Here is a 41,935-nt window from a genome sequence, read left to right on the forward strand (position 1 = left end):
CGCGGCCTCATGCTCGCCACGCTCGAGGCCGAGGACACCCGCCTCGTCACCCGCCAGGCCGCGATGTACGCCGCCAACGAGCCCTTCGCCGTCCAATGGCGACGCGCATGCGACCACCTCGACGAGGACCTCGACTCCGGCTACGTCCGGATCCTCCAGGAGATGGTCACCGCCGGCTACTCCGACGCCGACCTGCGCGCGCGCGTCCGCGCGATGCTCGACGGCTGGACCGAGCTCATAGTCGACGCGCTGCGCTACCACTACGCGCACGGGCTGCGCCTCGGCAGCCTCACGGCCGAGGAGGCCTGCGCGCTCACCTCGGCGATCTTCCTCGGCGCCGAGGTCATGATCCTCACGGGCCTGACCGGCCCGTCCGCCCCAGTCCGCGACGCCCTGCGCGCCCTCGAGCCGATGCTCGCGGCCGCGCAGCAGCCCTGACACCCGCCACGACCCCGCCAGCACCGCACAGTCCCCGAGTCCCTGAGTCCCCAGGAGTCCCCATGCGCGCGGTCCTCCCCGCCTCCGACGGCGTCGTCGAGCGCGACGGCGCGCGCCTGCACTACGACGTCTACGACCACCTCTGCCCGCCCGGCGCCCCCACGATCGTGCTGCTGCCCACCTGGAGCATCGTCCACGCACGCGCCTGGAAGGCGCAGATCCCGTACCTGTCGCGATACTTCCGCGTGGTCGTCTACGACGCCGCCGGCTCGGGCAGGTCCACCGGGCCCACGTACATGGCCCGGCACACGCAGGGCGCGTGGCGGGACGATGCGGTGGCCGTGATCGAGGCGACCTGCGACGCACCGGTGGTGGTCGCCGGGGTGTCGATGGGCGGCACGCTCGCGTACAGCGTGCAGGCCTACCGGCCCGACCTGGTTGCGGGCGTGGTCACGATCGGCGCGGACCACCCGTTCCGCGTCGATCCGCCGGACTGGCGCGGCCCGGCGAACGCCCCCTACGACCCGGAGGCCAACCCCGTCCCGGTGCGCTGGGGCAAGTTCCACCCCGAGTACATGGAGGGCTCGTGGCCGGACTTCGTCAACTTCTTCATGGCGGAGGTCGGCTCGGATCCGCACTCGACCAAGCAGATCGACGACCTGGTCGGCTGGGCGCTCGAGCAGAACCCCCGCGTGCCCATCGCCGCGGTCGCGGACCGCTTCGACATCGATCTCGAGGACTGGCGCGGACGCCTCGCCGAGAGCACGATCCCCACGCTCATCATCCACGGGAGCGACGACCTCATCACCCACCCCGACAGCGCCCGCCTCGCGGCCGCCACGATCCCGACGGCGAGGCTCCTCATCGACGAGGGCGCCGGCCACATGCCCGGCTCGCGCTACCCCGTGCTCATCAACCACCGTATCCACGACTTCGCGGCCGAGGTTCTCGGCCAGCCTCCCCGCACCACGCTGGAGGTCGCCGCGTACGCGGCCCCCGCATCGTCCCGCCGCAAGGTGCTGTACCTCTCCTCGCCGATCGGGCTCGGCCACGCGCGCCGCGACGTCGCCATCGCGACGGAGCTCGCGGCGCACCATCCCGACCTCGAGATCGACTGGCTCGCACAGGACCCGGTGACGCGGGTGCTCGCCGAGGGAGGCCACCGGCTCCATCCCGCGTCGCGGCTGCTCGCGAGCGAGTCCGCGCACATCGAGCACGACTCCGGCGAGCACCGGCTCGACATCTTCGAGTCCTCGCGCGACCTGGACGAGATCCTGGTGCACAACTTCCACGTCCTCGACGAGGTGCTCGCCGAGGGCGGCTACGACCTCGTCATCGCGGACGAGGCCTGGGATCTCGACTACCACCTCCACGAGAATCCGCGCCTCAAGCGCGCGCCGGTCGTGTGGATGACGGACTTCGTCGGCAACGTCCCGATGCCGAGCGGCGGGGAGCGCCAAGCCGAGGTGGTCGCGGACGTCAACCTCGAGATGATCGAGCACATCGCGCGCCACCCCGAGATCCGCGACGCGAGCGTCTTCGTGGGCGACCCCGACGACATCGTGCCGGGCACGTTCGGCCCCGGACTGCCCGAGATCCGCGCGTGGACCGAGCAGCACTTCGACTTCTCCGGCTACATCGCGGGCTTCGACCCGCGCGCGTTCGGCGACCGCGAGAGGCTGCGCGCCTCGATCGGCTTCGGGGAGCGCGAGAAGGTGTGCGTGGTCGCGGTCGGCGGCACCGGCGTGGGCCGCAGCCTGCTCGAGCGCGTCGCCGCCGCGGTCCCGGCGGCCCGGGCGCTCATCCCCGAGCTGCGCGTGGTCATCGTCACCGGTCCCCGCATCGATCCGCGCACGCTCCCGCAGGTGCCGGGCGTCGAGTATCACGCGTACGTCGACCGCCTCTACCGGTGGCTCGCGGCGTGCGACGTCGCGATCGTCCAGGGCGGCCTCACCACCACGATGGAGCTCACCGCCGCCAAGGTGCCCTTCCTCTACGTGCCGCTGCGGGACCACTTCGAGCAGAACGTCCACGTGCGGGCGCGGCTCGAGCGCTACCGCGCGGGCCGCTGCCTGGAGTACGACGCGCTCACGCCCACGACCGTCGCGGACGCGCTCGTCGACCTCCTCGGCAGCGAGGTCGACTACCTCGACGTCGCGACTGACGGGGCGGCGAGGGCGGCCGAGCGGATCGGCCGGCTGCTCTAGGGCTCGGGTAGGCGAGGGCCGGGTGCGGCGCCGCTCTCCGCCCTCGCGGAACTCGCGCGAATCGTGCCGTTTCCGCTCGTGCCAGGGGCGCCGCCCTTGCCGATCGCGTCGCCGCCTGGCGGCGCCCGTTCGCGCCCTCGCGTGCCACGCCGCCCGCGACTTACCCTGACCCCGAGCACCGCCTCGGGCTCCCGGCACGAAACGAGCGTCCATGACCGACGTCCGCGACCTCATCGACTTCGACACGCCGCACAACTACGCGGAGCTCCTCGCCCGGGCGGGCAGCACCCGCGACGCCGCGCACTGCACGCTGTGCGGGCTCGACTCGGACCCCCTCCCCCCGACGAGCCTCTCGCTCATCAAGTACCGCCAGACGGGCAGCGCGAAGGGCTCGAGCCGGCTCTACTGCGACGTGCACCTCGCCGAGTGGCGGGACGATGCGCGGGCGGCCAGGCGTCCCGGCCGCCGCGGCGCGGAGCCTCCCCAGCACACGATCTGCCCCACGTGCTTCATGCAGATGCCGCTCACCGGCGGCTGCCAGAACTGTGAGTAACTCGACATACCGGACCCGCGGATGCGGGACCAACGCCCCTCGTTGCGAGTGAGATCACGTCGTTACGGTGGAAAGGAGCGAGACACGACGACGGATGGGGGGCTCGCATGACGGACACGGCCACGCACCTCAGCCTCGACAACTACGCGGACCTGCTCGCCCTCGCCGAGGTGGTGCGCGCGACCGCACGGTGCAGCGCGTGCGGCGCGGACTCCGCCCCGGTGCGCACCGACGCGCTGTGGGTGCTGCACGACCGCACCGACGCGTCGCTCAGCGCCCCGCGCCTCCTGTGCGCGCGGCACGCGGCGCAATGGAGCCGCACGGGCATCCACCCCTCGTGGCGCTGACGCCGGCTCAGAACAGCGGCTGCGCGCCGGTCTCGTCCTCGGGAACGCCCGCCGCGCGGACCGGTCCGACCTTCTCGAGGTAGCAGGCGCCGCACAGCGACTCGTAGTCGGCCTGCTGACCGTCGATCGCGACCTGCTCGCCGTGGCTCACGAACACCCCGCCGATGACGCGGCCGTTGAAGATCGCCTTGGACCCGCAGCGGCAGATGGTCTTGAGCTCCTCGATCGCGTGGGCGATCTCGAGGAGCCGCAGCGAGCCGGGGAACGAGTGCGTCATGAAGTCGCCGCGCAGCCCGTAGCAGAGCACCGGCACGCCGTGGCGGACCGCGACCACGAAGGCCTCGTCGACCTGCGCAGGCGTGAGGAACTGGGCCTCGTCGATGAAGACCGCGTCGATGCCCTCGAGCGGACGATGCGCGACCAGGGCCTCGAGGAGTGAGTCCTCCCCGCCGAGCAGCACGTCGACCTGGCGCTCGACGCCGAGCCTCGAGGAGACCGACCGGCCCGCCTTGGTGTCGATGCCGGGCTTGACGATGACCGGGTGCTGGTCGCGCTCCTCGTAGTTGTACGCCGCGGTCAGCAGGAGCGCCGACTTGGACGAGTTCATCGCCCCGTACCGGAAGTACAGCTTCGCCATCTCAGCCCTTCTCGCGCGCCACCGATCACCGGAAACCTTAGCGGCGCACCGGGCTGCGCCGGACCGCCCGGCGTGTCTCCCGCGCATCGTCCCTGCACCGCGGACGATGCGGGACCATCGGCCCCTCGGGGGTCACCGGGCCGCGCTAGGGTGTGCGGACCCGATGACAACGACGTCACCTCCTGGGAGCTGAGAATGATCGACGACCGCGCGGACCACGCCGGCCTCACGCTCGACAACTACGCGGACCTGCTCGCCCTCGCCGGCGTGGCCTCGGCCCGCGCGCAGTGCTCGTACTGCCCGCCGGACCACGATGCGGTCCCGGCCAACGCGCTCTATCTGCTGCACGACCGCTCCGGCGACACCGAGAACGTGGGCCTCATGTGCCCCGAGCACGCGGGCGAGTGGTGCCGCACCGGCCTGGTCGGCGTCGCCGCGCCGCTGGCCTCCCCCGGCCGCTGACAGGGGCGGGACCGACACCCGCCGCCCGCACCCGCTTCCCGCGTTCGTCCGCGCGCGTCGGCGCGCGCAGGAGATGCACGATGCGGCGCCCTCGCACCTTTCATGCACGAAGGCACGGGGCGGCCGGGGCGGGAGGCGCGGCCGGGGTGCGGCAGGCCCGAGCGACGCGCCGCCATCGCCCCACGCACACTCGTGCGTGAAAGGTGCGAGGACCGTGCACGGCGCACCACCTCGCACGCGGCGCTCGTGCATGAAAGGTGCGAGGACCGCGCATGCCGCCCCACGGCGGCGCACGGCAGGGTGGCGTGGCCCCACGCGGATCGTCGACCGGCCCCCACGCCGCCGCACCCTGCGACGTAGCCTGGCCGCATGGCCGACTCTCCCCCGGCACGCGACGCGGGCGCCCCCTCGGCGACCCGCACGCAGATCACCGTCCTCTGGATCGCGATCCTCGGGAGCTTCGTCGCCTTCCTCGACGGCAGCATCGTCACCGTCGCGCTGCCCGCGATCGCCCGCGACCTCGGCGGCGGCGTCGCGCTCCAGCAGTGGGTGGTGGACGCGTACCTCATCACGCTCGGCGCGCTCATCCTCGTCGCGGGCTCGCTCTCGGATCAGTTCGGCCGCCTGCGGGTGCTCACCGTCGGGCTGATCGGCTTCGGCGCGATGTCCGTGCTGATCGCGCTCGCCCCCACCGGGCCGGTGCTCATCGGCGCGCGTCTGCTTCAGGGCGTTGCGGGCGCCCTCCTGGTCCCCAGCAGCCTCGCGCTCATCATGAGCACGTTCCGCGGCGCGGCCCAGGCGAAGGCCATCGGCACGTGGACCGGCGCGACCACCGGAGCCTTCGTCGCGGGCCCCGTGCTCGGCGGGCTCCTCACCGACTACGCGTCGTGGCGCTGGGCCTTCGCGATCAACGTCCTCCCGATCGCCGCGACGCTCCTCCTCGTCGCGCGCCTCGACCACCCGGACACACGACGCGAGAACGCCTCGGTGGACTATGCGGGTGCGATCCTCTGCACCGTCGGCCTCGGCGCCGCGGTCTTCGCTCTCGTCGAGGAGCCGCACCTCGGCTGGTCGGATCCCGCGATCTGGGGCTCGGCCGCGATCGGCGTGATCGCGACCGCAGCCTTCCTGCGCCGGCAGGCGACCGCGCGCGACCCCATGCTCCCGCTCAGCCTGTTCCGCGCCCGCAACTTCGCGTGGGGCAACCTCACCACGTGGTTCGCGTACGGCGCGCTCGCCCTCAACGGCTTCATCGTGAGCGTCTACCTGCAGCAGGGCGCGGGCCTGTCCGCGACCGCGGCCGGCCTCACCGAGCTCCCCATCACGGTGCTGATGATCCTGTTCAGCTCGCGCGTCGGCACGCTGGGCGCCCGCTTCGGGCCGCGGATCTTCATGACGGTCGGCCCGCTCGTCATGGCGGTCGGCTCGTTCATGCTCGTGGCGATCTCCGAGGACTTCGACTACTGGACGCAGGCGCTCCCGGGAATCGTGGTCTTCGGCATCGGCCTCACGCTCATGGTCGCGCCGCTGACCTCCGCGATCCTCGGCGCGATCGAGTCCGAGCGCTCCGGGATCGCGAGCGCGGTCAACAACGCGGTCGCGCGCATCGCCGGGCTGGTCGCGATCGCGCTCATCGGCACCATCGTGGGCGGCGAGCTCGACCTCGACGGCTTCCACCGCGCCACCATCGTCGCGGGCGGCTTCATGCTGCTCGCCGGCGCGATCTCGTGGATCGGGATCAGGAACGACGCCTTCGCGGCGGACGATGCGCCCGCAACCTGAGACCTACAGGTCGCGGATCGCCCGCTCGACCAGGTACTGACGGTTCATGACGATGGCCTGCATCGCCGGCAGGAAGACGCACGAGATCGCGACCAGCGGCACCAGCGACGGCGCGGCCGAGGGCAGCACCAGCCCCCACAGCAGCGACGCCGCGAACCAGATGCCGGCCGAGATGTAGTACTTGCGCTCGGCCGTCTTCACCCCGGCCCAGATGTAGGACGCCCACGGCAGGACGCCGAAGGTGACCAGCGGCACCAGCACCCACCACGAGCGGGCCAGGCGCCAGCGGCGGCTCTCGAGGCGGCGCTGCGCGTACTCGGGAACGGGCGTGCTCATACGGGGCCTCCCAGGGAGATGGTCCAGATGTTGAGGGTCATGGGGACGCCGCGGTAGTCGTCCTCGAGCGTGCCCTCGTGCGTGAAGCCCGCGCGCCGGCACAGCGCGTTCGAGGCGACGTTGTCGACGTTCGGGCAGGCGAGGAGGGTCGTCGGGAGGTCGTGCTCGCGCACCGCGGTGCGCGCCTCGTCGACCAGCAGCCTCACGGCGGCGGTCGCGACGCCCTGGCGCTGGTGCGCGGGAGGGACCATCCAGCCGGTCTCGAGGCACGGCTCTCCGCGCAGCTCCGACTCCCACCAGCCGATCGAGCCCAGCGCCTCGGACGCATCGTCCCTCCGCACGGTGTACATGTGCGGCCGCCCGCTGTCCCAGCCGCGGATGTACTGCTCGTGGCGCCTGCGGATCCTCTGCGCGGACTCGGGCCCGGCGAGGTGCTCCATCATCTCGGGGACGTTCGCGGCGTGCAGCAGCGGGAGGTCGGCGTCGGTCCACCTCCGCAGGCGGTAGGTCACAGGCCCTTCTCCTCGTCGGTGAGGAGCCCGGCCCAGCCCTCGTAGTCGCCGCCGTGCTTCTCGGCGAGGCTCTCGCACAGGTCGACGGTCTCGCGGAGCAGGTCCGGGACCAGCGGCTTGCGGTAGTGCCGCACGAAGAGCATCCACTCCGGGATGTCGTGACTCGGCTCGACCAGCTCGTGCGTGACGCGCTTCGAGCGCAGCTCGTCGGCGGCCTCGCGTACGCGCGGCTCGGAGGTGAAGGAGAGGAAGAACTCCGACTCGCGCGGCGCCGTCACATCAGCGCCGCGCTCGGTCATCGCCTCGAGCTGCGCGGCGTCGTCGGCCCAGAGGTCGTACGGGCCGACGCGCTTGCGTCCGCCGAACACCTTCGCGAGGATTCCCATGGGTCCACGCTAGCCGCGCGGGGTCCCGGGCAGTGACCGTCAGGCGGAGGCCGGGCGGCGCATCGTCTCCACGAAGCCCAGGCGCGTGTAGACGCGCAGCGCGTCCTCGTTGTCGGCGTCGACCGTGAGCGCCATCTCGCGCTCCCCCACCGCCTTGAGCGCGCGCGCCGATGCCGCGATGAGCCCCGAGGCGACCCCGGTGCGCCGATGATCCGGCAGCGTGATGCAGTCGAGGACGTAGGGCGCGTCGGGAAGGTCGTCGCGGAGCGTGCAGCGCTGCACCACGGTGACGATGCCGGCGACCTCGCCGTCCTCGGTGAGCCCGACAGGCGAGGCGACGGGCATGAAGTCGCCGGCCTCGTTCTTGAACATCGACTGCGTCGACGCGACGACGTCATCCCACTCCGGCTCGTACGGCGGGCGTTGCGGGTAGGCGTCCCACACGGCTCCGGCGATCCACGGGATGTCCTCGGGGACGGCCGCTCGGACGTGGGGCCAGGGCGCCGACGCTTGCAGGATCGCATCCACCGGGGCGACCATGACGATGCGGTCGACGGGCCGCGTCATCGCTCTTCCAGCCATACGGGGACCGTATCACCCACCCCCTTGACAGATACCCCCAGGGGTATGCATACTGGTCGGGACGCGGCGGGGTGATCCCCCCTCGCCCGGCCGCGAACATCGTCGAAACAAGGAGAAACCCGTATGTGCTCTCGAATCACCTGCAACCAGTGCGGCAAGGCCACGTGGACCGGCTGCGGCCAGCACATCGACCAGGCGCTCGCCGGCGTCGCCCAGGACCAGCGCTGCACCTGCGACCAGGGTGGCTCGGGCAACTCGTTCGGCTCGATGTTCTCGAACATCTTCTCGCGCTGACGCGCACGGCGCGGTGATCGCGCACTGACGTGAGGCCCCGCAGGCACCCCGACCGGATGCCTGCGGGGCCTTTCGCATGCCCGGCGCCCGCGGCGACGCTCCCGACGTTCCCCCGGCGGGCTCTCAGCAGGCTCTCAGACACCGCTGGTGGGATGAGGAGCATGACGAACCGGACATACACCCCCGACCTGCACGAGCTACTCGAGTCCGCCGACGACGTGACGTTCACCGAGCACCTCCCCCAGGCGCTCGACGTCGAGGCCTTCGCGACCTACCTGGCCTTCCAGGAGATCGTGGACAGCTATCACGACGTCGCACGGCCCGGCGAGCACGCGTACGTGTGCTTCGACACGGCCACCGGGGCGCTCGCCGTGATCGACTGGGCGCTCGACGTCGGCGTGGGCACGCGCCAGGGCCTCGGGGACGCGGCCGCCGCGCGCCTGCTCGCCGAGCGCTTCCTCACCCAGCCAGGCTTCGCGGCGCTCGTCGACGCCGAGCTCGAGCGCCTCTCGGACGTGCTGCTCGCCTCCGACGCGGCCGACTCGACGGCCGGCGCCGCCGCCGAGGTGCTCCGCCGGCACACCGCGCGCCTCCACGCGGCCGAGCTCCCGGCTCCGATGCGCGAGCCGCGGAGCGCGTAACAGCGCCCCCGTGCTCGCGGCGGTCTCGCCGCCGCGGCTAGGCTCGAGGCACCCTTCAGAAAGGTGCATCCAGGCCATGACGGAGATGCAGGCCCCCGCCATCACGCTGCCCGAGTACGGCGTCCACTCGGAGGTCGGGAGGCTCCACAAGGTGCTCACGTGCTCCCCGGGCCTGGCGCACCACCGGCTCACGCCGTCCAACTGCCAGGACCTGCTGTTCGACGACGTCATGTGGGTCGAGAACGCCGAGCGCGACCACGCCGCGTTCGTGCAGATGATGCGCGACCGCGACATCGAGGTGCTCGAGCTGCACACCCTGCTGGCCGAGACCCTGGCCCTGCCCGAGGCACGCGCATGGCTGCTCGATCGCAAGGTCACCCCCGACGAGGTGGGGCTGGGCCTCGCGACGGACATCCGCGCCTACCTCGACGACCTCGGCTCGATGGACCTCGCCCGCCACATCATCGGCGGCCTCTCGACGCTCGACCTCCCCCGCGACTTCTCCCCGCCCGGCATCCAGCTGGTGCGCGAGGAGTCCGGCATGCGCGACTACCTGCTGCCGCCGCTGCCCAACACGCTCTTCACACGCGACACCACCTCGTGGATCTACGGCGGCGTCACGCTCAACCCGCTGTACTGGTCCGCCCGTCACGCCGAGACGCTCGTGATGAAGGCCGTCTACACGTTCCACCCCGACTTCGCCGATGCGGTCAACGTGTGGTGGGGCGACCCCGAGCTCCCCAACGGGCTCGCGACGCTCGAGGGCGGCGACGTCATGCCCGTCGGCAACGGCACGGTGCTGGTCGGCATGTCCGAGCGCTCGTCGCGCCAGGCGATCACGCAGCTCGCGATGGAGCTGTTCCTCGGCGAGGGCGCCGAGCAGGTGATCGTCGCGAAGATGCCGCGCCTGCGCTCCGCGATGCACCTCGACACCGTGTTCACGCTCGCCGACCGCGACATCTGCACGGTCTTCCCCGGCATCATCGACGAGATCGAGACGTATGTGATCCGCGAGGCTCCCGCGCCGACGATGCTCGACGTGCGCCGCGACGAGCGGCCCTTCGTCGACGTGGTCGCCGAGGCGCTGGGCGTCGACCTCCGCGTCATCGCGACCGGCGGCGACCGCTACGCCTCCGAGCGCCAGCAGTGGGACTCGGGCAACAACCTCCTCGCCCTCGAGCCCGGCGTGGTGGTCGCCTACGACCGCAACACCCACACCAACGAGGAGCTGCGGGCCGTCGGCGTCGAGGTCCTCGAGATCGTCGGCGCGGAGCTCGGGCGCGGCCGCGGAGGCGCGCACTGCATGACCCAGCCGCTGCTGCGCGACGCCTGATCTTTTTACGCAACGCCCGTGTTGCGTTTTCCGCGTCGCTCCCGCTAGGGTGCGGGTAAGGCAAGCCTCACCTGCCCTGCCATGGCGCCCTGCGCGCCTCCGTTCCCCACCAGGAGTTCATGTGCTCTCACGCGTCGCTGACGCGCGCCTGCGCGCGCCCGGAATCCTCGCCGGTGCGCTGCTCGCGCTGCTGCTCTCACCCCTGCTCGTCGCGCTTCCTGCGGTCCCCGCGGCCGCCGACGACGAGCCCGCCACCCCCACCGTCACGGTCGACCGGACCACCGGCCTCGACGGCACCGGCGACACCATCACCGTCACCGGCACGGGCTTCCTCCCGTCCGCGCCCGCGACCACGGGCGCGCGTCCGCCGCTCTCGGGCCGCTTCACCGGCATCTACGTCACCGTCGGCAAGTTCGCCGAGACGTGGCGGCCGAGCGAGGGCGCCGCATCGGCCGCACGCAAGAACGCGCACACCGCGTGGGCGCTGCCCGCCGAGAGCATGGCGACCGTCGGCGGCGCCGCGGCCGGCGCGGTCGAGCTCACCCCCGAGGGCACGTTCTCCGTGACCTTCGACGTCACCGACGACGCGCTCGACGAGGTCGAGGGCGACTGGGGCGTCTACACGTACGCCGCGGGCGGCGCGGTCCACGCGCCGTTCGAGACCGAGACGCCGCTGAGCTTCGCGCCGCGCGTCACCGTCACCCCGACCACCGGCCTCGACGACGTCGCGACCGTCACGGTCGAGGGCCGCAACTTCCTCACCGCCGGCGCCGCGACCACGGGCACGCGTCCGCCGCTCGCGGGCCGCTTCACCGGCGTCTACGTCGCGGCGGGCAAGTTCGCGGACGTCTGGCAGCCCACCGCGGGCGCCGCCTCGGCCGCGCGCCCGAACAGCGACGTGCGATGGGCCGTGGACGCGGCCGACGTCGACACCATCGGCGGCACCGCCTCGGGCGCCGTCGCGATCGACGGCAGCGGGTCCTTCACCACGACCCTCGAGGTGGACAAGTCCGCGCTCGACGCAGTCGAGGGCACCTGGGGCGTCTACACGTACGCGGCCGGCGGCGCGAAGCACGCACCCTTCGAGACCGCGACGGCGCTGGACTTCGCCTCGGATGCGGCGGCACCCGCCGGGATCACGGTCACCCCGACCACCGATCTCGCCGACGGCGACACCCTCACCGTGACCGGCGCCCTGCCCGCGCAGGTCGACGGCGCCGACACGTCGGTCTACGTCATGTACTGCGCGGCCACCGGCGGCGAGCTCGGCACCGCGGCAGGCCGGCCCTCGGGCGCCCTCTGCGACACCTCGCGCCAGCAGTGGCTCATGCACACCTCCGTCTACGGCCAGCCCACCACCGGCACCGTAGCGGACGGCGTCTGGACCTTCGAGACCACCATCGACGCCGCCGCGGCCTTCGGCGACGTCGACTGCACCGCCGACGGCACCACCTGCGGCGTCTTCGTCCGCCTTCCGCACACCTTCGCCGGCGACCACAGCCTCGACCAGCTGGTCCCGGTCAGCTTCGCGGCGGACGATGCGGGCGACGGCTCCGGTTCCGGCGACGGCTCCGGCGATGGTTCAGGAGAGGGCTCGGGCGGCGGCGGCTCGGGCGACGGCTCGACCACGACCACCACGGGCACCCTCGCGTGGGGCGTCGACGCGGACTTCCGCGCCTACGTCACCGGCGCGGTCGCGCACGGCAGCATCTCCGTGACGGGTGCCACCGCGAGCAAGGGCGTCTACAGCTTCACGCAGTCGGGCGGGAACGCCGACGCGACCGCGCGCACCGGCACCGCGCGCTACGCCGGCGCGGTGACGTTCACCGGTCACGACGGCACGCTCGACACCACCCTCGCGAACCCTCGCGTCCGCTTCACCACGGCCGGGGCGACCCTCTCGGTCGACGTCGACGGCACGCGCGTCGACTTCGCGACGCTCAACCTGGGCGCGGCGACGCGCACCACCGTCGACGGTGCGGTCCGCTGGACCGCGGCGCCCGCGACGCTCACCGCCGCCGGGGCGAAGGCCTTCGGCGGCTTCTACAGCGCAGGTCGCACGCTCGACCCCGTGACGTTCACCGTCGGCGCGAGCGACGCCGTCGACACCGAGACGGGAAGCTCGTCGGGCGGCTCCTCGACCGGAGGCTCGACGTCGGGAGGCTCGTCCTCCGGCGACTCGAGCGCGGACAAGGGCGGCAGCGGCTCCGGCGGCACCGCCACCGACACCACCACGGGCACGACGGCGACCACGACCGTCGGCCGCCTCACCTGGGGCGTCGACGCGGGCTTCCGCTCGTACGTCACGGGCCCGATCGCGCAGGGATCCATCTCGGTGACGGGCGCGAGCGCATCGGCCGGCACGTTCACGTTCCTCCAGTCCGGTGGGAACGCCGACGCCGCGGCGCAGACCGGCACCGCGGCCTACGCGGGCGCCGTGACGTTCACGGGCCACCACGGCGAGCTCGACCTCACGGTGGCGAACCCGCGGGTCCGCCTCGGCGCCACCGGCGGGACGCTCAGCGTCGAGGTCGACGGGGTGCGCGTCGACTTCGCGACGCTCCACCTCGCCTCGGGCTCGCGCACCACGCTCGACGGCGCGGTCCGCTGGGCGAACGTCCCCGCGACCCTCACCTCCGCAGGCGCGCGGGCCTTCGACGGCTTCTACCCCGCCGGCCGCTCGCTCGACCCCGTGACGTTCACGGTCGGCACCGGGAGCACCACCACGGTGTCGCGCACCACCACCGTCGTGGCGAGCGCGGCGACCGCCGCATCGTCCACCGACGATGTCCCGGAGACACCCCCCGCGACCACCGGCATCACCCTCGACGACGCGACGCTCGAGGCGCTGCTGCGCGGCGAGGTCGTGACGCTCGAGGTCGGCGGCTTCGCGCCCGACGAGACCGGGATCCGCGTGGTGATCTACTCCACGCCGACCGTGCTGGCCGACGGCCTCGCCGCGGACGCCGCGGGCGTGGTCACGTGGACCGGCGCGCTCCCCGGCTCGCTCGCCGGCACCCACACCCTGACGTTCCAGGGCTCGGAGAGCTACGGGATCGTGCTCGACATCCCCACGCGCGCCATGTGCCTCGTGGACGATGCGACCCTCGCGTGGGGCGTGAAGGACTCGTTCCGTGCGTACATCGAGGGCACCATCGCCAACGGTGGGTGGGAGCTCGACGGCGTCACCCAGGACGGCGGCGACTTCGTGTGGTCGGCCGGCGACGGCGGCCTCGACACCGATCCGGTGAGCGGCGCGGTCGCCTTCGACGGCGAGGTGCGGTTCTCCGGCCACGACGGCGCGCTCACCACCACGCTGGCGAGTCCCGCGGTCGAGGTGAGCGACGGCGTCGCGACCCTGGTGGTCGACGTCGAGGGCGAGACCCAGTCCGGCGACGTCGTATCGGAGACCGCCGTGCGCTTCGCGACCCTCGACACCGCCGCCGCGACGGTCACGACCGACGGCGACACCGTCACCCTCGCGGACATCCCCGCGGTGCTCACCGCGGAGGGTGCGGCCGCGTTCGGCACCTACCCCGCGGGCGAGGAGCTCGACGCGGTCACGCTCACGCTCACCGCGCCGGACGGGTGCGGCGTGGTGGTCGCGGGCCTGCCCGCCCCCGAGGTCACGGTCGAGGACGCCACCGACGAGACCGAGGCGGCCGTCGCCGTCGAGGGCGAGGCCTCCGCGGCCGATGCCGCCGCCGAGCCCGGCGACACTGCCCCGATCGCGTGGTGGCCGTGGGCCCTCGGCGCCGGCGCCCTGCTGGTGGCCGGGCTCACGTTCGCCATCCGCCGGACCCGTCGCGGCTGATCCCGCGCACGCACGCAGCAAGGCGCCCCCGACCGCATGGTCGGGGGCGCCTTCGCGTTCCGGCGCCGGTTGCGCCGCAGGCCCGGCTCAGCGGCGCGGCAGCACCACGGGCAGCCGGGTATCGGGGTCGTCGATCACGCGCACGCCCAGGCCGTAGACCGCCTCGAGCAGCTCCGGCACCAGCACCTCGCGCGGCGACCCGAGGCCCGCCAGGCGCGCGCGGTCGAGCACCGCGATGCGGTCCGCGTAGGCGGCGGCGAGGCTGAGGTCGTGCACCACGACCACCACGGCGGAGCCTGCCCGGGCGAGCGCGCGGGCGAGCCCGAACACCTCCTCCTGATGGCGGATGTCGAGCGCCGCGGTGGGCTCGTCGAGCATGACGATGCGCGTGCCCTGCGCGAGCACGCGGGCGAGCGAGACGCGCGCCCGCTCTCCCCCGGACAGCGACGGGAACGCGCGGCCGGCGAGGTGCGCGACGTCGGCGCGGACGAGCGACTCCTCGATCACCGCATCGTCCCTCTCCGCCTCGGGGCGTCCGCGCCACGGGCTGCGGCCCATCGCGACCACCTCGGCGACGGTGAAGGGGAAGGCGACCTCGTTGTCCTGCGTGAGCACCGCGCGTTCGCGCGCGAGCGCGCCCGGCTGCCACGCGGACAGGGGGCGCCCGTCGAGCTCGACGAGGCCGCCGGCGAGCGCACGCTCGCCCGACAGGGCGGACAGCAGCGTCGACTTGCCCGCGCCGTTGGGTCCGACGAGCGCGAGCAGCTCCCCATGGCGCACCTCCAGGCTGACGCCGTCGACCAGCGTCGCCGCACCCGCGCGGACCGTCACGTCGCGCGCGTGGATCGCCGCCGTCACGCCCAGCCCCCCGCCCGCGAGCGGGCGCGGCGCAGCAGCCAGAAGAAGAAGGGCCCGCCCACCAGCGAGGTAAGCAGACCGATCGGAAGCTCGGCGCCGGAGACGAGCGTGCGTGCGGCCACATCGGCGTACGTGAGCAGCACGGCGCCGCCGAGCGCGCTCGCGCCCAGGAGCACCCGATGCGCGGGGCCGAGCGCCATCCGCATGAGGTGCGGCACCACGAGCCCGACGAACGCGATGATGCCCGCGTACGCGACGGCCGCGCCGGTGAGCACCGCGACCACGAGGATCGACACGAGCCGGAGCCGCTCGACCCGCACGCCCAGGTGCGCGGCCGTGCGCTCGCCGAGGGCGAGGAGGTCGTAGCGCGACGCGAGCGCGAGCGCGGCGACGATGCCGACGGTCCCGAGCACGGCCACCACGGCGACCTCGTTCCAGCGGGAGCCGTTGAGGCTGCCGAGCTGCCAGAACACGATCTGCTCGCGCGCGGCCGAGTCTCCCGTGAACAGCATGAGCGCGAGCCCGGCGCCCGCGAAGGCGTTGACCGCGATGCCCGTGAGCAGCAGCGTCACCACCTCGGTGCGGCCGTTCGCGCGCGCCATGAGGTAGACGAGCATCGTCGCAGCGACACCTCCCGCGAAGGCGAGCAGCGCGAGCGAGGCGACGCTGCCGACCGCGGCCCCCGTGACGATCGCGACGGCCGCGCCCAGCGCGGCGCCCGAGGAGACGCCCACCACACCTGGCTCGGCGAGCGGATTGCCGAAGATCGCCTGCATCACCGCGCCCGCGACCGCGAGCGCGGCCCCGACGAGCACGCTCATCGCGACGCGCGGGAAGCGGATCTGCCACAGCGCCTGGTACGTGACGTCCTCGGCGGGCGCCCACGGCGTCACGATGCCGAGCCCCTCGAGGAACGCGCCCACCACCTCGGTCGGTGCGATCGACAGCTGGCCGACGGCGGCGGAGAGCAGCACCCCGAGGACGAGCGCGACGGCCAGCCCTGCACCGACGGCGACGGTGCGACGCGAGCGCGCGATCACGCGCCGTGGACCGCGGTCGCGAGCGCCGTGACGATGGCCGCGGAGCGCGGCCCGAACGCGAGGATGTCGTGGTCGTCCATGTCGACGATGCGCCGGTTCCGGCCCGCCGAGGTGAGCGCGATCGCGGGGCGCTCCTCGAGGAGCCCGTCGATCCCGCCGACCGACGCGAGCCCGTTCGTCATGACGAGGATGACGTCCGGGTCGGCGGCCAGCATCGCCTCGTCGGTGAGCGGCTGCATCCCGGTGATCCCCGCATCGGCCGCGGCGTCGACTCCGCCGAGGGCGTCGATGAGCTCGTCCGCACCCGACTCGTCGCCGAACATGTAGTAGACGCCGGCCGAGCCGCGCAGGTACAGGAAGGCCATGCGCAGCGGCGCGTCGTCGACCGCGAGCGCGGCGACCTCCGCCGATGCCTGCGACACCTCCGCCGCGATGCGGCCGGCGAGCGCGGCTCCGGCCTCGGGCACGCCGAGGGCGTCGGCCACCTGCCGCGCGAGGGTGCCCGCACCGTCGAAGCCCGCCTCGTTCTCGACGTAGACCACGGGGATGCCGGCGTCGCGGACCTGCGCGACCGCGTCGGACGGGCCGATGCTCCCGTCGGTCACCACCACGGTCGGCTCGAGCGCGAGGACGGCCTCCGGCGTGAGCGTGTGCCCGGGGGCGGTCACCACGGCGACGTCCTCGAGCCCTGGGATCTCGGACGCGGTGTCGCGGCCGACCAGGTGGTCGCCGAGCCCGAGGCCCACGACCGTCGCCGCGATCGCTCCGCTCATGTCGACCGCGACGATGCGGCTCGCGTCGTCGACGGTCACCTCGCGGTCGCCCGCGCGCTCGCGCGACACCACCGTGACGGGCAGCGAGGGCACCGCGGCCTCCGCGACGGGTGCGACCGTCCGATCCTCGAGCGCCGCGGTGACGGGCCCGGACGCCGGCGCAGCCGCGGCCGCGGGCTCCCGCGACACGTCCGCCGTCGCGGTGCACGCCGTGAGGGCGAGGGCGAGCGTCCCGACGGCGAGCCGGGAGACGAGGCGCCGCACCGCTACGCCGCGAGAGGCTCGGCGGCGCCGAGCGCGTCGAAGATCGCGCCGTTGAGGTGGAAGGCGGACTTCGCCTCGGCGATCAGCACCGCCTCCTGCTCCGCGTCGAGGTCGAGCGCGTCGAGCTGCTCGCGGTACGCGCGCTTGTAGCGCACCGGCGAGTCGATCTCCTCGAAGCGGTAGAAGCCCAGCTGGGCGTCGGTCGCGCCGTAGTGGCGCGCGACCAGCTTCGCGATCGCCTGCCCGCCGGAGAGGTCGCCCAGGTAGCGCGTGTAGTGATGCGCGACGTAGCGCGGGACGTCCTGCGCCGCGATCGCGTGCAGGTGATCGACGTACGCCTGCGTCGCGGGCAGCGGCGCGTGCGCCGCCTCCCAGTCCGCCGCGCCGAGCGCGACCAGGTCCGACTCCATCGACGGCACGCGTCGCAGCGCCTCGTCCGCGAGGAAGCCCGGGTCGCCCGGCTGGGCCGCGCGGGCCTCGAGGGCGCGGTACACGTGGGTGTACTGAGCGAGGTAGCGCACGTACGCGGCGAGGTCGAGCTCGCCGCCCATGAGCCGGGTGATGAAGCCGCGGTTCTCGGTGTCGCGGTGCTCGGGTGCGGTCGCGTCGCGCAGACGCGAGGCCAGCCCGTCCGGGGACTCGGGGGTCGTCATGGGAGCAACCTACCAATTCCGCAAGGCTCGTGTCACGAAAATCGCGCCGGACATGAAGAACCCCGGCTCGGCCACGTCTTCGGGGCCTCGCCGGGGTCACGGTAGGTGCGGACACGCCATTGTGTCCGCACTCGACGACGCTAGCGCGGGCAGCGGGTGCCGGAACCCGGTTTACTGAATTGTTATGGATGGCAACGTTCACATGACGAAACCTTGACGTTGCCCCGCCCGGCGCGGGACCGTCGACGGGAGACGCTGCTTCCCTGGAAGGGGGTGAGGACGATGACCGGACCCGCGACCGCCGTCGACACGTCGCCCGAGCCTCCCGCGAGCGAGCCCGACGGCCCGCGCGCGGGGTCGCGGCGGCTCCGCGTGCGCACCGCCCGGACCGACCGGGGCAAGGAAGCGTCGCATCGTCCCCCGCGGCTGCTCGAGCCCACGTTCTCGGGCGTCGGCCTCGTCGTCGGGGCGTTCCTCATCGCCATCTCGCTCGGCCCCTCGCTGCTCCCCCGCATCCCTGTGGTGCAGGGCGTCGCGTCCGGCGTCTCGTTCATGGTCGGCTACGGCGCCGGCGCGGGAGCGCACGCCGTCTGGAACTACCTCCAGGTGCCCAACCTCCGCGGACGCCCCCGCACGATCGTCGCCTGGTCGCTGCTGGCGATCATCTGGATCAGCCTGTCGCTGTCGGTGTGGCGGTGGGTGGGCTGGCAGAACGGCATCCGCCGCACCTTCGGCATGGAGGACCTCGACCCGACCGCCTGGCCCATCGTCATCGGCGTGGGTGTGCTGGTCGCCGCCGCGCTGCTGGTGATCGCGCGCGCGATCCGCGCGGCCTTCCGGTGGGCCGACCAGCTCATGCTGAGGTTCCTTCCGCCGCGCCTCGCAGTGACCCTCGCCACCGGCGGCATGGTGATCCTGCTGTGGCTGCTGGTCTCGGGCCTCCTGGTGCGCGGGCTCTTCGCCGGCGCGAACGAGGCCTTCTCCGTGCGCGACGCCGGCGACAAGGCCGGCACCACGCTGGTGACGTCGGATCTGAGCTCCGGGGGCGCGGGATCCCTGGTCGCCTGGGAGGACCTGGGCCGGCAGGGCCGCAGCTTCGTGTCGACCGGGCCGACGGTTCGGGAGCTCGACGCCTACGCCGAGGGCGCGGTCGAGCCGATCCGCGTCTACGTGGGGCTCAGGTCCGCCGAGACACTTGAGGAGCGCGCGCGGCTGGTGCTCGACGAGCTGGTCCGCACCGGCGCGTTCGACCGCGAGGTCCTGGTGCTCGCCACCACGACCGGCACGGGCTTCATCGACGCGAACGCCGCCGACTCGCTCGAGTTCCTCTACGGCGGCGACACCGCGATCGCCGGCCTGCAGTACTCGTACCTGCCCAGCTGGCTCTCGCTGCTCGCGGACCAGGAGGCGGTCGCCGAGGCCTCGCTCGCGGTCTTCGACGTGGTGCACGACTACTGGGCCGACCTGCCGGCCTCGACCCGGCCCGAGCTCTACCTCTACGGGCTCTCGCTCGGCTCCGCCGGCGTCGAGGCGATCCTCACGGGACCCGACATCCTCAACGAGCCCATCGACGGCGCGCTCATGACCGGCCCGACCTTCGTCAACCTGCTCCACAACCAGCTCGAGCGCACCCGCGATCCCGGCTCGCCGTCGTGGCTTCCGGTGGTCGGCGAGGGCCGGACGGTGCGCTTCACCGGCGAGGCTGATGCCCTCGACGAGCCGAGCGCGGTCTGGGGCGAGACGCGCATCGTCTACCTCCAGCACGGCTCCGACCCCGTGGTCTTCTTCTCACCCGTGACGTTCTACCGCGAGCCCGAATGGCTCCAGGGCGACGAGCGCGCGCCCGACGTGTCCGCCGAGATGCGCTGGTTCCCGCTCATCACGGGCTGGCAGACGCTGCTCGACATGCCCGCCTCGGGCTCGGTGCCCGAGGGCTACGGCCACATGTACACCGCGGGCGCCAACCTGCGCGCGTGGGTGGGCATCACGCGGCCGAGCGAGTGGACCGACGAGGACACCGCGGAGCTCGCGGCGTACCTCGACCACCGCCGGGCGGAGCAGCAGACGCTGCTCGAGCAGCTGGGGCAGTGACGCGTGAGCGCCCCGCTGACACGGGGGTGGACGCACAGCGCGCTGTACGAGCACCCCCGTGCCGGCGGGGCGCATCAGGAGTGAGGCGACGGTCAGCGCTGGACGGCGAAGCCGCCGGTCCAGCCGATCTTCTCCGACACGGCGAGCGTGAGCTGAGCGAAGCCGATCGCCTCGAGCTCGTGGGCGCGCACCAGCGCGCCGGCGTCGATCGCGCCGAGGCCGGCCGCCTCGACGGCCGCGACGAGCGTCGCCTTGGCCTCGGCCGAGTCGCCCGCCACGAGCACGGTGGTGAGAAGCTCGCCCACGCTCTTCGCGGCGAGGGTCGCGGCGAAGTTGGTGTTGAAGGCCTTGAGCACCTGCGCCTGCGGGAGCTTCGCCTGGATCTCGGCGGCGGCCGACGAGCCGGCGGGGACCACGAGCGAGTCGAAGGTCTCGAAGTTCAGCGGGTTGGTGATGTCGACCACGACCTTGCCGTCGAACGCGTCGCCGTACGCGGCGAGGATCGAGTCGACCGCGGGGAACGGCACGGCGAGGATCACGACGTCGCCGGCCAGCGGCGCGGTGCCCACCTGGTCCTTGGCGATGTAGTCGACCGTGCTGCCGCCGGAGGCGAGCACGCCGCCGATCGCGTTCGCCATGCTGCCGGTGCCGATGATGGTGAAGGTGGTCATGTCATGTCCTCTCGCGGGGGCCGGATCGACCCAATTGGTTGTACCTACAACCAGTGACCTTAGACCCTCTTGGTTGTAGATGCAACTTCCCGCTAGAATCAGGGCATGACGACCACGGACACCGCCCTGCGCCACGGCGAGCGCGTGGCCGTCGCGCGCCTGCACGCGATGCTCGAACTGCTCCCCTCGGCGCTCGACAAGCAGCTCTCCCCCGCCTCGCTCACGGCCTTCGAGTTCACCCTGCTCGAGGCCCTCGCCGAGGCCGACGGCCACCGCCTGCGACTCAGCGCGCTCGCCTCACGCACCAACGCCACCCTGCCGCGCCTGTCGCGCGTGGTGACCGGCCTCGAGCGCAAGGGCCTGGTGGCGCGCGCCGCCTGCCCCGAGGACGGACGCGCCTCCAACGCGGTGCTCACCGATGCCGGCCGCGAGGCCTTCCACGACACGCGCCCGCTGCACGCCGACGCGGTGCGCGCGATGGTGCTCGACGGCCTCACCGACGCCGAGGTCGATGCGCTCGCCGACCTCACCCTCAAGATCCTGGGCAGGCTCGACCCCGACCGCCGCCTCACCGTGACCGCGGACCTCGAGACCGCATGCGCGGCGGACCCGGCCCCGTGCGACGCCGACCCGGCCCCGTGCGCGGCGGACCCCGCGCCGGAGTGCCCTGCGGACCCCGCCGGGGCGTGACCGCAGGCCCGCTCAGCCCCTAGTGGTGCTTGCGGGCGAGCCTCCACATCGTCCACGAGGTCCCCACGAACCTCGCGAACTGCGCGACCACGTTGCGCCGGCGACGCAGCTCTCCGCCCGTGGGCAGCGGCGCGTGCGCGATCCTCTCGTTGGTGGTGTCCATCACGACTCTCCTCTCACGCCGACGCTCACTCGGGGATCCACGTCCAGCCGGGACGCCCCTTGGCCTTGTAGATGAAGAGCGTGTGGAGCATGCGCTTCACCCAGTGACCCGACAACCCGATCTCGCCCTTGGTGGCCTTGAGGTCGCGCCCGGTGTCCGGGTACTTCTCCCAGTCGGGCACCACGGGGCTCATCGTCATCGCGGCGGCCGTGCCGGTACGGAAGCCGTGCCCCGCGGAGGCGACGCATGCCGCCGCCATCTCCGACATCGACGCCCCATGCGTGGGCACCGGAGCGCCCGTGAGGATCATGTCCGCGATGGACTTCGCGACCACCTTGCCCATGGTCCCCGACGGCATCCCGGTCCGCGGCGGCGAGGGCGCCACCGCCACCCCGTCCGGCGTCGCGCGCGGCACCGAGATCTGGTGCGGCGGCGCGAACGCGATGCCGACCGCGAACACGTTGCCGTAGGTGGGGTTCTGGTAGGTCCGCGGCCAGTCGCGCGCCGACCACTCGTCGTAGGACCGCGGCGTGTAGTCCGCGTCCACCTTGAGGAAGCCCGACGGCGCGAAGACCGTGCCGGTGATGTCCTCGCCCGCCCTGTCGAAGGCCTTCCAGTCGTTGCCCTTGAACGGCGGCAGGAGCATCGCGAAGTCGTACGCGAGGTCGTTGTGCGAGCCGTCGAGCTGGTCGTAGTGGATCACCCCGGGCTCGATCGAGGTGACCGCCGCGCCCGTGATCGCCTTGACCCCGCGCTCCCGGAACAGCGACTCGGTCCACAGCTGCGAGGTGGTGCGGTAGCCGTTCTGCTCGAACTGCATGCCGCCCACGCCGAAGTCCCCGAGCTCGTTCTCGTTGGTGAGGTAGACGATCTCCGCGTTGTCGCGCACGCCCGCCTCGCGCAGCTCGTGCTCGACGTTGAACGTGTACTCGAAGGCCGCGCCCTCGCACGTGCACGTGCCGTGCCCGACGCCGATCACCACGGTCTTGGGCCCGGTCCGCAGCGCGGCCTTGAGCGACTCGAGACGCGAGGCGGCCTCGGTCGCGTGGTCGGGCGTGCACACGGACAGCGTGTAGCCGCCGTCGGGACCGAGGCCCGGCGTCGCACCGAAGTTGAGCTTGGGTCCGGTCGCGTTGATCACGTAGTCGTAGCGGAGCTTCTCGACCTCGCCGTCGCGCCCGGGAGAGGTGTGCTCGACCTCGACCGCGGGCGTCGCATCGTCCGCGTCCCCCTCGGGCCACAGCGCGAAGGCCTTCGCCTGCACGAACCTGATCCCCTGCTTGCGGTAGATCGGGGCCAGGTCGAAGACCACCTTCTCGGCCGGCATCTTCCCGACGCCGACCCAGATGTTCGACGGGATCCAGTTGTAGGTGGGCTTGGGGTTGACCACCACCACCTCGTGCTCCTTGGGCAGGAGCTTGCGCAGATAAAGCGCCGCGGTGTGACCCGAGACCCCTGCGCCCAGCACGACCACGCGGGCCATGTCCGATCACCTTCCTCGCTGATCCGAGAGAGGGCCGTCGCCGTTGACGGCCCATCCTCCACCTCTATACCCCCGAGGGTATGTGGCGCAAGGGACGTTCGTCCCTTTCGCGAGGGTGGGACGTTGCGGTGCCCGGACAGCGCAACGGGCCGCCGGGGACTCCCCGACGGCCCGTTCCGGAAAGCTCAGCCCTTCTTCTTGTCCGCCGCCTCCTTGAGCAGGAACATCGGCAGGATCCACGTGGCGAGCGCCGTGATGAGCCACACCAGCACCGTGCCCGCGATCCACGTGCCTACCCCGTCGATCTGCAGCCCGTCCACCACGAGCGACGTGATGAGCAGCGCCACGAACGTCGAGACCAGCCCCACACCGCCGAGGAACGCGTTCGCGTACTTGGTCGCCATCTTGAAGATGAGAGGCGACAGGATCCACTGCGCCACCGTGAAGATCACCGCCGCCGTGAGCAGCGCGAGGAAGTCGACCGTGAAGCCGTCGATCACCATCGAGGTGATCCAGATGCCCAGGGCCGCGGAACCGAGGAAGATCAGCGTGTTGATCAGGAATCTCACCATGAGGCAGACGCTACCCCCGGCCGGCCGAAAGCGCGCGGCGAACCAGGGACGTTGCAGGTTCCGAGCGCGGGCGGACGATGCGCGAGGTCAGTCCTTGCCGGCGTCGCCGGGGCGGTCGATCACCTTGGTGTCGCCATCCGAGCCCTTGGGCTTGTCGCTCGAGAACACCCCGGGGAGCACCCACACCCCGATCGCGGTGATGAGCCACACGAGCAGGGTCGCTGCCGCCCAGGTCCCGAAGCCATGGATCTGGAGCCCCGAGGTCAGCGTCGCCGTGATGAGCAGCGCGACGAAGGTCGAGATGATCCCCACGCCGCCGACCACGGCACGCGCGCGCTTCTCGATCTGGCGCTCGATGAGAGGCGAGAGCAGGCTCTGCGCGAGCGCGAAGAACACGGTCGCGGTGATGAGGCCGCTCAGCTTGAGATCGAAGTCCGAGCCGAGCATGAGGGAGGTCAGGGCGAGCGCGGCGGCCGCGGAGGACAGGAACACCGCGGCCTTGATCAGGAATCTCTCCATGAGGCGACGCTACCCCGCGCCCCCGCGTCGCCGCGAGGGGTACCGCGCGCATCGTCCCTGGATACAGATCGAGGGTGCCTCCCGGAGGAGACACCCTCGTGCGCTGTCGACCATCTCGCCGGCTTCCAGGGACTTGAGGCCGGTGAGCAAGACGATTCGGTCCTAGGACCTTGTGCCCAGAACAGTACAGCATCGGAATCCATTCCCGGGACCTTGTGCTCACGCGGATCCAGACACACGCCCGCAAAGCGCGTCCGCTACCGTCGGGCCATGCTCCATCACGCCCCGCTCATCACCACGATCGCGGTGGGCCTGGTGGTCGCGTTCATCCTGGGCCTCGTCGCGCAGCGGCTCCGACTCTCCCCCATCGTCGGCTACCTCGCCGCCGGACTGGTCATCGGCCCCTACACCCCCGGCTACGTCGGTGACGTCGACCTCGCGGTGCAGCTGAGCGAGATCGGCGTGATCCTGCTGATGTTCGGCGTCGGCCTCCACTTCTCGTTCAAGGAGCTGCTCGCCGTGCGCCGGGTCGCGCTGCCCGGCGCGATCCTCCAGATGACCGCCGCGACGGCGCTCGGCACCGGCCTCGGGCTGTGGATGGGCTGGGGCGTCGCGAGCGCGATGCTCTTCGGCCTCGCGCTCTCGGTCGCCTCGACCGTGGTGATGCTCCGCGCGCTGGGCGAGCGGCAGATGCTCGACACGCGCGCCGGCCACATCGCCGTCGGCTGGCTCATCGTCGAGGACCTCGCGATGGTGATCGCGCTCGTCGTCGTGCCGGTCCTCGCGGAGGGCGGCACGTCGCCCGGCCACCTCGCGGGCGAGCTCGCGTGGACGGTGCTCCGCGTGGGCGGCTTCGTGGCGCTCATGTGGTTCGTGGGCAGGCGCGTGATCCCGTGGACCCTCGCGCGCGTCGCGGACACCGGCTCGCGGGAACTGTTCACGCTCGGCGTCCTGGCGATCGGGCTCGGCGTCGCGGTCGGCGCCGCCTGGGCCTTCGAGGTCTCGTTCGCGCTCGGCGCGTTCTTCGCCGGCATGATCCTCCGCGAGTCCGACCTCGCGCATCGTGCCGCCGAGGACTCGCTGCCGCTTCGCGACGCCTTCGCGGTGCTGTTCTTCGTGGCCGTGGGCATGCTGGTCGACCCCGGCATCGTGCTCCGGGAGCCGCTGGGCCTGCTCGCGACCGTGGCGATCATCGTCGGCGGCAAGGCGGCGGTGGCCTTCGCGCTCGTGCGCGCGATGCGGTACTCGCGGTCCATGGCGCTCGTCATCGCGGCCTCGCTCGCGCAGATCGGCGAGTTCTCCTTCATCCTCGTGACGCTGGGCGCGGACCTCGAGATCCTTCACCAGGACGCGCAGGACCTGGTGCTCGCCGGCGCGATCCTGTCGATCATCGCGAACCCGCTGATCTTCGGCTGGGTCGCGCGCGTCGCGGCTCGCCCCGAGGCGCCGGTCGAGCCGGACGATGCGCCGTTCGCCACCGCGGCGACGAACCACGTCATCGTGGTCGGCTACGGGCGCGTGGGCGGCCGCGCCGCGCGTCGCCTCTGGGCGGCCGGCGTGCCGACCGTCGTGATCGACGACGACGAGACCCGCGTCGAGCGCATCCGCGCCGAGGGTCACGAGGCCGTGCTGGGCAACGCCGTGCGCGCCAAGGTGCTGCATGCGGCCGGGATCGGCACGGCGCGGGCGGTCCTGGTCGGCGTACCGGATCCGCTCAACGCCGGCGCGGTGGTCGCGGCGGCGCGCGAGCTGGCCCCCGCTGCGGACATCGTCGCGCGCGGCCATGGCAAGCGCGACGTCGCCTACCTGGAGGAGCAGGGCGCGACCCACGTGCTCGTCGGCGTGCACGAGGTCGCGGACCTCATGGTCGCCCGCGCCGTCGACTCCCAATGACACGTGTGAACCCTGAGCACGGTGTGGCGTCCGAATGCGTCACCGCCGTCGCAGCGGCCGCATGTCCACCATCCGTCATGGGGAGTCGACGTCGGCGTCGGCGTCAGGCGGAGACCGCCTCGTCCTTCTTCGACTTCTTGGTGCCGTCGAGGTTGTAGCGGAACGTGAAGAACACGAGGATCAGCGACAGGTACATCACGGCCTGGCCGAGCAGGCTGCCGAGACCCGCGATCGACGGCGTCTCGCCGACCGCCTTGTTGGTGAGACTGCCCCAGTCCCACAGCGCGTGCATGAGCATCGGTACCACCAGGGCACCCGTCACACGGCGCGAGATGTAGAAGGTCGAGCCCGCGAGGAACGCCGCGAGGATCTGCATGCCGGTCGAGCTCACCGGCGCCCCGAAAGCGACGTTGATGGCATGCAGCAGGCCGAACATGAGGCAGGTGACGAACCACGAGGCGATCTCGCCGACCGTGCCGCGCGCGCCCGTGAGCAGGATGCCTCGCGACACCAGCTCCTCGGAGAACCCGACCAGCAGCACACCCGCGCCGAGCGTGAGCACGTGCGTGAGCTCGAGCGCGCTGAAGTCGGCCGCGCCGAACATCAGGACCCCGCCGAGCGTGAAGAGGATCGGGATGATCACCATCCAGCGGGGCACGTTGCGCCTCGGCTCGCGCAGCGCCGGACCCCACCATCCGAGCACCGAGGTAGCGACGACGAGGAACACCGCACCCACGCCGACGGGGATGACGATGCCGTCAAGAGTGCTCTGCTGCGTGTCCTGGACCGCCTCGTAATCGGTGTCCATCACGGTCCACATCACGAACATGATGGCCATGTAGCCGAGGAACACCCCCAGCCCGATCCAGATGTTCGGCTTGACCTTGGTCTCCATGACATCCCTCCCTCGTCGCGGCACCGCCGTCGGCGCCTGTCTCGAACCTAGGGGGGTATTTGTCCGCTCTCAACCGGATACAAGGCGTTTTGCTGCTATCGCACGCCTGTCCAGCACAGGCGACATCCCGGGCCGGGCCGTAGCCTGAGCGCATGAGTCACGACGGAGTGCGCCTCGACGGATGGGTCCGGATGGCGAGCGAGGCCTTCGAGGTCGCGTTCGACGAGGCCCTCGCGGACCGTTCGACCACACGGGCCGAGCTGCTCATGCTCACCAGGCTGGCAGCCGCGCCCGAGCCACTCGCGTGGGACGCGCTCGAGTCCGGCATGGGTCCCGCGTACGGGCCCGTCGCGTGCACCGACGCCTGGAACGCGCTCGAGGTCGCGGGATGGGCCGTCGAGCCGGACGGGCTCTACGCGGTGACCGATGCGGGCCGGGCGCTCGTCGAGGAGCTGACCGAGGCTCGGGACGCGATCATCGCGCGCGCCACGGACGGGCTGAGCGAGGACGAGGTCGCGACCGCGGTCATCGCGCTGCGCGGGATCCTCGCGAACCTCGAGGCGTAGACGGCCCGCTCAGTCCATCCCGCGCAGGACGCGGTTCCACGCGTTGGTGATCGCGACCACCTCGACGATCGCGCCGATCTGCGAGGCGTTGAACCATGCGCCCACGTGCTCGCGCGCCTCGGCCTCGAGACCGCGCGGCGCGTCCGTGAGCACCTCGGCGAAGCGCAGGGCCGCCGCGTCGCCGTCCGCGACCAGGCCCTCGCGCATCTGCCGGGCGGGGCGGGCGAGCGCGCTGATGAGGTCGTGGCGCGCGCCCTGCTGCGCGAGCGCCTCCGAATGCATGCGGATCGAGCCGTGGCAGCCGTTGAGGTGCGAGACGCGCAGCCGGATCATGTCGCGGAGCCGCGGCTCGAGCGCATCGCCGATCTCCGCATCGAGCCTCTCGAGAGCCTTGAGAAAGCTCGCCTGCACCCGCGCGTCCATGCCCTGAAGGCTAGCCGTCGCGCCGGTCCGGGCGATAGGGGCAGCCCGCGCTCACCGGCGCGTGCGGGCCCCATGACGGCCGCGCATCGTCCCCGGTGCCCGCGCATCGTCCCCGCTCTGGAAGAATGTCCCCCATGACTTCGCGCATCCCCGACAAGGCCACCGTCGATGGACTCGAGGACCGCTGGAACGAGGCCTGGGAGGCCGCCGGCACCTACCGCTTCGACGAGTCGAAGACCCGCGAGCAGGTGTACTCGATCGACACCCCGCCGCCCACCGTCTCGGGCTCGCTCCACGTGGGCCACGTCTTCTCCTACACGCACACCGACGTGGTCGCCCGCTTCCAGCGTATGCGCGGCCGCGAGGTGTTCTACCCGATGGGCTGGGACGACAACGGCCTGCCCACCGAGCGCCGCGTGCAGAACTACTACGGCGTGCGCTGCGACCCGACCCTCCCCTACGTCGAGGGCTACGAGCCCCCGTTCGCCGGCGGCGAGGGCAAGTCGGTGAAGGCCGCCGACCAGCAGCCGATCTCGCGCAAGAACTTCGTCGAGCTCTGCGAGCGCCTCACCGAGGAGGACGAGAAGCAGTTCGAGGCGCTGTGGCGCCACCTCGGCCTCTCGGTCGACTGGTCGCGCACCTACCAGACCATCTCCCCCTCCTCGCAGGCCGTGGCCCAGCAGGCCTTCCTGCGCGGGCTGTCGCGCGGCGAGTGCTATCAGGCCGAGGCGCCCACGCTGTGGGACGTGACGTTCCGCACCGCGGTCGCGCAGGCCGAGCTCGAGGACCGTGAGCGTCCCGGCGCGTACCACCGCCTGGCCTTCGAGCCGGCGGCGGACATGGAGGAGGCCACCGGCTCGTACGAGTCCGTGTGGATCGAGACCACCCGCCCCGAGCTGCTCCCCGCGTGCGTGGCCCTGGTCGCGCACCCCGACGACGAACGCTACAAGCCGCTGTTCGGCACGCACGTCCGCACGCCGCTCTTCGGCGTCGAGGTGCCCGTCGTGGCGCACCACCTCGCCAACCCCGAGAAGGGGTCCGGCATCGCGATGATCTGCACCTTCGGCGACATCACCGACGTCACGTGGTGGCGCGAGCTCCGCCTGCCCACGCGCCCCGTCCTGGGCTGGGACGGCCGCGTGCTGGCCGACGCCCCCGCGGGGATCTCGTCGCCCGAGGGCCTCGCCGCGTACGGCGAGATCGCCGGCATGACCGTGTTCTCCGCGCAGAAGCGCATCGTCGAGATGCTGCAGGAGGCCGGCGTCATGGACGGCGACCCGCGTGCGATCTCGCACCCCGTGAAGTTCTTCGAGAAGGGCGACAAGCCCCTCGAGATCGTCACCACGCGCCAGTGGTACATCCGCAACGGCGGCACCGACGCCGCGCTGAACGCCGAGCTGGTGGCGCGCGGCTCGGAGCTCGACTTCGAGCCCGACTTCATGCGCGTGCGCTACGAGAACTGGGTCAAGGGCCTCACCGGCGACTGGCTGATCTCGCGTCAGCGCTTCTTCGGTGTGCCGATCCCGGTCTGGTACCCCGTGCTCGCGGACGGCTCGCCCGACTTCGACAACCCGCTGGTCCCGTCGGAGGACGCGCTCCCCGTCGACCCGTCCGTCGACGTGCCGGCCGGCTACGAGGCCTCGCAGCGCGACGTGCCCGGCGGCTTCACCGGCGAGAAGGACATCATGGACACGTGGGCGACCTCGTCGCTCACCCCGCAGATCGTGTGCGGCTGGCGCGACAACCCCGCGCTGTTCGCCGCGACCTTCCCCATGGACCTGCGCCCCCAGGGTCAGGACATCATCCGCACGTGGCTCTTCTCGACCGTGGTGCGCTCGCACGCCGAGCACGGCACGCTGCCGTGGAAGCACGCGGCGATCTCCGGCTGGATCCTTGACCCCGACCGCAAGAAGATGTCGAAGTCGAAGGGCAACGTCGTCACGCCCATGGGCCTGCTCGAGTCGCACGGCTCCGACGCGGTCCGCTACTGGGCCGCCGCCGCGCGCCTGGGCACCGACGCGGCCTTCGACGAGGGTCAGATGAAGATCGGCCGTCGCCTCGCGATGAAGGTGCTCAACGCCTCGAAGTTCGTGCTGGGCGCGACGGGCATCTCGACCGCGGCGGGCTCGTCGCTGGCCGAGGGTCTCGAGGCGACCGCGCACGTCACCGCCGCCCCGGTCACCGAGGCGCTCGACGCCGCGATGCTCTCGGCGCTCGCCGACGTGGTCGACGCCGCGACGAAGGCGCTCGAGGGCTACGACCACACCAAGGCCCTCGAGGTCGCGGAGACGCTGTTCTGGACCTTCTGCGACGACTACCTCGAGCTGGTCAAGGCGCGCGCCTACGACGGCGCCGCCCCCGGCGAGGCCATCGATCCGCACGCGCCGTGCTCGGAGGGTGCCGCATCCGCCCGCGCCGCGCTCACGCTGTCGCTGCAGACCTTCCTGCGCCTGTTCGCGCCGGTGCTGCCGTTCGCGACCGAGGAGGTGTGGAGCTGGTTCCAGGAGGGCTCGGTCCACCGCGCCTCGTGGCCGGAGTCGACTCCGCTGCGCACCGCCGCGGGCGGCTCGTCCGAGGGCGCTCCCCTGCTGGCCGCGGCCGGCGAGGCGCTCTCGGTGCTGCGCAAGGTCAAGTCCGAGGCGAAGGTCTCGCAGCGCACGCCGCTGACGTCGGTGGACCTGCTGGTGCCGGCCGCGAAGGCGTCCTTCGTGCGGGCAGCCAAGGCGGACCTGCTCGCGGCGGGACGCGTCGAGACCATGCAGATCGTCGACACCGAGGCCGCGCTCGAGCCCGGCGTGGACGGCCTGGTGAACGAGGACGGCGCCCCGGACGAGATCGCGGACCCGACGGTGATGCGCACGGAGAACGCGCTCCTCGCAGAGGCATAGCCCCCTTCGAAAACGGTAGGTCTTGGTCGGTTTGGCCAGGTTCTCGCCTCACAGTGGTAGCTGATTGTCGCTAGGCGCCGGTCGGTGCTGGTATCCCCAGCACCGACCGGCGCTTGTCTCTCCACGGTGAACCCCACCTAGTCGCGGGGAGCCGTCGGAGGGAACCTACAACCGACCATGTGACCCATCTCCGCGCCATTCCCACCCTCGCGCCCGAAGAGACTCTCGCCGACGCGTTGCGGCGCACCACCCGCGCGTTCACGTTCGCGGAGCTCGCGAGTATGGCATCCGCGCGGAAGGCGCGGACCGCCGTCGTGAACGGCCACGCGGCGCGGGTCCTTCCCGATGCCTACGTCGCAGGCATCCACGCCGAGTCGTTCGCGGCACGGGCCGATGCAGCGCTGCTGTGGTCAGGCCTCAACGGGGCCCTCTCGGGCCCGGCCGCGCTGTACGTGTGGGGCTTCCTCGCCGAGCCGCCCGAGGTGATCGATCTGGTGATGCCGCATCCCCTCCACCACCAGATTCCGCGTTGGCTGCGGATCCGCCGCATCAACTGGCAGCCGCCGCTGGCACGCCTCCGGGCCATGACGGTAGTCGGTGCGTCGCACGCGGTGGTGCTTGGATACGGACTGCTGCCGGCGCGGGATCGCTCGACCGTGGTGCATGCGGCGATCGCCAGCGGCATGACGAGCGTCGACCAGCTCCTCGACACCCTCGCCGCTGTCCCACGGGTGCCGTCGCGTCGCGCATTGGTGCGAACCCTCGAGGCCGCCGAGCTTGGCGCAGAGAGCCACCTCGAGGAGCACAGCGCGCGGAAGGTGTTCAACACGGGCGAGTTCGAGCGGTTCATCCGCCAGCACCGCGTGCTCGCCGGCGGTCAGACGCATCGACTCGACATGTTCGATCCTGCGACCCTGACCAACGTCGAGCTCGACAGCGAGGCGCACCATGGAAACCCGGACCAGCGCCGCCGAGACCTGCGCAGGGATGCACGACTCGCCACGGTCGGGATCCAAGCGGTGCGGCTCGACTACCGCGACCTCATGGAGCGTCCCGACTGGTGCCGCACCCTGGTACGCGGCGTGCTCGTGTCGCGCGAACGGCGCCTGAGCGACAAAGGGCTACCCCTGTGAGGCGAGAACCTTGCCGAACCGACCACTACCTACCATTTTCGGTGAGAGTGGGTCAGGCTGCGCCCTGCTCCTCGATGCGGCCTTCGTAGGCCGGCATCGCGCGGTCGAGGACCGTCTCGCGGGTGACGATGACGCGGGCGATGTCGTCGCGACCGGGCACGTCGAACATGGTCTCCTGGAGGACCTCCTCCATGATCGCCCGCAGGCCGCGCGCCCCGGTGCCGCGCTCGAGCGCCTGCTCGGCGATCGCATGCACCGCGTCGGGCTCGAACTCGAGCTCCACGCTGTCGAGCTCGAACATGCGCTGGTACTGCTTCACCAGGGCGTTCTTGGGCTCGGTGAGGATCGAGACCATCGCCTCGACGTCGAGGGGGTTGACCGTCGCGATCACCGGCATGCGGCCGATGAACTCCGGGATCAGCCCGAACTTGTGCAGGTCCGCCGGGGTGACCTCGGAGAAGAGGTCGGAGTTGTCCGCCTCCTTGAGCGTCGACGCGAAGCCGATGCCCTTGCGGCCCACCCGCGAACTGATGATCTCCTCGAGGCCCGCGAACGCGCCGCCGAGGATGAACAGCACGTTGGTGGTGTCGATCTGGATGAACTCCTGGTGGGGGTGCTTGCGCCCGCCCTGCGGCGGCACCGAGGCCACCGAGCCCTCGAGGATCTTGAGCAGCGCCTGCTGGACGCCCTCGCCGGAGACGTCACGCGTGATCGAGGGGTTCTCCGCCTTGCGGGCCACCTTGTCGATCTCGTCGATGTAGATGATGCCGCGCTGCGCCTTGTCGACGTCGTAGTCCGCGGCCTGCAGCAGCTTGAGGAGGATGTTCTCGACGTCCTCGCCCACGTAGCCGGCCTCGGTCAGCGCGGTCGCGTCCGCGATCGCGAACGGCACGTTGAGCATCTTCGCGAGCGTCTGCGCGAGGTACGTCTTGCCGGTTCCGGTGGGGCCGATGAACAGCACGTTGGACTTGGCGATGTCGACCGAGTCGTCGTCCTTGAGCCGCGTCTCGCCCGCCCGCACACGCTTGTAGTGGTTGTAGACCGCGACGGACAGGGCGCGCTTGGCGCTCTCCTGGCCCACGATGTACTGCCCGAGGAAGTCGAAGATCTCGCGGGGCTTCGGGAGTTCGGTGAGCTCGGCCTCGACCTGCTCCGCGAACTCCTCCTCGATGATCTCGTTGCACAGCTCGATGCACTCGTCGCAGATGTACACCCCGCCGCCCGCGATGAGCTTGCGCACCTGCTTCTGCGTCTTGCCGCAGAACGAGCACTTGAGCAGGTCGCCGCTGTCAGCGGGTCGGTTCATCGTGGGGCTCCTCTCACGAACGACGTCGTGTGAATCCAGGCTACCTACGGCCTCCGACACGCGGGCGGCGCCGCGCCGGGCCTCGTGCACAGGATGCCGGATACCAGCGACGATGTCGCGGACCCTTAGCAATTTGTGACCTTGTCGTCACAGCGGCGAAACGCACGACGGGGCGTCGGCCCTCAGCCGACGCCCCGTGCGTGTCGAGAGAGGTGCGCTACGCCCCCGCGGGACGCACCGCCTGGGTGCCCTTGCGCGACTCGAGGACCTGGTCCACGAGACCGTACTCCTTGGCCTGCTCGGCCGAGAGGAACGTGTCGCGCTCGATGTCCTCGCGCACCTTCTCCGGGGTCTGACCCGAGTGGAAGGCGAGGGTGTTCTCGAGCCACTCGCGCATGCGGAGCATCTCCTCCGCGTAGATCTCGATGTCCGAGGCCTGCGCGCGGGCGCCGCCCTCGATGCGCGGCTGGTGGATCATCACGCGGGCGTTCGGCAGCGCGAGACGCTTGCCGGGCGTGCCCGCCGCGAGCAGCACCGCGGCGGCGGAGGCCGCCTGGCCCAGGCACACGGTCTGGATCTCGGGCTTGATGTACTGCATCGTGTCGTAGATCGCGGTGAGCGCGGTCTGCGAGCCGCCGGGGCTGTTGATGTACAGCGTGATGAGGCGGTCCGGGTCCTGCGACTCGAGCACGAGCAGCTGCGCCATCACGTCGTCCGCCGAGGCGTCGTCGATCTGCACTCCGAGGAAGATGATGCGGTCCTCGAACAGCTTCGCGTACGGGTCCTGGCGCTTGAAGCCGTAGGCCGTGCGCTCCTCGAACTGGGGAAGGATGTAGCGCGACGAGGGAGCGTCGTACGCCCCGCCGCCGAACGTGCCGGCCGTGCGTCCGGCCGCCTGGAACGCGCGCTGGATCTCGCTCACGCCTTGCCTCCCTGGGACTTGTCGCCCGCCTCGGCGGCGTGCGTGATGACCTTGTCGACGAAGCCGTACTCGAGCGCCTCGTCCGCCGTGAACCAGCGGTCGCGGTCGGCGTCCTTGGTGATCTGCTCGATCGACTTGCCGGTCTGCTCGGCCGTCAGCGACGCGAGCACCTTCTTCATGTGCATGATGAGCTCCGCGTTGATGCGGATGTCGGTCGCGGTGCCGTAGATGCCGCCCGACGGCTGGTGCATCATCACGCGGGCGTGCGGCGTCGCGAAGCGCTTGCCGGGCGCGCCGGACGAGAGCAGGAACTGCCCCATCGACGCGGCCATGCCCATCGCGACGGTCGCGACGTCGGGCTTGATGTACTGCATCGTGTCGTAGATCGCCATGCCCGCGGTGATCGAGCCGCCGGGGCTGTTGATGTACAGGTAGATGTCCTTGTCCGGGTCCTCCGCGGCCAGCAGCATCATCTGCGCGCAGATGGCGTTCGAGTTGTCGTCGCGCACCTCGTCGCCCAGCCAGATGATGCGCTCCCGCAGCAGCCGGTTGAAGATCGAGTCGTTCAGACCCATCCCGGGTCCGTCGCCTCGCGCCGTGATCTCGTTCACGTGTGTCCTCCTGTCGAGCGTCCTGACCGACACTAACGCCCACGACCGACCGAGCGATGCCGTTGACCCCCCTGTTTCGCTACGGGGTGAACGGCACGGGCCACGAACGCCGCGACGGGGCCGCGGCCGCCTCGTCGGGGCCCTCCCCCACGTCTGCGCGGCTCGGATCGGACCCGCGGACGATGCGCGGCGCGGCCGCCCGGCCTAGCGTCGAAGAAGGAGATCCACCCGAGGACTGGAGCCGTCATGAGCACCGCATCCCCTCACCCGCAGGACCCGCAGGTCCCGCCCGCGCAGCCGACCTACGCCGCGCCGCCGCCGTACGCGGCTCCGCCGCCCTACGACGCCCCGCCCCGCCCCTCCTCGCCGCCCGAGCGCGCCTCGAACTGGATGGGCATCACCTCGCTGGTGCTGTCGCTCGCGGGCCTGGTCACCTGGTTCACCGCGATCCCCGGCATCGTGCTCGGCCATCTCAGCCTGGACGCCGCGCGCCGCGGCGAGGCGGACAACCGTGGAACCGGCCTGGCCGGCCTCGTCGTCGGCTACGTGGTCGCGGTGCTCGGGCTCGTGTTCTGGGGGCTGTTCCTCCTCGCCCTGCTCACCGGGATCGGCTTCGTGATCTCCGAGTGCGGCGGCTCCGACCCCGCCGAGTGGTGCACCGAGGCGAGCGGCTCCGCGGACGCCGTCGCGACGATGCTCTGACGCGGCACGGACGATGCCCGCCCTCCCCGTCAGGGCAATCCCCGACGTGGCAGCACACACGGTCGGGCGCGCAGCCGATGCGGCGGCGAGCGAAGCGGATTAGCGTGCGAAGCAGGAACGCGACCACGGGGGTCGCGAGAGGAGGACGACATGACGAACCCGCCGCAGGACCCCTTCGCCCAGGAGCCGCCGGAGACGCCCCCGTCCGGCACCTCCGGCGCGCAGGGCGCCCCGACCCCGCAGCCGGAGCAGCCGCAGCAGCCCCCGCAGCAGCCGCCGCAGCCGGCGCAGCCGGCGCCCGGCTACACGCAGGCCCCTCCGCAGCAGGGGTACGCCCAGCCGGGCTACGCGCAGCCCGGATACGGCGCCGCTCCGGCCTACGGACCGGGATCCGGCACCCAGAAGAACTGGATGGGCGTGACCGCCCTCATCCTGTCGCTCGCGGGCCTCTTCACCGGCATCACCGCGATCGGCGGCATCGTCTTCGGCCACCTCAGCCTGGCGGCGGCGAAGCGCGGCGAGGCCGACAACCGCGGGCTCGGCCTCGCGGGCCTCATCATCGGCTACATCCTCGTGGTGCTCGGCATCTTCGCGCTGATCGCGATCTTCGCGTTCGCCGGATGGTTCCTCAACGAGTGCGGCGGCGACAACCCCGCCGAGTGGTGCAACGTCACCATCGAGACCACCCAGGGCGCCTGATCCGCATCGTCCCCGCACAGCACGAGGCCCCGGTCACCTCTCGGTGACCGGGGCCTCGTCGCGAAGCGAGACTTACTCGGCGGCGGCGGCGTCGGCCGCGGCGGCCTCCTCGGCCTTCTCGTCCTCGATCGAGCCGATCACGTCAGACAGGTCGACCGCGGCGCCCGCGGTGTCGACCACGGTGGCGCGGCGCAGCGCGAAGGCGGTCGCCTTCGAGCGCGCGACCTCGGCGACCATGGCCGGGATCTGGCCGGCCTGCTCGACCTGCTGGATGAAGGTGCCCGGGTCCATGCCGTACTGGCGCGACGAGTTGATGAGGTAGTCGAGGAGCTCGGGCTGCTCGACCTCGATGTCCAGGTCGTCCGCGAGCTGGTCGAGGAGGATCTGGGTGCGGAGGGCCTTCTGGGCCTCCTCGGTGACCTCGGCGCGGTGCTCGTCGTCCTCGAGGCGGTTCTCGTTGTCGAGGTGGTTGTGGACCTCGTCCTCGATGACCTTCTTGGGGAGCTCGAAGTCGGTGGCCTCGGTGAGCTTCTCGAGAAGCTTCTCGCGGGCCTCCATGGCCTGGTTGTTGACCTTGATCTTGGCGGCCTGCGCGGTGAGGTCCTCGCGGAGCTCGGCGATGGTGTCGAACTCCGACGCGAGCTGCGCGAAGTCGTCGTCCGCCTCGGGGAGCTCGCGGGTCTTGACGGCGGTCACCTTGATGGTGATCTGCGCGGTCTCACCGGCGTGGTCGCCCGCGGCGAGCGGGCCCTCGAAGGTGGTCTCCTCGTCGGCGGACAGGCCGGCGATGGCCTCGTCGATGCCCTCGATCATGTTGCCGGCGCCCACCTGGTAGGAGGTGCCCTGGACCGAGTCGATGGTCTCGTCGCCGATGACGGCGGTGAGGTCGAGCGTCACGAAGTCGCCGTCGGCGGCCGGACGGTCGACGCCGACCAGCGTGCCGAAGCGCTCACGGAGCGCGTCGAGGCGGCCGTCGACGTCCTCGTCCGAGACCGCGACCGGCTCGACCTCGATGGTGAGGTCGGCCACGGCGGGCAGGGTCACCTCGGGGCGGATCTCGACCACGGCGGTGAACTCGAGGCCCTCGTCACCCTCGACGACGCCGGGGATCTTGGTGACCTCGACCTCGGGCTGGCCGAACGGGCGGATGCCCGACTCGCGCACGGCCTCGGTGTACCAGCCGGGCAGGCCCTCGTTGACGGCGTGCTCGATGATGGCGCCCTTGCCGACGCGCTGCTCCAGGACCTTCGCGGGGACCTTGCCCTTGCGGAAGCCGGGGATCTGCACCTGCTTGCCCACGTGCTCGTAGGCGTGCTCCATGCTGGGAGCGAGGTCCGCCTCGGAGAGGCTGACCGTCAGCTTGACGGTGGTGGCGTCGATCTTCTCGAGGGCGCTGGTCACTACGTACTCCTGAGTGTGGATGGTGGGGCCCGCGGGGGCTCCGTCGGCTCCCGCTGGTCGGGCAACCCTGCAATCGTACGCGCCGCACGCGCACAGGCCAATTCGACCGACCTTTCGGACGTTGCCCTACACAGCGGACACGCGCCCTTGACGGGGTTCCCCCCGGGGCATAGACATGCCCGCATGGACGATGTGAGGCAGGCCACACTCGCGGCCCTCTTCACCGCTGTGCAGGGTGTGTCGCAGGCCGGCGCGGTCGCGCTCGGCGACCTCACCGCATCGTCCACCCGGCAGCTCCTCGGGACGCTGCACCGCGAGGGCGACCTCGATCTCCGCGCGCTCGCGCACCGGCTGCGGATCGCGCCCCCAGCGATCGCGCAGATCGCCGCGCGGCTCGAGGACCGCGGGCTGATCGAACGGCTGGCGGACCCGGCGAACGCGCACGGCGTGCTGCTCCACCTCACCGAGGACGGCGCGACGATGGTGACGGAGTGGCTCCGCGAGCTCGCCGACTCCCTGTGCCCGGCCCTCGCGCATCTCACCGCCGAGGACTGGGCGACGCTCGCCGCCGCGGCGGAGCTGCTGGGCACCGCCGACCTCTCCGCGCTGCGCCCGGAGGCCGACGAGCCGACGGACGGCGGCGTCCACAGCATCTGAGGCCGCGCCCTGCGGCGGGCTACAGGAACTCGAGCGGGTCGAAGTCCTCGATCGGGATGATCCGCACGCGCGGCAGCGGCTCGTTGAAGGCACGGATGTCGTACTCGAGGTCGAAGAACTCGAGCCCCTGGCCCTGCAGCTCGATGAACGCGTTGTTGCGGAACTCGACGAAGCCCGCGAGACCGACCCTCCGACCGTCGAGCAGGTCCTCGGCCTGGTCCACGAAGTCGCCGTCGTTGCTCACGAGGACCACGTCGCCCTCGCGGTCCCGCAGCGCCTCCATGGTGCGCTGGATCGCGATGTCGACCACCTTCTCACCCGCACTGCCCGACAGCGGGATGGGGCGGAAGCCGATCGCGAGCAGCGCCTGCACGAAGGTCATGGGCAGCTCGTTGTTGGCCGCGAGGAAGAAGAGCCCCTGCGTCGGCTGGTTCCACCGGTCCTGGACGTGGCGCAGCACGCGCTCCCAGCGCGGACGCTCCTCCGGCCGGGGCCGCCTGCCCAGGATGGACGTGCCGAGGGTGGCGTCGATGTTCTCACCGTCGACCAGGACGTAGGTGACGCGCGTGTCTTTAGCCATGCGCCGAGCCTACGGCCCTCGTAGCCTGGGCGGATGACCGAGCCGCGCATCGTGCCCGCCAACCGCGCGTCGCACGCGGACCTGGACCTGGTGATGCGCGAGGGCGGGGACGCGCACAGCTGCCGCTGCCAGTGGTTCAAGCTCCCGCAGTCCGAGTGGAAGGCCGCGGGTCGCGAGGCGCGGGACGAGGCGCTGGTCGCGCAGGCCGGATGCGGGCTCCCCGACGCACCCACCTCGGGGCTGGTCGCGTACCTCGACGACGAGCCGGTCGGGTGGGTCGCGGTCGAGCCGCGCACCGCGTACCCGCGGCTGCGCACCGCGCGCATCCCCTGGACCGGGCGCGACGAGGACAAGGACGATGCAGGGGTCTGGGCGATCACGTGCTTCGTGGTCCGGCGCGGGTTCCGCGGGCGTGGCGTCGCCGGCGCTCTCGCGGTCGCGGCGGTCGCGCATGCGCGGGCCCTCGGCGCCCGGGCGGTCGAGGGCTATCCGCGCGTCGAGGGCGGCGACGCCTCCGCGCTGTTCGTCGGGACGCGATCGGTCTTCGAGGCCGCGGGCATGGCCGAGGTCTCCCGGCCCACGCCGGGCCGCGCGGTGATGCGGATGGAGCTGTGATGCTCGTCGCGACCTGCGTGCTCGCGGTGCTCGCCGCGCTGATCCACGTGGGCATCTTCTGGCTCGAGTCGCTCGCGTGGATGCGCCCGGAGACGCGCGAGGTGTTCGGCATCGCATCGGAGCACGATGCGCAGGTCACCCGCGCGCTCGCCTTCAACCAGGGCTTCTACAACCTCTTCCTCGCGATCGTGACGTCGGTCGGCATCGTCCTCCTCGCGACCGGGTCGACGGCGGCCGGCGCGGCGCTGGTCTACGCGGGATGCGGATCGATGACCGCAGCGGCGCTCGTGCTCGTCTCGGGCTCGCGCCGATACGCCCGCGCGGCGGCGCTCCAGGGCGTCGTGCCTCTGCTCGCGGTGCTCGCGCTGACGGTGTCGCTCGTCTGACTACGCCTCGGCCTGCTTGGCCCCGAGTCGCTCGGCCGAGGCCGCTCGCCAGACCTTGACGCCCGCATCGGCGTTGAGCGCGGCGATGCCGACGCCCACGATGATGTCCGGCCAGCCCGAGACCCACGCGAGCGCGATGGCCGCCGTCGCGAGGATCGCGACGTTCGCGAGCGCGTCGTTGCGCGCGGACAGCCATGCGGCGCGCGCCATCGACCCGCCGGTGTGACGATGCCGGACGAGGATCGCGGCGGCCGCGAGGTTCGCGAGGAGCGCGCCGAACGCCGTCACCGTGAGCGGGATGGTCTCGGGACGGGTCGGATCGATGATCTTCACCACCGCGGTGACGAGCGTGACCGCCGCGGGCACCAGGATCACGATCGCGAGCGCGTGCCCGACGCGCGCGCGGCGGTGCAGGGGCCACGCCGCGGCGAAGAAGATGAGGAGGTTGAGGACGCCGTCCTCGAGGAAGTCGATCGAGTCCGCCACGAGCGCGACCGAGCCGATGAGCTGCGACACCGTGAACTCGACCACCGAGTAGCCGAGGTTGATGAGCGCGACGGCGAGCACCGCGCGACGGAGGGCTGAGACGTCGGTCATGCGCACAGCCTGCCAGGAGGACCGGCGTTCAGGATCCGGAGGCGTCGGAGGCTTCGGTGGCTCCGGTGCGGGCGCCGCGGACGAGCAGCCACAGCGCGAGCCCGGCCTCCGCGGCGAAGCTGATGGCCCACGCGGGGTAGCTGAGCTCGGGGCTGTCGGGCAGCAGCATGGCCTGCACGAACCACCAGGCGATGGCCACGCCGTCGAGCAGGACCAGCCAGGCCAGCACGCGAGGAACGATCCCGCTGCGCAGCAGCAGCATCCCGAGCGGGAACAACCACGCGCTGAAGAACACCTGCGCCGCGACCACGCCGGTGCCGTGCACCTCGATCGCGACGGCGACGGCGTCCCCGGCGTCAGCCGCGAGACCGACGGACAGCACGACGAGGCTCGCCGCATGGATGGCCGCGCCGACCGCGTTGAGCACGAGGAGCAGCAACGCGAGGCCGCGCCCGAAGGGCCTCAGCAGCTCCGCGAGCGCCCACGCCGCGAGCACGAAGAAGAGCAGGGACACGAGCGCGATCGCGAGCCCGGCTCGGAACCGCGCCTCGGACGTCGCGATGACGTCCGCGAGCGCGTCCTCGTTGCTCAGGCCGATGCGGCCGATCTGGTCGGCCAGGAACGACGCGACGATGAACGCGAGGTAGAAGGCTCCGGCGGTGCGTGCGGTCACGCCGCGGCGCGCCGCGGCCTCGGTCGAGACGGACATCGCGAACCCCTTGACTGGCGGGCTCCCCCGCCCTCCAGTCAAGCACTCGCGCGCGGCTCGCGCGCGATGTCTCCTCGCAGGTGCGACTGGTTCAGGCGGCCTCGTCGAGCCCCTCGACGGGTGCGGCGGGCGCGTCCTGCTTGAGCCGGAGCTGCCACACGGCGCCGACCACCCACGCGATGCCGCCGAAGAGGGTGAGGTAGAGGCCCATCGCCGCCGCGCCGTTCATGTCGAACAGGCCGATCACGGCGACGAGGCTCGCGAGCACGACGAGCGCGATCTGCGAGGCCCGACCCGGCGTGCGCTCGCCGCCGACCAGACCGGACGTGATCGCGAGCACCACGCCGCCGGCGATGGCGAACGCGAGCGTGAGCATGCCGTCGCCCTCGAGCCCGATGGCCGAGAGGCCGAAGATCGACACCCACGGGAGGAAGGCGGCCAGGGCGACCACGACGATGGCGACGGCGGAGATGCGCTGGGGCAGCGTCAGGCGCTCAAGATGCATCCTGGCAACGTAGCGGCCCGTGCAAGCGGGGGTCAACGGTCACCGGCACGGGGTGACGCGGATCACGACCACGCCGGGGCACCGCCGCAGCGGCTCCTCGACGGTCCGTCGGGGTGACAGGATTTGAACCTGCGACCCTCTGCTCCCAAAGCAGATGCGCTACCAAGCTGCGCTACACCCCGTCGCGCCGCCCTCGGCGCGATGTACCTCGCCGCAGCGAGGCTCCGCTACTCTAGTACGCGCCGAGCACGCGTCAGCGACGATCGGCTTCGCGGGTGTAGCTCAATGGTAGAGCCTCAGTCTTCCAAACTGATGGTGCGGGTTCGATTCCCGTCACCCGCTCTCG

The 41,935-nt window shown here is 71.8% G+C and carries 45 protein-coding genes and 2 tRNA genes (1 of these 47 running past the window's edge); 22 read left to right on the forward strand and 25 right to left on the reverse strand.

Features of this window, described 5'->3' with window-relative positions:
* From TR42_RS11710 to TR42_RS11725, 4 genes are all read left to right on the forward strand, one after another.
* On the forward strand, positions 1-438 hold the 3' portion of the coding sequence (locus tag TR42_RS11710) for a TetR/AcrR family transcriptional regulator (protein ID WP_042216050.1). Its footprint begins 162 nt before the window's first position; 438 of the gene's 600 nt are visible here — the last part of the coding sequence; the start codon falls outside the window, past its left edge; the stop codon is at positions 436-438.
* A gap of 62 nt (positions 439-500) precedes the next feature.
* The gene (locus TR42_RS11715; RefSeq protein ID WP_042216052.1) at positions 501-2,645 is read left to right on the forward strand and encodes an alpha/beta hydrolase; all 2,145 of its coding nucleotides are present in this window, start codon (positions 501-503) and stop codon (positions 2,643-2,645) included.
* A 211-nt stretch (positions 2,646-2,856) separates the two neighbouring features.
* Positions 2,857-3,198 (forward strand): hypothetical protein, encoded by a 342-nt coding sequence (locus TR42_RS11720; protein WP_042216055.1) that lies wholly within the window; start codon positions 2,857-2,859, stop codon positions 3,196-3,198.
* 107 nt (positions 3,199-3,305) lie between these two features.
* The gene (locus TR42_RS11725; RefSeq protein ID WP_042216057.1) at positions 3,306-3,545 is read left to right on the forward strand and encodes a hypothetical protein; all 240 of its coding nucleotides are present in this window, start codon (positions 3,306-3,308) and stop codon (positions 3,543-3,545) included.
* A gap of 7 nt (positions 3,546-3,552) precedes the next feature.
* Here TR42_RS11725 and TR42_RS11730 read toward each other — a convergent pair whose 3' ends face one another.
* A complete protein-coding gene (locus TR42_RS11730) occupies positions 3,553-4,182 on the reverse strand; it encodes a thymidine kinase (RefSeq protein WP_042216059.1) in 630 nt (209 codons plus the stop codon).
* A 195-nt stretch (positions 4,183-4,377) separates the two neighbouring features.
* Between TR42_RS11730 and TR42_RS11735 the strand changes: the two genes are divergently transcribed.
* The gene (locus TR42_RS11735) at positions 4,378-4,644 is read left to right on the forward strand and encodes a hypothetical protein (protein WP_143058984.1); all 267 of its coding nucleotides are present in this window, start codon (positions 4,378-4,380) and stop codon (positions 4,642-4,644) included.
* Between the two features lie 369 nt (positions 4,645-5,013).
* On the forward strand, positions 5,014-6,426 hold the full coding sequence (locus TR42_RS11740) for an MFS transporter (protein ID WP_042216063.1): 1,413 nt from the start codon (positions 5,014-5,016) through the stop codon (positions 6,424-6,426).
* 3 nt (positions 6,427-6,429) lie between these two features.
* Here the strand turns inward: TR42_RS11740 and TR42_RS11745 are convergent, their stop codons facing one another.
* Genes TR42_RS11745 through TR42_RS11760 form a run of 4 tightly spaced genes read right to left on the reverse strand, consistent with a single transcriptional unit; the run spans position 6,430 to position 8,242 of the window.
* Positions 6,430-6,762 carry a hypothetical protein gene (locus TR42_RS11745; protein WP_042216066.1) on the reverse strand — a complete coding sequence of 111 codons (333 nt, stop codon included), beginning with the start codon at positions 6,760-6,762 and terminating at the stop codon, positions 6,430-6,432.
* The gene (locus TR42_RS11750) at positions 6,759-7,274 is read right to left on the reverse strand and encodes a GNAT family N-acetyltransferase (RefSeq protein WP_042216068.1); all 516 of its coding nucleotides are present in this window, start codon (positions 7,272-7,274) and stop codon (positions 6,759-6,761) included. Before TR42_RS11750 ends, TR42_RS11745 begins: the two co-directional genes overlap by 4 nt.
* Entirely contained in the window at positions 7,271-7,660 is a 390-nt protein-coding gene (locus TR42_RS11755) for a ribonuclease E inhibitor RraB (protein ID WP_042216071.1), read from the reverse strand. Before TR42_RS11755 ends, TR42_RS11750 begins: the two co-directional genes overlap by 4 nt.
* A 39-nt stretch (positions 7,661-7,699) precedes the next feature.
* On the reverse strand, positions 7,700-8,242 hold the full coding sequence (locus TR42_RS11760) for a GNAT family N-acetyltransferase (RefSeq protein ID WP_081953363.1): 543 nt from the start codon (positions 8,240-8,242) through the stop codon (positions 7,700-7,702).
* Between the two features lie 123 nt (positions 8,243-8,365).
* Between TR42_RS11760 and TR42_RS15140 the strand changes: the two genes are divergently transcribed.
* The 4 genes from TR42_RS15140 to TR42_RS14425 all read left to right on the forward strand — a co-directional run bounded on the left by TR42_RS15140 (position 8,366) and on the right by TR42_RS14425 (position 14,324).
* Positions 8,366-8,536 carry a DUF8730 family Cys-rich protein gene (locus TR42_RS15140; RefSeq protein ID WP_169742211.1) on the forward strand — a complete coding sequence of 57 codons (171 nt, stop codon included), beginning with the start codon at positions 8,366-8,368 and terminating at the stop codon, positions 8,534-8,536.
* Positions 8,537-8,697: 161 nt separating this feature from the next.
* A complete protein-coding gene (locus tag TR42_RS11765; RefSeq protein ID WP_042216074.1) occupies positions 8,698-9,177 on the forward strand; it encodes a CotH kinase family protein in 480 nt (159 codons plus the stop codon).
* Between the two features lie 76 nt (positions 9,178-9,253).
* Entirely contained in the window at positions 9,254-10,510 is a 1,257-nt protein-coding gene (locus tag TR42_RS11770) for an arginine deiminase (protein ID WP_042216076.1), read from the forward strand.
* 121 nt (positions 10,511-10,631) lie between these two features.
* On the forward strand, positions 10,632-14,324 hold the full coding sequence (locus TR42_RS14425) for an HtaA domain-containing protein (RefSeq protein WP_052406044.1): 3,693 nt from the start codon (positions 10,632-10,634) through the stop codon (positions 14,322-14,324).
* Positions 14,325-14,411: 87 nt separating this feature from the next.
* On the opposite strand, the gene TR42_RS11780 is transcribed toward TR42_RS14425, so the two are convergent.
* The 4 genes from TR42_RS11780 to TR42_RS11795 are packed head-to-tail and all read right to left on the reverse strand — an operon-like array spanning position 14,412 to position 17,912.
* Entirely contained in the window at positions 14,412-15,182 is a 771-nt protein-coding gene (locus TR42_RS11780) for a heme ABC transporter ATP-binding protein (RefSeq protein ID WP_052406046.1), read from the reverse strand.
* Positions 15,179-16,222, reverse strand: a complete 1,044-nt coding sequence (locus TR42_RS11785; protein ID WP_042216078.1) for a FecCD family ABC transporter permease — start codon at positions 16,220-16,222, stop codon at positions 15,179-15,181. Before TR42_RS11785 ends, TR42_RS11780 begins: the two co-directional genes overlap by 4 nt.
* On the reverse strand, positions 16,219-17,259 hold the full coding sequence (locus TR42_RS11790; protein WP_042216081.1) for a heme/hemin ABC transporter substrate-binding protein: 1,041 nt from the start codon (positions 17,257-17,259) through the stop codon (positions 16,219-16,221). Before TR42_RS11790 ends, TR42_RS11785 begins: the two co-directional genes overlap by 4 nt.
* A gap of 2 nt (positions 17,260-17,261) precedes the next feature.
* Complete coding sequence (locus TR42_RS11795; RefSeq protein ID WP_042216083.1) at positions 17,262-17,912, reverse strand: biliverdin-producing heme oxygenase; 651 nt, start codon at positions 17,910-17,912, stop codon at positions 17,262-17,264.
* Between the two features lie 282 nt (positions 17,913-18,194).
* On the opposite strand from TR42_RS11795, the gene TR42_RS11800 reads away from it, so the two are divergent.
* Complete coding sequence (locus TR42_RS11800; protein WP_052406048.1) at positions 18,195-20,003, forward strand: alpha/beta hydrolase; 1,809 nt, start codon at positions 18,195-18,197, stop codon at positions 20,001-20,003.
* 92 nt (positions 20,004-20,095) lie between these two features.
* On the opposite strand, the gene TR42_RS11805 is transcribed toward TR42_RS11800, so the two are convergent.
* Complete coding sequence (locus TR42_RS11805) at positions 20,096-20,674, reverse strand: NADPH-dependent F420 reductase (protein ID WP_042216084.1); 579 nt, start codon at positions 20,672-20,674, stop codon at positions 20,096-20,098.
* A gap of 105 nt (positions 20,675-20,779) precedes the next feature.
* Between TR42_RS11805 and TR42_RS11810 the strand changes: the two genes are divergently transcribed.
* On the forward strand, positions 20,780-21,364 hold the full coding sequence (locus tag TR42_RS11810; protein ID WP_042216087.1) for a MarR family winged helix-turn-helix transcriptional regulator: 585 nt from the start codon (positions 20,780-20,782) through the stop codon (positions 21,362-21,364).
* A 19-nt stretch (positions 21,365-21,383) separates the two neighbouring features.
* Here TR42_RS11810 and TR42_RS15145 read toward each other — a convergent pair whose 3' ends face one another.
* From TR42_RS15145 to TR42_RS11825, 4 genes are all read right to left on the reverse strand, one after another.
* Positions 21,384-21,527 carry a hypothetical protein gene (locus TR42_RS15145; RefSeq protein ID WP_169742212.1) on the reverse strand — a complete coding sequence of 48 codons (144 nt, stop codon included), beginning with the start codon at positions 21,525-21,527 and terminating at the stop codon, positions 21,384-21,386.
* 25 nt (positions 21,528-21,552) lie between these two features.
* Entirely contained in the window at positions 21,553-23,010 is a 1,458-nt protein-coding gene (locus TR42_RS11815) for an NAD(P)/FAD-dependent oxidoreductase (RefSeq protein WP_042216089.1), read from the reverse strand.
* A 185-nt stretch (positions 23,011-23,195) separates the two neighbouring features.
* Entirely contained in the window at positions 23,196-23,582 is a 387-nt protein-coding gene (locus TR42_RS11820) for a phage holin family protein (RefSeq protein ID WP_042216091.1), read from the reverse strand.
* A gap of 87 nt (positions 23,583-23,669) precedes the next feature.
* The gene (locus TR42_RS11825) at positions 23,670-24,101 is read right to left on the reverse strand and encodes a phage holin family protein (RefSeq protein ID WP_042216094.1); all 432 of its coding nucleotides are present in this window, start codon (positions 24,099-24,101) and stop codon (positions 23,670-23,672) included.
* A 270-nt stretch (positions 24,102-24,371) separates the two neighbouring features.
* On the opposite strand from TR42_RS11825, the gene TR42_RS11830 reads away from it, so the two are divergent.
* Entirely contained in the window at positions 24,372-25,994 is a 1,623-nt protein-coding gene (locus TR42_RS11830; RefSeq protein ID WP_042216096.1) for a cation:proton antiporter domain-containing protein, read from the forward strand.
* Between the two features lie 103 nt (positions 25,995-26,097).
* On the opposite strand, the gene TR42_RS11835 is transcribed toward TR42_RS11830, so the two are convergent.
* On the reverse strand, positions 26,098-26,889 hold the full coding sequence (locus TR42_RS11835; protein WP_042216099.1) for a CPBP family intramembrane glutamic endopeptidase: 792 nt from the start codon (positions 26,887-26,889) through the stop codon (positions 26,098-26,100).
* 152 nt (positions 26,890-27,041) lie between these two features.
* Here TR42_RS11835 and TR42_RS11840 point away from each other — a divergent pair, with 152 nt between their 5' ends.
* Entirely contained in the window at positions 27,042-27,455 is a 414-nt protein-coding gene (locus tag TR42_RS11840) for a winged helix DNA-binding protein (protein WP_042216101.1), read from the forward strand.
* A 9-nt stretch (positions 27,456-27,464) separates the two neighbouring features.
* On the opposite strand, the gene TR42_RS11845 is transcribed toward TR42_RS11840, so the two are convergent.
* Entirely contained in the window at positions 27,465-27,878 is a 414-nt protein-coding gene (locus TR42_RS11845; RefSeq protein WP_042216103.1) for a carboxymuconolactone decarboxylase family protein, read from the reverse strand.
* Between the two features lie 134 nt (positions 27,879-28,012).
* On the opposite strand from TR42_RS11845, the gene valS reads away from it, so the two are divergent.
* Together valS and TR42_RS11855 are read left to right on the forward strand one after the other, a co-directional pair.
* On the forward strand, positions 28,013-30,766 hold the full coding sequence (gene valS, locus TR42_RS11850) for a valine--tRNA ligase (protein WP_074789425.1): 2,754 nt from the start codon (positions 28,013-28,015) through the stop codon (positions 30,764-30,766).
* Positions 30,767-30,945: 179 nt separating this feature from the next.
* On the forward strand, positions 30,946-31,899 hold the full coding sequence (locus TR42_RS11855; protein WP_042216105.1) for a hypothetical protein: 954 nt from the start codon (positions 30,946-30,948) through the stop codon (positions 31,897-31,899).
* 52 nt (positions 31,900-31,951) lie between these two features.
* Here the strand turns inward: TR42_RS11855 and clpX are convergent, their stop codons facing one another.
* From clpX to TR42_RS11870, 3 genes are all read right to left on the reverse strand, one after another.
* Positions 31,952-33,205, reverse strand: coding sequence for an ATP-dependent Clp protease ATP-binding subunit ClpX (gene clpX, locus TR42_RS11860; RefSeq protein WP_042216107.1), 1,254 nt, complete (start codon positions 33,203-33,205; stop codon positions 31,952-31,954).
* A 217-nt stretch (positions 33,206-33,422) separates the two neighbouring features.
* A complete protein-coding gene (locus TR42_RS11865; RefSeq protein ID WP_042216167.1) occupies positions 33,423-34,118 on the reverse strand; it encodes an ATP-dependent Clp protease proteolytic subunit in 696 nt (231 codons plus the stop codon).
* A 5-nt stretch (positions 34,119-34,123) separates the two neighbouring features.
* Complete coding sequence (locus TR42_RS11870; protein ID WP_042216169.1) at positions 34,124-34,702, reverse strand: ATP-dependent Clp protease proteolytic subunit; 579 nt, start codon at positions 34,700-34,702, stop codon at positions 34,124-34,126.
* Between the two features lie 282 nt (positions 34,703-34,984).
* On the opposite strand from TR42_RS11870, the gene TR42_RS14430 reads away from it, so the two are divergent.
* A complete protein-coding gene (locus tag TR42_RS14430; protein ID WP_052406053.1) occupies positions 34,985-35,440 on the forward strand; it encodes a DUF4190 domain-containing protein in 456 nt (151 codons plus the stop codon).
* Between the two features lie 150 nt (positions 35,441-35,590).
* On the forward strand, positions 35,591-36,139 hold the full coding sequence (locus tag TR42_RS11880) for a DUF4190 domain-containing protein (RefSeq protein WP_052406054.1): 549 nt from the start codon (positions 35,591-35,593) through the stop codon (positions 36,137-36,139).
* 72 nt (positions 36,140-36,211) lie between these two features.
* Here TR42_RS11880 and tig read toward each other — a convergent pair whose 3' ends face one another.
* Positions 36,212-37,540 (reverse strand): trigger factor, encoded by a 1,329-nt coding sequence (gene tig, locus TR42_RS11885; RefSeq protein WP_042216109.1) that lies wholly within the window; start codon positions 37,538-37,540, stop codon positions 36,212-36,214.
* Between the two features lie 183 nt (positions 37,541-37,723).
* Here tig and TR42_RS11890 point away from each other — a divergent pair, with 183 nt between their 5' ends.
* The gene (locus tag TR42_RS11890; protein WP_042216111.1) at positions 37,724-38,197 is read left to right on the forward strand and encodes a MarR family winged helix-turn-helix transcriptional regulator; all 474 of its coding nucleotides are present in this window, start codon (positions 37,724-37,726) and stop codon (positions 38,195-38,197) included.
* A 19-nt stretch (positions 38,198-38,216) separates the two neighbouring features.
* On the opposite strand, the gene TR42_RS11895 is transcribed toward TR42_RS11890, so the two are convergent.
* Positions 38,217-38,777 (reverse strand): NYN domain-containing protein, encoded by a 561-nt coding sequence (locus TR42_RS11895; protein WP_042216113.1) that lies wholly within the window; start codon positions 38,775-38,777, stop codon positions 38,217-38,219.
* Between the two features lie 33 nt (positions 38,778-38,810).
* Between TR42_RS11895 and TR42_RS11900 the strand changes: the two genes are divergently transcribed.
* Both TR42_RS11900 and TR42_RS11905 read left to right on the forward strand, forming a co-directional pair.
* Positions 38,811-39,392, forward strand: a complete 582-nt coding sequence (locus tag TR42_RS11900; RefSeq protein WP_042216114.1) for a GNAT family N-acetyltransferase — start codon at positions 38,811-38,813, stop codon at positions 39,390-39,392.
* A complete protein-coding gene (locus tag TR42_RS11905; protein WP_042216116.1) occupies positions 39,392-39,778 on the forward strand; it encodes a DUF1304 domain-containing protein in 387 nt (128 codons plus the stop codon). Before TR42_RS11900 ends, TR42_RS11905 begins: the two co-directional genes overlap by 1 nt.
* Here TR42_RS11905 and TR42_RS11910 read toward each other — a convergent pair whose 3' ends face one another.
* The 4 genes from TR42_RS11910 to TR42_RS11925 form a co-directional block, all read right to left on the reverse strand.
* Positions 39,779-40,375 carry a cation efflux transmembrane domain-containing protein gene (locus TR42_RS11910; RefSeq protein ID WP_042216118.1) on the reverse strand — a complete coding sequence of 199 codons (597 nt, stop codon included), beginning with the start codon at positions 40,373-40,375 and terminating at the stop codon, positions 39,779-39,781. It abuts the gene before it with no gap.
* A gap of 28 nt (positions 40,376-40,403) precedes the next feature.
* Positions 40,404-41,084: a DUF4386 domain-containing protein gene (locus tag TR42_RS11915; RefSeq protein ID WP_042216120.1), complete on the reverse strand. Its 681-nt coding sequence runs from the start codon at positions 41,082-41,084 to the stop codon at positions 40,404-40,406.
* Between the two features lie 91 nt (positions 41,085-41,175).
* Positions 41,176-41,589 carry a hypothetical protein gene (locus TR42_RS11920; protein ID WP_042216122.1) on the reverse strand — a complete coding sequence of 138 codons (414 nt, stop codon included), beginning with the start codon at positions 41,587-41,589 and terminating at the stop codon, positions 41,176-41,178.
* Positions 41,590-41,697: 108 nt separating this feature from the next.
* Positions 41,698-41,771 (reverse strand) — tRNA-Pro (locus TR42_RS11925).
* 89 nt (positions 41,772-41,860) lie between these two features.
* Between TR42_RS11925 and TR42_RS11930 the strand changes: the two genes are divergently transcribed.
* Positions 41,861-41,931: transfer RNA gene (locus TR42_RS11930), tRNA-Gly, on the forward strand.
* The last annotated feature ends 4 nt before the right edge of the window (positions 41,932-41,935 follow it).

Origin of the sequence: Demequina mangrovi, from assembly GCF_000759715.1 — a bacterium.
GTDB classification, from domain to species: Bacteria; Actinomycetota; Actinomycetes; order Actinomycetales; family Demequinaceae; genus Demequina; species Demequina mangrovi.

Coding starts and splice junctions, on each gene's coding strand:
- TR42_RS11715 (WP_042216052.1), top strand. CDS start 501: ATGCGCGCGGTCCTCCCCGCCTCCGACGGCGTCGTCGAGCGCGACGGC.
- TR42_RS11720 (WP_042216055.1), top strand. CDS start 2,857: ATGACCGACGTCCGCGACCTCATCGACTTCGACACGCCGCACAACTAC.
- TR42_RS11725 (WP_042216057.1), top strand. CDS start 3,306: ATGACGGACACGGCCACGCACCTCAGCCTCGACAACTACGCGGACCTG.
- TR42_RS11730 (WP_042216059.1), bottom strand. CDS start 4,182: ATGGCGAAGCTGTACTTCCGGTACGGGGCGATGAACTCGTCCAAGTCG.
- TR42_RS11735 (WP_143058984.1), top strand. CDS start 4,378: ATGATCGACGACCGCGCGGACCACGCCGGCCTCACGCTCGACAACTAC.
- TR42_RS11740 (WP_042216063.1), top strand. CDS start 5,014: ATGGCCGACTCTCCCCCGGCACGCGACGCGGGCGCCCCCTCGGCGACC.
- TR42_RS11745 (WP_042216066.1), bottom strand. CDS start 6,762: ATGAGCACGCCCGTTCCCGAGTACGCGCAGCGCCGCCTCGAGAGCCGC.
- TR42_RS11755 (WP_042216071.1), bottom strand. CDS start 7,660: ATGGGAATCCTCGCGAAGGTGTTCGGCGGACGCAAGCGCGTCGGCCCG.
- TR42_RS11760 (WP_081953363.1), bottom strand. CDS start 8,242: ATGGCTGGAAGAGCGATGACGCGGCCCGTCGACCGCATCGTCATGGTC.
- TR42_RS15140 (WP_169742211.1), top strand. CDS start 8,366: ATGTGCTCTCGAATCACCTGCAACCAGTGCGGCAAGGCCACGTGGACC.
- TR42_RS11765 (WP_042216074.1), top strand. CDS start 8,698: ATGACGAACCGGACATACACCCCCGACCTGCACGAGCTACTCGAGTCC.
- TR42_RS11770 (WP_042216076.1), top strand. CDS start 9,254: ATGACGGAGATGCAGGCCCCCGCCATCACGCTGCCCGAGTACGGCGTC.
- TR42_RS11795 (WP_042216083.1), bottom strand. CDS start 17,912: ATGACGACCCCCGAGTCCCCGGACGGGCTGGCCTCGCGTCTGCGCGAC.
- TR42_RS11800 (WP_052406048.1), top strand. CDS start 18,195: ATGACCGGACCCGCGACCGCCGTCGACACGTCGCCCGAGCCTCCCGCG.
- TR42_RS11805 (WP_042216084.1), bottom strand. CDS start 20,674: ATGACCACCTTCACCATCATCGGCACCGGCAGCATGGCGAACGCGATC.
- TR42_RS11810 (WP_042216087.1), top strand. CDS start 20,780: ATGACGACCACGGACACCGCCCTGCGCCACGGCGAGCGCGTGGCCGTC.
- TR42_RS15145 (WP_169742212.1), bottom strand. CDS start 21,527: ATGGACACCACCAACGAGAGGATCGCGCACGCGCCGCTGCCCACGGGC.
- TR42_RS11815 (WP_042216089.1), bottom strand. CDS start 23,010: ATGGCCCGCGTGGTCGTGCTGGGCGCAGGGGTCTCGGGTCACACCGCG.
- TR42_RS11820 (WP_042216091.1), bottom strand. CDS start 23,582: ATGGTGAGATTCCTGATCAACACGCTGATCTTCCTCGGTTCCGCGGCC.
- TR42_RS11825 (WP_042216094.1), bottom strand. CDS start 24,101: ATGGAGAGATTCCTGATCAAGGCCGCGGTGTTCCTGTCCTCCGCGGCC.
- TR42_RS11830 (WP_042216096.1), top strand. CDS start 24,372: ATGCTCCATCACGCCCCGCTCATCACCACGATCGCGGTGGGCCTGGTG.
- TR42_RS11835 (WP_042216099.1), bottom strand. CDS start 26,889: ATGGAGACCAAGGTCAAGCCGAACATCTGGATCGGGCTGGGGGTGTTC.
- TR42_RS11840 (WP_042216101.1), top strand. CDS start 27,042: ATGAGTCACGACGGAGTGCGCCTCGACGGATGGGTCCGGATGGCGAGC.
- TR42_RS11845 (WP_042216103.1), bottom strand. CDS start 27,878: ATGGACGCGCGGGTGCAGGCGAGCTTTCTCAAGGCTCTCGAGAGGCTC.
- valS (WP_074789425.1), top strand. CDS start 28,013: ATGACTTCGCGCATCCCCGACAAGGCCACCGTCGATGGACTCGAGGAC.
- clpX (WP_042216107.1), bottom strand. CDS start 33,205: ATGAACCGACCCGCTGACAGCGGCGACCTGCTCAAGTGCTCGTTCTGC.
- TR42_RS11870 (WP_042216169.1), bottom strand. CDS start 34,702: ATGGGTCTGAACGACTCGATCTTCAACCGGCTGCTGCGGGAGCGCATC.
- TR42_RS14430 (WP_052406053.1), top strand. CDS start 34,985: ATGAGCACCGCATCCCCTCACCCGCAGGACCCGCAGGTCCCGCCCGCG.
- TR42_RS11880 (WP_052406054.1), top strand. CDS start 35,591: ATGACGAACCCGCCGCAGGACCCCTTCGCCCAGGAGCCGCCGGAGACG.
- TR42_RS11890 (WP_042216111.1), top strand. CDS start 37,724: ATGGACGATGTGAGGCAGGCCACACTCGCGGCCCTCTTCACCGCTGTG.
- TR42_RS11895 (WP_042216113.1), bottom strand. CDS start 38,777: ATGGCTAAAGACACGCGCGTCACCTACGTCCTGGTCGACGGTGAGAAC.
- TR42_RS11900 (WP_042216114.1), top strand. CDS start 38,811: ATGACCGAGCCGCGCATCGTGCCCGCCAACCGCGCGTCGCACGCGGAC.
- TR42_RS11905 (WP_042216116.1), top strand. CDS start 39,392: ATGCTCGTCGCGACCTGCGTGCTCGCGGTGCTCGCCGCGCTGATCCAC.
- TR42_RS11910 (WP_042216118.1), bottom strand. CDS start 40,375: ATGACCGACGTCTCAGCCCTCCGTCGCGCGGTGCTCGCCGTCGCGCTC.
- TR42_RS11915 (WP_042216120.1), bottom strand. CDS start 41,084: ATGTCCGTCTCGACCGAGGCCGCGGCGCGCCGCGGCGTGACCGCACGC.
- TR42_RS11920 (WP_042216122.1), bottom strand. CDS start 41,589: ATGCATCTTGAGCGCCTGACGCTGCCCCAGCGCATCTCCGCCGTCGCC.